This is a genomic window from Methylobacterium sp. Leaf91 (genome assembly GCF_001422815.1).
Classification (GTDB): domain Bacteria; phylum Pseudomonadota; class Alphaproteobacteria; order Rhizobiales; family Beijerinckiaceae; genus Methylobacterium.
On record NZ_LMMP01000009.1, the window covers coordinates 56,884 to 112,075 of the forward strand.

The window sequence follows — 55,192 nt, forward strand, 5'->3', positions numbered from 1 at the left end:
TCGCTGTCGCTGCTCGGCACCTTCATCGTCCGCTCGGGCGTCCTCACCTCGGTGCATTCCTTCGCCACCGACCCGACGCGCGGCGTCTTCATCCTCGCCATCCTGATCCTGTTCATCGGCGGCTCGCTCAGCCTCTTCGCCTGGCGGGCGCCGATGCTGCGGCAGGGCGGCCTGTTCGCGCCGATCTCACGCGAGGGCGCCCTGGTGATGAACAACCTGTTCCTCGCCGCCGCCTGCGCCACCGTCTTCGTCGGCACGCTCTACCCGTTGCTGCTCGAATCCCTGACCTCCGAGAAGATCTCGGTGGGGCCGCCCTTCTTCAACTACACCTTCATCCCCCTGGCGATTCCGCTCCTCCTCATCGTCCCCTTCGGCCAGACCCTGGCCTGGAAGCGCGGCGACGTGCACGCAGCCTCGCAGCGCCTGTTCGCCGCCATGGGTGTCGCCCTCGCCATCGGCCTCGCGGTGCTCGCCTGGACCTGGGGCGGCCCGATGATGGCGCCCATCGGCATCGGCCTCGGTGCCTACCTGGTCGTCGGTTCGGCCATGGAGATCGTGTCGCGGGCTCGCGGCTACGGCAACAGCCGGGCACGGACGGTCAGCGCCGTCATGCGACGGGCCATCGGCCTGCCGCGCTCGGCCTGGGGGACCGCGCTGGCCCATGCGGGCGTCGGAATCGTGGTTCTGGGCATCGCGGCGCAGGGTTGGGCCACGGAGGCCCTGAGCACGGTGAAGCCGGGCGAGTCCCTCACCTCCGGCCCCTACGTGGCCACCCTCGACCGGGTCGGCCCGCGCACGGGCGAGAATTACGAGGAGACGACGGCTTTCCTGACCATCCGCAACACGGCCGGTGACTTCATCGGCACCGTGGAGACGGGCAAGCGCTTCTATCCCAGCCGCAAGATGAACGTGACGGAATCCGGGTTGCTCACCGTCGGGGTCAGTCAGGTCTATGCCAGCCTCGGCGAGATGGTCCCCGGCGGGGCCATCGGCCTGCGGCTCTACTACAAGCCCCTGGTGCTGCTGATCTGGCTCGGTTCCGTGGTCATGGCGCTGGGCGGGGCGGTGTCCCTCACCGACCGCAGGATGCGGGTGGGAGCGCCCGCACGGGCCAAGGAGAAGGCCAAGACCATGCCCGGCACCATGGCCCCCGCCGAATGAGCGCGGCTCGTCTTCCCCGCCTGTTCGTCGCCCTGGCGCTTCTCGCCGGCTCGACGGGCACGACCCTGGCCGTCCAGCCGGACGAAGTCCTGCCGGACGCGAAGCTCGAAGCGCGGGCGCGCGATATCTCGTCGGGCCTGCGCTGCCTCGTCTGCCAGAACCAGTCCATCGACGATTCCGATGCTCCCCTGGCGCGCGACCTGCGGTTGATCGTGCGCGAGCGGCTCAAGGCGGGCGACGATGACAGGCAGGTGCAGGATTACGTCGTCGGCCGCTATGGCGAGTATGTCCTGCTGCGCCCGGTCCTTGCCCTGCACACGTTGCTGCTTTGGCTGACGCCCCTGATGGCCCTCGGCCTCGGGGTTTTCGGCCTCTGGCGTCTGTCCCGTCGGCGTGCGGAACACGAGACCAAGCTGAGCCCTGCGGAAGAAGCCGAGATCGCCGCCCTTACCCGACGCGACTGACGGAACGCTTGTGCTGCATTGCAGCATAGGATGCTTCTACCTCAAGCGCGGAGGGGATCGCCTTCCGCCTGACGAATATTTCCCGGCTGAGGAGTAGCAGTTTCAATCGCTCACACTTCAGACCTATGTAATTTTGACATGCATCGAGATATTTTTTGCTGAGTCATGCAATTAAAGCATTGACGCATTGCAACATTCATCTCTTCGCAGCGCAGCATAAAATCGGCATATGTCGGTCTCCCGGTGCAACCGGCTCTCCGAACGGGCACTCCCGGCGGACAGTAACCGCACAGGTTCCCTCATCATGCGCATCTCGTCCAAAGCCCTCCTCGCCGCCGCGCTCGCCCTCGCCTCCGCTACCGCCTCCCAGGCGGCCGAGCTTTCGCCCGCGAGCGCCCAGAGCGTCGACCTCGGCACCTATCGTGGTTCGGCCTATTACACCGTCGAGAATGGCCGCTACCGCGTGGTCGCCACCCTCGCCAGCGTCAATTCCGGCCATGATCTGCCCCAGGTCATCCGCCTCGTGACGACCCTGAATCCCGAACAGACCGTCCACCTTTCGGTGCCGGGCACGCTTGGCTCCGACGGACGCGAGACCACCATCGCCTTCTCGCGTACCGGCGACAGGGTCGATGTCGCCTCGGCCGATTCGACAGCCTACTGAACGGCCCTTTCCTCGGTCATCCGTATCCATCGATGCCTGGGGACGCTCCCTCACGGACGGACCCGGGCGTTTAATCCAATACTTTCAATTTGTTAGCCGCCTCGATTTAAACTCCCGGCAAGGTTCGGGCGTCATCAGCTTCACGATAGCTTTAGATGACGGAACACATCGATGCGCCTTTCCCTCGGCAACAAACTCGCGGCGGTGATGGGGCTTCTGGCACTCGGTGCCTGCGCCCTGTCCCTGTTCAACGACCGCGTGGTGCTGCATCAGCAGGCGCGGGCGGCCGAAATGGATTCGGTCTGGGAACAGGCCCTGTCGGCGCAAAGCCTCGCCCTCGCCATCGAACGGACGGTGGTGGCGGCGGGCGCGGTCTATACAGCGGACGATACCGATGACGCCAGGGCCAAGTTCGGTGGCCTGAAAACCGCCCTCGCCGAAGTCGGCGAGCAGAAGGACGTGTTCCTGAGCCGGATCGTCGGGCAGGTTCCCGATGCGGATCGCCTCAAGCTCGATCTGATGCTGAAGGAGTTCCTCGCCTATCAGACCGATACGGCGGAACTCGGCCTCACCATCTCACCGAAGGCCGCGCTCATCCAGGGCACCGACGAGGCCACCGTGGCGAGCCGCGCCAGGATGGTGTCCGCGATCACGCGCATCGGCAAGGACACGCTCACGCGTCTCGGCAGCGAACGCGCGGAGACCGTGGCGGAGATCGAGCAGACCCGCATCATCAGCCTCGTGGCCTCCGGGGCGGTGATCCTCTTCACCTTCGGTTTCGCACTCTGGCTCGTCCTCAAGGAGATCCGCCAGCCGCTGGCCCGCCTCGGATCGGCGATCGATGCCCTTGCGGCCATGGATCTCACCCGGGCCATCCCGTTGCTGGAACGACGCGACGAGATCGGAACCATGGCCCGCTCCATTGCGGTGCTGCGGACCGTCATCGTCGACAAGGTCGAAGGCGATGCGCGTGCGCTCGCTCATTCCGCTCTCGAAGCCGAGCGCGCCGCGCGCCTGGAGGCAGCCGCCCAGGCCTTCGAGGAGGAAGCTCAGCGGGTGGCGCAGGATCTGTCGAGCGCCGCCACTGCCATGGCGGGCGCGGCGGAGGCGGTGTCGGACGCCGTGCGGCTCACGCGAGATCAGACCACCATCGTTTCGGAAGGTGCGGCCGGCGCGGGGCAACAGGTGCGCAGGGCCGCGGCAGCCAGTGCGGATGTCGCGGGTGGTGGCGAGGCGATCGACCGGCAATCGCGGATCCGCGACGGTTTGGGCGCCCTGGCACACCGCGAGGTCACCGCGACGCGACGCGCCGCCGCCCTCCTCACCGAAGCGGGGCGCGAGATCGGCACCGTGGTCGAGACCATCGCCACCGTCGCCGCGCAGACGAATCTCCTGGCCCTCAATGCCACGATCGAGGCCGCGCGCGCGGGTGAGGCCGGACGGGGCTTCGCGGTGGTCGCCGGCGAGGTGAAGGCGCTCGCCGCCCAGACGGCCGGTGCCACCGAGGCGATCAAAGGACAGATCGAGGCGATGCGTGGCGCGGCTCAGGATACGCTCCGGGCGGTGGAAGCGATCGGTGGAACGATGGATCAGATGGCGGGCGCAGATGCGGCCGTTGCCCTCGCTCTCGAGGCTCAGCGGATCGCCGGTGCGCGCGTCGCCGACAGTGTGGCCGATGCCGAAGCCAGCGCCGACGCCGTGTCCGGCGGCATCGCCACGGTCGAGGAAGCCGCCGCGTCCAGCGCACAGGCCGCCGAATCGGTGAGGAGTGTCGCCGGCCGCGTGGCAGCAGCGAGCCTCGCCCTCGACGAAAGCATTGCGGGGTTTCTCGCCAGCGTCCGGGCCGCCTGACGGACGGTCGCGCCTCGCTTTCGCCCCACTGAAATCGGAGGAGATCGAGGCGGCGGCCGGACTCCCGGCCCCCGTCGCAGCACCCGTTCAGACTTTCTTTACCCTGACTCGCGAGCGTCCAGCATGGCTTCGCCGACCGCTCTCCTCTCCGCTCGCTCCTTCGTCGCGTCCTCTTTGGCGGCGCTCGCCCTCAGCCTCGGGGCCGCCGCTCCGGCATCGGCCCATCCGCATGTCTGGGTAACGTCGAAGGCGGAGATCGATTACGGCGAGGGCGGCAAGGTGACGGGCATCCGTCACGCCTGGACCTTCGATGCGAGCTACTCGGCCTCGGCGATCCAGGGGCTCGATGCGAACGGCGACGGCACGGTCTCCCCCGACGAGCTCGCGGGCCTCGCCACGGACAATACCGCCAATCTCGCGGAATTCGCCTATTTCACGAAGCTTAAGATCGGCGGCAAGGAGCAGACCTTCGCCGATCCGATCGAGCCGCGCATGAGAATGGACGGCGACAGGCTGACGCTCAGCTTCCTTCTGCCGCTGAAATCGCCGGTGGCGCAGGGGCGCGGAGTCGCGGCGTTGGAGGTCTTCGACCCGACCTATTTCGTTGCGTTCAGCCTCTCGGAGGATGCGGACACCGCGCGCCTCGTCGGCTCGCCGGCCGGTTGCGCCGCCACGATCACCCGGCCCAAATCCGAGCAGGCGAAGACCGCGGATGCCAAGACTGCCGATGCCAAGCCGGGTCTGTCGGAGGCGTTCTTCGAAGCGCTGACCAACGCATCGAGTTACGGCGTCCAGTTCGCGAACCGGATCATCGTCGCATGTCCGTAGGCGTGGCCGCCGCATGGGCCGATCATCCGCGCGGCCGGATCGCCTTACGGATCGCCCTGGCTCTCGCAGCGATCGCCTGTGTCGCCCTCGTCCTCACGGCGCTGTCGTGGCTCCTCGGCTCCAGCGTGGCGCCACCGCCGCCCCGCTCCCCATTCGGTGTCGGATTTCGCGAGGCGGCGCCCTCGGCCACCGGGATCGGCGGCTGGCTGCTCGCCATGCAGTCGAGCTTCTCGCGCAGCCTGCAAGCCACCGTCGCTGCCATCAAGCAGGGCGGAAGCTGGGGGCCCATGATCCTCATCGGCTTCAGCTACGGCGTGTTCCACGCCGCCGGACCGGGCCATGGCAAGGCGGTGATCGCCGGCTACATCATGGCCGGGGAGCGGGCGCTGGCACGCGGCTTCTCGCTCAGTGCCGCCGCGGCTTTGCTGCAAGCCCTCGTCGCCATCGCCATCGTCGCCATCGGCAACCTCCTCCTCAACGCCACCGCCGCCGGGATGACGCGGGCCGGTACGGTAATCGAGACGGTGAGCTTCGCCCTCGTTGCCCTCCTCGGCCTCACGGTGACGTGGCGGAAGGCCGGACGACTGGCGGGGCTCGTTCACGGCGGTAACGCGGCCGCCTGCGCGCCCGGCTGCGGGCATGTCCACCTCAGCGACGCCACCGCCATCGGCCGCCTCGATTCCTGGCGCGAGCGGGCGGGCGTGGTACTGGCGGCCGGCTCACGCCCCTGCGCCGGCGCGATCCTCATCCTGGTCTTCTCCGCGTCGCAGGGCATTTTGGCGGCGGGCATCGCGGCAACGTTCGCCATGGCCCTGGGCACGGCCCTGACCACCGGGGTGCTGGCGAGCCTGGCGGTCTTCGCCAAGGCCCTGGCCCTGCGTCTCGCGGGAGGGCGCGGGTCCACGGGGGCCATCGCCGTAGGTGGGCTCGAACTGCTGGCCGGCGCTTTCGTCTTCGTGCTCGGCATCGCCATGCTGGCCGGGCTCGCCGTGGGCGTGGGCGGATAAGATTTTCCTCGTCACGGATTGCCGTCCTGTGGCAGGTTTCGGATGACCCGCCGGTTCGCGGCTGGGTTTTCCCGTGAAACCGACGGAGCCGGCCCGCATGGCATCAGGTTTCGAGCACATCCTTCACTGGCGGTTGCTGTCCGGCTCGCACCCCTTCCCCGGCCCAGATGGCGGGACCTGCATCAACGAGGCAGCGGTCGTCGCGGCCGGCCTACCCTACCGGTCGATCCGCTCCTCTTCGGATTGTCCGACGTGTTTCTCGAAACCCCTCGCCGCTTACGCGCTCGGCCTCAACGACGCGATGCCGGACGACCAGCGCTCTCGCTTGATGGCCTTCGTCCTGCGCCTGTCCGGCTCCGCTGATACGGCGGAGATCGAGGAGCAACGCACCCGCTTCCTCGCCCTGGAAAGCATTCGTCGAATCCTGCCACCTCTCCTCGACCGGGCAGGTTTTGCTGATCTTGCCGCTCGCTGCGACGAAACCCAGGATCTCGATGCGGGTCTTTTGGCTGCGCAGGCCGCTGCGTGGCGCGGCGGCACCGTGGCTCAGGCCGCGTCGCAGCAACGGGACTGGCGACGGGGCGCCCTCGCCTCCGCCATCGCTCGCAGCGCGGTGGCGGCAGTGAAGTCGGCCACCGATGCCCGGTCAGCGGCCGAGATCGCGGAAGGTTCGGCTCCTTTTGCCGAGGGCGTCTGGGACAGCGCAGCGACCATCCTCGACGAGGCCCTGACCATCGGACGGCAGGCACCGGACATCGATCTCGTTCAGGCGCAGGAACGATTGGATGCGGCGCGGGCGAGCGCGTCCTGAGCCTCGGCCAATAGGTTCGACGAGGCGGGTGATCTCCGCTGCGTCGGCTCAGACGGCCACGGGCCCCGATGCGAGGTCGAGTTCGGTGGTGGCACAGTTGTCGAGCCAGATGCCGGTGAGGTGAAAGAAGAACGTGCCGTGGCCGACGACGGCGATGGTCCGCTCGCGCCGCTCGGTCAGCCAGTCGCGGAACGTCGCCACGCGACGATCGAAGAGGTGGCGCGGCTCCACATGGACACCCTCCGCGATCGGCTCGCCCTCGGCATGCCACCAGATTTCGGGCAGGTGATCGATATCGAGATGCGGGAATTCCGCCTTCAACACGGAGGCGGCGCGCCCGACATCGCAGCTGCTCTCCTGGCATTCGCGATGGAGCACTTCCACCAGGATCTCGGGCTTGGCCGGATGATCGCCGAAAATGCCGGCGGTGGTCTGGATGGCGCGGGTGAGCGGAGACGTCACCACCAGATCGAAGGGGATGTCCCGCAGCCGTTCCCGGGCCGCCGCGACCTGGGCGATGCCCCGCTCCGTCAGCCGGGCATCGATATGGCCGGGATCGCGACCGGTGAGGCGATGGGCTGCGTTGAAGGTGGATTCGCCGTGGCGGATGCAGACGATGCGTGTCTCGGGCATGCGGGCTCGGATCGGGAGGGACGACAGGGGTAGGATGCGATGATCAAGCGCTGAGCCGCTGCGCCGTTCCGTGAAACAGCCGACCACCGCCACGATCTCCTCGCCCCGTCGGCAACGCTCCGTCAACCTCGGTGGCGTTGAGTGGGCTTTTCGCTCTTGGATCACCGCGCGATGCTCCACGTTCCGCCTTCACCTGCCACTGCCAGCGCCATCGCCTTTCCCGGCGACGAGGCAGTCCGGTCCGTCGCCATGGCGTGGCAGGACAGTTTGCTGCGCGAGCGCCGGATGGCCGCGAACACGGTGGAAGCCTATGCGCGCGACCTACGGCAGTTCCTCGACCACCTGCAGAGGCGGCATGGCACGGTCGGAATCGCCGGGCTCGTCGCATTGAAGCCCCGCGACATCCGTGGATTCATGGCAGCGCGCCGGGCCGAGACGGTGAGCGGTCGATCGCTGATGCGCGCGCTCGCGGGCCTTCGCTCCTTCGCGCGGCACCTCGAACGGGACGGTCACGGCAGCGTGTCGGCCCTCGGGGCGATCCGCTCGCCCAAGGTCGAGCGGCGCTTGCCTCGCCCGATTCCCATCGCCGCCGCCCGCGCCTTGACCGATATCGACATCCGCGCCGGGGAATCCCGCGAGCCCTGGGTTCTGGCGCGTGACGCCGCCGTTCTCGCTCTTCTCTACGGTTCCGGCCTGCGCATTTCCGAAGCCCTCGGCCTCACCCGCCGCGATGCGCCCGTACCGGGAGTGGAGTCGGTGACGGTGATGGGCAAAGGCGGCAAGGAGCGGATGGTGCCGATCCTTCCCGTGGTGGCCGAGGCGGTGGCGGCCTATCTCGCCGCGTGCCCCCATGCGCTCGATCCGCAAGGGCCTCTCTTCGTTGGCGTGAAAGGCGGCAAGCTCTCCCCGCGGATCATCCAATATGCGGTGGCCTCCCTGCGCGGCGCCCTCGGCCTGCCGGACAGCGCCACGCCCCACGCCTTGCGGCACTCCTTCGCCACGCACCTCCTCGGCCGCCAGGGGGAGTTGCGCGCGATCCAGGAATTGCTCGGCCACGCCTCGCTCTCGACGACGCAGCTCTACACCAAGGTCGACGCCGCCCGCCTGATGGATGCGTTCGAGCAGGCCCATCCGCGTGCGGGTGCGCGCGCTACAGATCGAGTTCGGGATAGCGTCGGAAGATCCCCTGCTGGTTGAAGGGGATGCGGCGCGGGCTCGCCAGATAGGCGGCGATCCCGGGCCGTTGCCGCACCGCGTCGTGAAGGGCGGCGACGTGGCGGTTTTCGGCGAGGGTCCGCTCCGTCGCGTGGGGGAACGCGTAGAGCAACCCGTCCACGAGTTGGAACAGGGACAGATCGGCGTAGGTCGTGGACCCGCCGACGAGATGGCGGTCGTCGTTGCGGCCGAGCACATGGTCGAACCAGGCGAGATATTCCGGAATCCGGTTCGCCTGAAAGTCCTTCGCTCGCCGAAGCGCTTCCGGCTTCTGGTCCTCGTAGGTGAGGCTCACCGCGATGGGATGGTGAGTGTCGTGTGCCTCGGCCACCACATCCGCGATGGTCAGCTGGATCTGATGGGTCCAGATGCGGTCGGCTTCGTCCGACGGCGCGAGGCCGAGCCGGGGACCGAGATAGAGCAGGATCGCCGCCGTCTGTCCGACCACGACGTCGCCATCTCGGAGGAAGGGCGGCGCATAGGACGGCCGCGCCACCGAGGGATCGCCGAGAAAAGCGGTCATGGCGCCGAGGCCCTGGCCCTCCTCCTCTCGTTCGCGGGCGATATCGACATACTCCGCCCCGGCATCCTCCAGGGCGAGGCGGACGAACTCACCGCGCCCCTGGATCGTCGGCCAGTAATAGAGTTCGTAGGGCATCCGGCGCTCCGCTGCGGAAGGTGTGAGACACCTGTTCCAACACGGGCACCCCGTCCGGGGTGCCGAGCGATGCGACGTTCCCGGACGGCGGCCTACGTCGAACCCGCCCTCCGGCTCATTGCCAAGACGGGGGCGGTAGCCCGTCTCAGATGTGGATCGCCCGCTTGCCGACGGCGAGGGCTGCTTCCTTGACCGCCTCGGTCAGCGTCGGGTGAGCGTGGCAGGTCCGGGCCACGTCCTCGGCGCTGGCACCGAATTCCATGGCGACGGCCACTTCCGCGATCAGGTTGCCCGCATCCGCACCGACGATATGAACGCCGAGCACCCGGTCGGTCTTGGCATCGGCCAGGATCTTCACGAACCCGTCCGTGGTGTGGTTGACCTTGGCGCGACCGTTCGCCGTGAAGGGGAACTTGCCCGCATTGTAGGCGATACCGTCCTTCTTCAGCTCTTCCTCGGTCTTCCCCACCGAGGCGACTTCCGGATAGGTGTAGACCACGTTCGGGATCACCCCGTAATTCACGTGGCCCGATTGCCCGGCGAGGAGTTCCGCCACGGCGACACCCTCGTCCTCGGCCTTGTGAGCGAGCATCGGCCCCGCGATCACGTCGCCGATGGCGTAGATGCCGGTGACGTTGGTGGCGTAGTGGCTGTCGGTCTGGATGCGGCCCTTGTTGTCGAGCTGCACGCCCACGGTTTCGAGACCCAGCTTCTCGGTGTAGGGCACGCGGCCGATGGCCACGAGCACCACGTCGGCCTCGAGCTTCTCGGCTTCGCCGCCGGCGGCCGGCTCCACCGAGACGGTGGCGGCGCCGTCCTTCACCTCGACGCCGGTGACCTTCGACGACAGCTTGAAGACGATGCCCTGCTTGCCGAGGATGCGCTGGAACTGCTTGCCGACCTCACCATCCATGCCGGGTAGGACGCGGTCGAGATATTCCACCACGGTGACCTCCGAGCCGAGGCGACGCCAGACGGAGCCGAGTTCGAGGCCGATCACGCCCGCGCCGATGATGAGGAGCTTCTTCGGCACGGACTGAAGCTCGAGGGCGCCGGTGGAGGAGACGACGATCGTCTCGTCGATCGTCACGCCGGGCAGCTTCGTCACGTCGGAGCCGGTGGCGATGACGATGTTCTTCGTCTCCAGCATCTGGTTGCCGCCATCCTCGGACAGCACCTCGACGCGGCCGGCACCGGCGACCCGGCCAAGGCCGTGATAGGCGTCGATCCCGTTCTTCTTCAGCAGGAACTCGACGCCCTTGGTGTTGCCGTCGACGCCGTCCTGCTTGAACGACATCATCTTCTTGAGGTCGAGTTCGGGCGCGCTGACGATGACGCCCATGTCGGCGAAGTGTTTCGAGGCCTCCTCGAACGCCTCGGAGGCGTGAAGCAGGGCTTTCGACGGGATGCAGCCGACATTGAGGCAGGTGCCGCCATGGGTCGCCCGCTTCTCCACCACGGCGGTCTTGAGTCCGAGCTGGGCGGCGCGGATGGCGCAAACATAGCCGCCGGGGCCGGTACCGATGACGACGAGATCGTAGGACATAGGCTGGTGACTCGCTTGAAGGTTCGGCAGGTCAGGCCCCACCATCGAAGTTCACGCACGCGGAAGCGTCCGGCCGCCCTGCGGCGGCCGGCGGACGGCAGCTGCCGGGTTGTTTCAGAGGTCCAGCACGAGGCGTGCCGGATCCTCCAGCGCCTCCTTGACGCGCACGAGGAAGGTCACGGCCTCCTTCCCGTCGACGATGCGGTGATCGTAGGAGAGCGCGAGATACATCATCGGCCGCGCCTCGATCTTGCCGGCGCGGACCACCGGACGCTCCTCGATGCGGTGCATGCCGAGGATGCCCGATTGCGGCGCGTTGAGGATCGGGGTCGACATCAGCGAGCCATAGATGCCGCCATTGGTGATGGTGAAGGTGCCGCCCTGCATCTCCTCGATGGACAACTTGCCGTCCCGCGCCTTCTTGCCGAAACCGGAGATCGTCTTCTCGATGCCGGCGATGGAGAGGTCGTCGGCATTGCGCACCACCGGCACGACGAGGCCCTTATCGGTGCCGACGGCGATGCCGATATGGTAGTAGTTCTTGTAGACGAGGTCGGTCCCGTCGATCTCGGCATTGACCGCCGGCACGTCCTTGAGCGCTCCGATCACCGCCTTGGTGAAGAAGCCCATGAAGCCGAGCTTGGTGCCGTGCTTCTTCTCGAACATGTCCTTGTACTGGGCGCGCATGGCCATCACGGCCGACATGTCGACGTCGTTGAACGTCGTCAGCATCGCCGCCGTGTCCTGGGCGTCCTTGAGCCGGCGCGCGATGGTCTGGCGCAGCTTCGTCATCTTCACGCGCTCTTCGCGCGCGGCATCGTCGGGCTTCGAGGCGGGGCGCGGCGGCGAGGGAGCCTTGGCCTGGCGGGCCGGCTCCTGAGCCGGGGCCGGGGCGGAGGGCGCCTTGGAGGTCGCCTCGATCATGTCACCCTTGGTGACGCGACCGTCCTTGCCGGTGCCGTTCACCGTCGATGGGTCGATGCCGGATTCCCGCGCCATCTTGGCGACGGCGGGGCCGTTATCGCCGGCCTGACGATCGGATTTCGGCGCAGCGGCCTCGCCGTGGTTGCCGTAGGCCGCCGAGGATTCCTCGGCGGGCGCCTTGTCCGCGCCCTCGGATTTCGGCGTCGCCTCTTCGGTGCGGGTGTCGGCCTTCGTCTCGGTCTTCTTGGCGGCGGGAGCCTTGGCGCCTCCGCCGGCGCCGGCCTCGACGATGGAGCCGAGCAGGGCGCCGGGCTCCACGGTCTCGCCGTCCTTCACCAGGATCTCACCGAGTTCACCGGCGGCGGGCGCGTTGACTTCGAGGGTGACCTTGTCGGTCTCGAGCTCAACAAGGGGCTCGTCCGCCGCCACCGCGTCGCCCGGCTTCTTGAACCAGCGGCCGATGGTGGCCTCGCTCACGGATTCGCCCAGCGTAGGAACGAGGATGTCGGTTGCCATGGTGCTCTGTCCGCCCGAATGGTTTGGTCGCGTCGGAGAAGGGGATACCGGGGTCGTCAGACCGCCAGCGCCTCGTTGAGGAAGGCCTGGAGCTGGGCCTGATGCTTGGAAAGAAGGCCGACCGCCGTGGACGCCGAGGCGGGGCGGCCGACATAGCGCGCCCGCTTCACCTGCGACTGAGCCTGGCCGAGGACCCATTCGAGATACGGATCGACAAAGGACCAGGCGCCCATGTTCTTGGGCTCCTCCTGGCACCACACCACCTCTGCATTGCGGAAGCGCGCCATCTCGTTGGCCAGCGCCTTGAGCGGGAACGGATAGAGCTGCTCCACGCGCATCAGGTAGACATCGTTGACGCCACGCTTCTCGCGTTCGTCGTAGAGGTCGTAATAAACCTTGCCCGAGCAGAGCACGACGCGACGGATCTTGTCGTCCTTCACGAGCTTGATCGTGTCGTCTTCGTGCTCGGCATCGTCCCAGAGCACGCGGTGGAAGGTCGATCCCTCCGCCAGCATGTCGAGGTTCGACACCGCCCGCTTGTGCCGCAGGAGCGATTTCGGGGTCATCAGCACCAGCGGCTTGCGGAACTCGCGGTTCAGCTGACGGCGCAGGATGTGGAAGTAGTTCGAGGGAGTCGTGCAGTTGGCGACCTGCATGTTGTCCTCGGCACACATCTGCAGGAAGCGCTCGAGGCGGGCCGAGGAATGCTCCGGCCCCTGCCCCTCGTAGCCATGCGGCAGCAGCAGCGTCAGGCCGGACATGCGCAGCCACTTGCGCTCGCCCGAAGAGATGAACTGATCGATGACGACCTGCGCGCCGTTGGCGAAATCGCCGAACTGCGCCTCCCACAGAACCAGGGAATTGGGGTCGGCCAGCGAGTAGCCGTATTCGAAGCCGAGCACGGCCTCCTCGGAGAGCATCGAGTTGATGACCTCGAGATTCGCCTGCCCCTCGCGGATGGAGTTGAGCGAGGTGTAGCGCTGCTCGTTCTCCTGATCGATCACGACGGCATGGCGCTGCGAGAAGGTCCCGCGCTCCACGTCCTGGCCCGACAGCCGGACCCGATGCCCCTCGATGAGGAGCGAACCGAAGGCCAGGGCCTCGGCCGTCGCCCAGTCGATCCCCTTGCCCGTCTCGACGGCCTTGGCGCGGTTGTCGAAGAAGCGCTGGATCGTGCGGTGGAGGTGGAAGCCGGGCGGCGGCGTGGTGATGCGCTGGGCGATCTCGCGCAGGATATCGGCCGGCACGCCGGTCTTGCCACGGCGCGGATCGTCCACGTCCTCACGCACGGCCTTGAAGCCGGACCAGCGCCCGTCGAGCCAATCGGCCTTGTTGGCCTTGTAGTTTCCGGCGACCTCCAGTTCCCCGTCGAGCATGGCCCGGAACTCGGCCTTGCGCGCGTCGAACTGCTCCTGCGTCAGCACACCCTCGGCGATGAGCTTCTTGGCGTAGGTCTCCAGCGCCGTCGGGTGCTTGCGGATGCGCTGGTACATCTTCGGCTGGGTGAAAGCCGGCTCGTCGCCCTCGTTATGGCCGAAGCGGCGGTAGCACAGCATGTCGATGACGACGGGCTTGCCGAACTTCTGGCGGTACTCGATGGCGATCTTGGCCGCGAAGGTGACGGCCTCCGGGTCGTCGCCGTTGCAGTGGAAGATTGGCGCTTCCACCATCTTGGCGACGTCGGACGGATAGGGTGACGAGCGCGAGAAGCGCGGATCGGTGGTGAAGCCGATCTGGTTGTTGATGATGAAGTGGATCGATCCGCCGGTGCGGTGCCCCTTGAGGCCCGACAGGCCGAGGCACTCGGCCACCACGCCCTGGCCGGCGAAGGCCGCATCGCCGTGGATGAGCAGCGGCACGACGCTGGTGCGCTGGACATTCGGCTTGGCCCGCTGGTCCTGCTTGGCGCGCACCTTACCCAGCACCACCGGATCGACGATCTCGAGATGGGACGGGTTGGCGGTCAGCGAGAGGTGGACGTTGTTGTCGTCGAAGGTACGGTCCGACGAAGCACCGAGATGGTACTTCACGTCGCCCGAGCCCTCGACTTCGGCGGGAGAGGCCGAGCCGCCCTTGAACTCGTTGAAGATCGCCCGGAACGGCTTCGACATGACGTTCGACAGCACGTTGAGGCGGCCGCGATGGGCCATGCCGAGCACGATCTCCTTCGCGCCCAACGCGCCGCCGCGCTTAATGATCTGCTCCAGCGCCGGAATCATCGATTCCGACCCGTCGAGGCCGAAGCGCTTGGTGCCGGTGTATTTGAGGTCGAGGAACTTCTCGAATCCCTCCGCCTCCACCAGCTTGTTCAGGATGGCGCGCCGGCCCTCGGGCGTGAAGGAGATCTCCTTGCCCTTGCCTTCGATACGCTCCTGAATCCACGCCTTCTCCTCCGGGTTGGAGATGTGCATGAACTCGACGCCCAGCGTCTGGCAGTAGGTGCGCTCCAGGATCTCGACGATCTCGCGGATGGTCGAATATTGGAGGCCGAGCACGTTATCGAGGAAGATCGGACGGTCCCAATCCTTCTCCTCGAAACCGTAATGCTGGGGGTGCAGCTCCTCGTGGTCGCCGCGCGGGGCGAGGCCGAGGGGATCGAGCTTGGCGTGGAGATGGCCGCGCATGCGATAGGCGCGGATCAACATGATCGCGCGGACGGAATCCTTGGTCGCCTGCTCGACCGAGACGCCGCTGGCGGCGACGACGGCCGCGCCATTGGCGGCCTTGGCGCCATCGATCTTCGCGGTGTCAGACTTCGCGCGGATCTTCTCGCCCACCGCCTTCTCGACGGTGGCCCAGTTGCCGTCCAGGGCCGAGACCATCTCGCCATTGGCATGGACCGGCCAATTCGGCTTCTGCCATGAGGCGCCGGCGGCATTCTTCTCGGCAAGGCCGCTCTCGTCACCGAGGGATTTGAAGAAATCCTGCCACTGCGGATCGACCGAATGCGGATCGCGGGCATAGGCCGCCTGCAATTCCTCGAGATAGGCGGCGTTGCCGCCGGTGAGGAACGAGGTTTCGAGAAGCGCGTCCTGGCGAGCCATCTTCGATCATCCTACCGCTTGGCGGAGTGGCCACCCCTGCGGCGGCCCCCTGCTCCCCATGGCGCCGACGGGCGCTTCGATGGGGATGTTCGTGGCGGCGCGGCGATCAAGCCGCGCCGTTTCCTAGATAGATGCTGCGGAGCCATTTTGCACCGCAACACAAGTGACAGATTCCCGAGAACCTCACCCCTTGAGGACGTCGACCAGCGTGCTGCCGAGGCGCGCCGGAGACGGCGATACCCGGATGCCGGCCGCTTCCATCGCGGCGATCTTGTCCTCGGCTCCGCCCTTGCCGCCCGAGATGATGGCACCGGCATGGCCCATGCGGCGGCCCGGAGGAGCCGTGCGCCCGGCGATGAAGCCCACCATCGGCTTGCGACGGCCGCGCTTGGCCTCGTCGGCAATGAACTGTGCCGCCTCTTCCTCGGCGGAACCGCCGATCTCGCCGATCATGACGATCGATTCGGTCTTGTCGTCGGCCAGGAACAGTTCGAGCATCGAGATGAACTCGGTGCCCTTCACCGGATCGCCGCCGATGCCGACTGCCGTGGTCTGCCCGAGACCGGCATTCGTGGTCTGGAACACGGCCTCGTAGGTCAGCGTGCCGGAGCGCGAGACGATACCCACCGAGCCCGGCTTGAAGATGTTGGCGGGCATGATGCCGATCTTGCATTCGCCGGCCGTGACCACGCCCGGGCAGTTCGGCCCGATGAGGCGCGACTTCGAGCCTTCGAGGGAGCGCTTCACCCGCACCATGTCGAGGACCGGAATCCCCTCGGTGATGCAGACGATGAGCGGAATCTCGGCGGCGATGGCCTCGCAGATGGCATCGGCTGCGCCCGGCGGCGGCACGTAGACGACCGATGCGGTCGCGCCGGTGGCCTCGCGGGCTTCGGCCACGGTGTCGAAGACCGGCAGGCCGAGATGGGTCGCGCCGCCTTTGCCGGGCGAGGTGCCGCCGACCATCTTGGTGCCGTAGGCGATCGCCTGTTCGGAATGGAAGGTCCCGTTCTTGCCGGTGAAGCCCTGGCAGATGACCTTGGTGTTCGCGTCGATCAGGATGGACATGGGTACTCTCAGCCCTTCTTCACGGCGGCGACGATCTTCTGCGCGGCATCGTCGAGGTCATCGGCGGGAATCACGTTGAGGCCGGAATTCCGGATGATCTCCTTGCCTTTCTCGACATTGGTGCCTTCCAGACGCACCACCAGGGGCACTTCGAGGCCCACAGCCTTCACCGCCGCGATCACGCCGTTCGCGATCACGTCGCATTTCATGATCCCGCCGAAGATGTTGACGAGGATGCCCTTCACCTGCGGATCGGCGGTGATGATCTTGAAGGCCGCCGTCACCTTTTCCTCGCTCGCGCCGCCGCCGACATCGAGGAAGTTCGCCGGCTCCTCACCGTAGAGCTTGATGATGTCGAGGGTGGCCATGGCGAGGCCCGCGCCGTTGACCATGCAGCCGATGGTGCCATCCAGCGCGATATAGGCGAGGTCGTATTTCGAGGCCTCGATCTCCTTGGCGTCCTCCTCGGTCTCGTCGCGGAGCGCCAGGATGTCGGGATGGCGGTAGAGCGCGTTCGAATCGAACGAGATCTTGGCGTCGAGGCACTTGAGATGGCCGTCGCCGGTGAGGACCAGCGGGTTGATCTCCAGCATGCTCATGTCCTTGGCGGTGAACGCCTGGTAGAGCTTGGTGGTGAGGTCGCCGGCCTCCTTGGCCTGTGCGCCGGTGAGGCCGAGAGCCTTGGCGACGGCCCGGCCGTGATGGGGCATGATCCCGGTGGCCGGATCGACCGAGAAGGTGATGATCTTCTCGGGCGTGTCGTGGGCCACGGTCTCGATATCCATGCCGCCCTCCGTCGAGACGACGAAGGCGACCTGCCCGGTCTCGCGGTCCACCAGCATCGAGAGGTAGAACTCGGCGGCGATCTGCGCGCCTTCTTCGATGTAGAGGCGGTTGACCTGCTTGCCGGCTTCGCCGGTCTGGATCGTCACCAGCGTCTCGCCCAGCATCTCGCCGGCGAATTGCTTGACCTCGTCGATGGACTTGGTGACACGCACGCCGCCCTTGGCACCAGCAGCCGCGCCCTTGAACGTGCCCTTGCCACGTCCGCCGGCATGGATTTGCGACTTCACCACCCAGACCGGACCGCCTAGCTCCTTGGCGGCAGCCTCGGCCTCTTCCGGCTTGAAGATCGGAACGCCGCGGGAGACGGGCAGGCCGAACTCCTTGAGCACCGCCTTCGCCTGATATTCATGGATGTTCATTAGGACATTTCCTCGCCTCGTCCCGCGGCAGCGCGCGGGATTGGAAGACACGACACACCGGCCTCGTTCACGCCGACGGGACACCCGCCGGCGCGCGACGCTTCTTGTGAGATTTCAGGCCAGCGCCGGGTTCACGGTCTTGCAGGCTTCGATCAGCGTCTTCACGGCGCCCACCGACTTGTCGAACATGGCCTTCTCGTCGGCATTGAATTCCACCTCGAGGACACGCTCGACACCGCCGGCGCCGATCACGATCGGGACGCCGACATACATGCCGTCGATGCCGTACTCGCCGCTGAGATAGGCGGCGCAGGGCAGCACCCGGCGCTTGTCGCGCAGGTAGCTCTCGGCCATGGCGATGGCGGAGGCGGCCGGGGCGTAGAAGGCCGAGCCGGTCTTGAGCAGGTTCACGATCTCGCCGCCACCCTTGCGGGTGCGCTCGACCATGGCGTCGAGCTTCTCCTGGGTGGTCCAGCCGAGCTTGACGAGGTCCGGCAGCGGCACGCCGGCGACGGTGGAGTAGCGCACCAGCGGGACCATGTCGTCGCCGTGGCCGCCGAGCACGAAGGCGGTGACATCCTCCACCGAGACCTTGAACTCGTCGGCCAGGAAGTGGCGGAACCGCGCCGAATCCAGAACGCCGGCCATGCCGACGACCTTGTTGGTGGGCAGGCCCGAGAACTTCTGCAGGGCCCAGACCATGGCGTCGAGCGGGTTGGTGATGCAGATCACGAACGCGTCCGGAGCGTGCTCTTTGATACCGGTGCCGACGGCTTCCATCACCTTGAGGTTGATGCCGATCAGGTCGTCGCGGCTCATGCCGGGCTTACGCGGCACGCCGGCGGTGACGATCACCACGTCGGCTCCGGCGATGGCCGAATAATCGCTGGCGCCCGTATAGGTCGCATCGAACCCGTCGACCGGAGCGGATTCCGCGATGTCGAGGGATTTGCCCTGGGGAACGCCGTCGACGATGTCGAACAGGACGACGTCGCCGAGTTCCTTCAGGCCCGCCAGATGCGCGAGGGTTCCGCCGATCTGCCCGGCGCCGATGAGCGCGATCTTGCTGCGTGCCATGGAAAACGAACCTCCAGTATCAGTGCCGATCCGCGATGCTCCGTCCCGACGGACGGGCTGCTTGCCGAGGTCGCGATCGCACGTTGATTTCGCCGCGACGGTGTGGCGGAAAAGTCCCCATGCTTCAACCCGACGTGGTCGGCGCTAAGCAGAGTTCGGGCCACAGACGTACCGCGACGCTGGAGGATGCCTTCCAAAAAAGTCTTTCGCCGGAGCATTTTAGACCAACGAACCCCTCTCCGGTTCGACGGCAAAGCTTCGGTGACAGGTCCAAAATATTGTTACTTCGCTTAAAGTGCGCCGATCCGCAGCACTTTCTGGATCGCCTGGATGACGGCTCCGAAGCGCGCCTGGATCAGGTCGACGGGCAGATCGGAATCGTGTTGCATCGCCAGCGGATGGGTGAAGCGGTAGCTCGCATCGAAGATGTAGGCGATGGCCCGCTCGCGATCCCGAGCCACGAAGGCTCCCGCAGCGATCCCCTCCTCCACCACACGCTCTACGAGACTGCGCAGGCGAACCCGGTGACGCCGGGCGATGGGCCGTGCCGCCACCGTCGCATCGAGATGGACCGCGAACAGATGGGGCTCCCGTGCCAGGACTTCGCGCTGCGCGCTCGCCAGGGCCATCAGGAGGCGCTCGATCTTATCGTCTGCAGGGTCGGGCGCATCAGCGATGCGGGCGAGTTCCGCCTCTACATCTCTGAGCCAGCGGCCCGCGACGGCATCCAGAAGGGCGTCCTTGGATGGAAAATACCGATAGACATTGGCGTGGGTCATGCCGGCCTCGGCGGCCACCGCGACGACCGTCACCCGTTTGTGCCCGAGCCTGGCCAGATGCTCCGTCGCGATCGCCAGGAGGCGCGCATCCACCGAGAGCGGCGTGGGGCTGGCCCGGCTAATTCGGGCCTTGGGCCTGTCGGGCGGGCGGAGACCCGTCATGGGTGTAGCATCATCGCTGCCGGCCGAATCATAGCCGACCACAAAGGACGTACCTGCCGTCTCCATCGATACTCCAGCCGGCGCTGATAAGGAGGGCGGGCCGTATCCGGAGTCGGCGTCGCCCCCGCATGTCTCGCTGAGATCGAGACAGCCAGAGGCCCATAGCCGGTCAGAAGCTGTTCTTCCAGGCCCTTAATGCAGTGAACACTAGTTCCGCCGGTGAATTAGCAAAAAGATTCACTGCTTTAGCGAGGGAAGGCTCCGTGGAACGAAGGAAAGGATTGGTCGCGCGCTCATGCCTCATCGTCGTCGGAACCAGGAATCTGCCAGCGGCCTTTGCGTCCTGCGCCTCGGCCATACGAGACTTCAATGCCACGTTGTCGGGATCGGCGGCGAGAGCGAAACGGGCATTGGAGAGGACGTAATTGTGTCCGCTGAAGATCTCCGTGTCGTCCGGCAGGGGGAGAAACCGCTCCAGCGACCGCCAGAGCGATTCCGGCCGGCCTTCCACAACCCGCCCGCATCCGAGGGTGAACAGGGTATCGCCGGCGAACACGATCTGCGCTGCGGAGAACCAGTAGCTGACATGGTCATTGCAATGGCCCGGCGTTTCCCAGACCTGCGCTTCGAGTTCGCCGACCCGGACGAGATCCCCCTCGGCGACGGCGACATCCACCTCCGGCACATCGGCCCCGGCCTTGCGCGGCGCGGTCACCCGCGCGCCGGTGCGGCGCTTCACCTCCGGGATTCCCTCGATATGATCGAGATGCCGGTGCGTCACCAGGATATCTGTGAGCGTCCAACCGGTTTCGTCGAGCACCTTCAGGACGGGAGCCGCCTCCGGCACGTCGATGGCGGCACAGGCGCCCGTCGCGGGATCTCGGATCAGCACGCCGATATTGTCGCTCCGGCAGAGGAAGGTGCGGATCTCGGGGCGGGAAACGGTCAAGAGGCGTTCCTCTCTGGTGGCGCGGTGAACCTAAGCAAGAACCGGACGCGGCGGCGAGGAGTTCCGGCATCCGGACGTTGCGGCGGACGTTGCGGGTTGTGGGCGAGCGGCCTCGTCCCCATTGATCCGATTCCTAGCCTGCGTCAAAGAACCCTGTAACTTCAAAACGTCCGGCCGCGCCGGAGCAAGCCGCCCATGCGCCTCGACGTGACCGATCTGCGCGCCTTCTATGCCAGCCCCCTCGGCGGCGTGACCCATCGCATCGTCGGGCGGGCGATCCATGGGTTCCTCGGCTCGGTCTCGGGCCTGAGGGTTCTCGGCCTGGGCTACGCGACCCCCTATCTCGGGCCGATCCACGTCATCGCCGAGCGCACGCTTGCCTTCATGCCGGCCACGCAGGGAGTCGTGAACTGGCCCGGCGGCGGACGCTCCTGCTCGGCCCTCGCCGACCCCACGATGATGCCCCTGCCGGAAGCGGCGGTGGACAGGGTGATCCTGGTCCATGCCCTCGAATCGGTGGAAAGCCCGACCGAATTGCTCCAGGACGTGTGGCGCGTGCTGACGCCGGGGGGGCGGATGATCCTCGTCGTGCCCAATCGGCGCGGCGTCTGGGCACGTCGCGATGCAACGCCGTTCGGCCATGGCCAGCCGTATAGCCGCTCGCAGCTCGGGCGGCTGATGCGGACCACCCAATTCTCGCCAGAGGGATGGGCCGAGGCGCTCTACATGCCCCCGGTGAACAGCCGGCTCTGGCTGCGGACGGCCAGCGCCTGGGAGAAGGTCGGGACCGGTCTCTCCCTCCCCTTCGCTGGCCTGCACGTCATCGACGCCACGAAGCAGCTCTATCGTCCGGTGGCGGTCCGCAAGGTGCAACGGGCAACCCGCCTCGCTCCGGCGAGAGTACTGGTTCCCACCCCCTCCCCGGGCTGAACCGAGGCCACTCGATTCAGGCATCCGACCAAGGCTCCAGACCAAAGGCAGCCGTTTCCATGTTCAGCCTCATCGCCCCGGAAGCGGCGCTCCACAGCTTCATCTTCGCGTTCTCGAGCCTCTTCTCGATCGTCAATCCGGTCGGCTCGGCCCTCATCTTTTCGCAGATCACCGCGCAGAACTCCCATCCGGAACGGGTGGAGATCGCCAAGCGCATCGGCTTCTACTCAGCGCTGATCATGCTCGCGGCCCTATGGGCGGGGGCGCCGATCCTCAACTTCTTCGGCGTGTCGCTGGGTGCCCTGCGGATCGCAGGCGGTCTCGTGGTCGCCGCCTCCGCCTGGACCCTGCTCAGCGCACCCGAGGCTCGTGAGGCACGGAAACATGCCGAGGCGACCCATGATGCTCCCGACAGCGTCGCCGACGTGGCGTTCTTCCCCCTGACCCTACCCTTCACGACGGGCCCCGGCACCATCGCCGTCGCGATCGCCCTCGGCTCGAACCGGCCCGTTCCGGGGCCCGACCGGATCGGGTTCTATCTCGGCATGTCGCTGGCGGCCCTCGCCATCGCGCTCCTGGTCAGGTTCACCTACGGCTCGGCCGACAGGGTGGTGACCGCCATCGGCCCGGTCGGCGCGCGGGTTCTCGGCCGGCTCTTCGCCTTCCTGCTCCTGTGTATCGGCACCCAGATCACCGTGAACGGCGTCACCGACGTCCTCGGACCGATCCTCGCCGCCGGCAAGCGCTGAGCGGACAGGCCCGCACACCGACAGCCTCGCTTTGGCCAACCTCGCCCTGGCCAACCTCGCCTTGGCATCGCCCGGTTGAGGCTGTACCGCAGGCGCGAATTCTCGTGGAAGGACGACAGAATGCGGCTCGCAGTGGTCGGTGCCGAGGGGCGCATGGGGCGGATGCTCATCCGGGCGGTGACGGAGACCGAGGGCTGCACCCTGAGCGGCGCCGTCGAGCGCGAGGGCTCGCCCGCCCTCGGCCAGGATGCAGGGACCCTCGCCGGCCTGCCGCCGCTCGGCGTCAACGTCACCGACGATCCGCTCACGGTCTTCGCGGCCACCGACGGCGTCCTCGATTTCACCGCCCCCTCGGCCACGACCTTCTTCGCCGAACTCGCCGCCCAGGCCCGCATCGTCCATGTCGTCGGCACGACTGGCCTCGCCGAGGCGGATATCCACAAGCTCATTGCGGCAGCGCACCATGCCCGGATCGTGCGCTCGGGCAACATGTCCCTCGGCGTGAACCTGCTCGCCGGTCTCGTGCGGAAGGTCGCTGCGGCTTTGGGCGAGGATTTCGACATCGAAATCGTCGAGATGCATCACCGCATGAAAGTGGATGCGCCCTCCGGCACGGCCCTCCTCCTCGGGGAGGCGGCCGCGGTGGGGCGCGGCGTCAACCTCGCCGAGACGCGCGTTTCCACCCGGGACGGCCATACCGGCGCGCGCCGGCCCGGCGATATCGGCTTCGCCACCCTGCGTGGCGGCACGGTGGTGGGCGACCACAGCGTGACCTTCGCCGGACCCGGCGAGCGCATCACCATCAGCCACCATGCCGAGGATCGGGCGATCTTCGCCCGTGGCGCCGTACGAGCGGCGTTGTGGGCCCATGCCAAACCTCCAGGCCTCTACGGCATGGCCGACGTCCTCGGTCTCTGATACGAGAGCCCGGTCATTGACTGTTCAGGTCGGCCAGTACACCAGCCCCGCAGGCGCAGATTCTGTTGCGTCGCACCATTCACCGAGAAATAGGATGGACGTCTGATGGAGCGCCTGCTCGTCCTCGCTCGCCACGGCCAGAGCGAATGGAACCTCAAGAAGCTTTTCACCGGCTGGCGCGATCCGCAACTCACCGAGCTCGGCATCACCGAGGCCAGGACCGCCGGCCGCTGGCTGAAGCAGCAGGGGTACGCTTTCGACGTCGCCTTCACCTCCAACCTTCAGCGGGCACAGCATACCTGCGCACTGATCCTGGAGGAGATGGGCCAGGGCGGCATCGAGACGGTCCGGTCCGAGGCGCTCAACGAGCGGGATTATGGGGACCTGTCGGGCCTCAACAAGGACGATGCCCGTGAGCGCTGGGGCGATGCCCAGGTCCATCAGTGGCGCCGGTCCTACGACATTCCGCCCCCCGGTGGGGAAAGCCTGAAGGACACCGCGGCGCGCGTGCTGCCCTATTACATTCAGACCATCCTGCCGCGCGTCATGGCCGGCGAGCGCGTCCTGGTGGCCGCCCACGGCAATTCGCTGCGTGCGCTGGTGATGGTGCTCGACGGGATGACCACGAAGACCATCGCGAGTCTCGAGATCGCCACCGGTATCCCCCTCGTCTATCAGCTCAAATCCGACACCACGGTGGAGAGCAAGGCCGTCCTTGAGCGGGACATCGACCACGACGCTTGACGGCAAAGCGCGGTGAAAGCCGCGCCGGGCATCGGTGCGCGGTTCCCGAACAGACATCCGGCACGCCTATGCTCCCTCGTTCCGCCGAACGTGGCTCGACCAGGGAGGCGGGCCGGCAGCGGCGTGGAGCCACGGCCCCGCCGCAGGCCGACCGGAACGCTTGACAGCGGGAAGGTGTGGGCCGACCCATCGTCGGCGAGCCTTCCTCACGAAGGCCGCGCGAGCCCTTCGCCTTGACCGGAGTCGTCTCGCGTCCGAACACCTGAACCGGAGCCGCAACAGGCGGCTCCGTCGCGGAGAACCGATCCGATGCGTCTGCGTAACCTCGTCCGTCCGGTCGCGGCACTGGCCCTGATCGCCGGGCTCTCGTCAGGCGCCATCTCCGTGGCCTGGGCTGCCGATGCGATCTTCCCGCCGAGTTCGCGCTTCGGCTTCACGCCAGCCTCGGACATGACGTTGTCCAAGCGGTTCTCCGGATTCGAGCGGATGGAGGGCGGCGCGACGCTCTCCATCGTCGAGCTGCCGTCGACGGCCTTCGTCGACCTGGAGAAGAGCTTCACCGACGAGAACCTCCGTACGCAGGGGTTCGTCGTCGCGACGCGGGAAGCCATCAAGGTCGCGGGAGACGTGGATGCCGTGCTCTTCACGGGGGAGCAGCCGGCCCCGGAAGGCGCCAACACCCCAGCCATCAGGAAATGGCTGCTGCTCGTCGGTGACACCACGGTCACGGGCATCATCATCGCCCAGACCGTGCCCGATGCCGAGACGCCGGAAACCATGCGGAACATGCTGACCAGCGTGAAGATCCGTCCGGAACTCACCCTGGACGAACAGGTCGCCGCGCTGCCGTTCCGAATCCGTGAATCGGCCGGCTTCCGTCCCGTCCGGGTACTCGCGGGTAATTCGGTCCTGATGACGCAAGGTCCGAAGGACCAGATGCTCAATCTCGAACAGCCCATCCTGGTGCTGGCCCAGGCCGTCCAGCAGCCGCCCCAGCCGGAGCAGCGCGATGCCTTCGCCCGCGCCGCGCTCTACTCGAACCAGACGATGAAGGATTTCGCGGTCGAGCGTTCGCAGACCTACCGCCAGAACGGCGTCGACTGGCACGAGATCGTTGCCCGCGCAGTGGATGGCCCTTCGAACACGCCGGTGGTGGTCTCGCAAACCATCCGGTTCGCGCCGGACGGTTACCTCCGCGCGCTCGGCGTGGTGCGGGCCGACCAGCGCAGCGCCATGCTGTCGAAGTTCCGCGAGGTCATCGACAGCGTCGAAGTGAAATAGCCGGGCGGCAGCCTCGCCCGGGAGGTATCGTCCGGGACGAGGCTGCGGTCATCATTTGATGTTCGGCCGATGCGTCAGGCCGCGTCCGCCGGACTGGCGGCGGCCTTGGGTCCACCCTTGGCGACACCCACCAGGGCCGGGCGCAGGACCCGGTCGCCGATGATGTAGCCGGACTGCATCACCTGCACCACCGTGCCGTTCGGGACCTCGGCATTGGGAACTTCGAACATCGCCTGGTGGCGGTTCGGATCGAAGCGCTGGCCCTGCGGCTCGATGAGCTTCACGCCGTGACGCTCCAGGGTCTTGGCCAGATCGCGCTCGGTCAGTTCGATCCCGTCGATCAGCGCCTTGAACGGCCCCTCGGCAGCCGAGGCTGCCTCAGCCGGCACGCTCTCCAACGCACGACGGATGTTGTCGGCCGCGTTCAGCATGTCGCGCGCGAAATTCGTCACGGCGTAGGTCCGCGCATCCGCCACCTCGCGCTCGGTGCGCCGGCGCAAGTTCTCCATCTCGGCCAGAGTACGCAGGACGCGATCCTTCAACTCGTCGCGCTCGGCGATCAGGCCCGCCAAAGCCTCGGCGTTGTCCTCCGCACGCGCATCGGTCTTCGCCTCGGCTTCCGCCGCCGCGTCGGCGCGCTGCCCATCATGCTCCATGTCGTTCGCCATCATCGCTCTTCGTCGATCGCAGGTTGCTCGTCCCGCACCGGTCGTCGGTCATAGTCGCCGGCGACCCACAGCACGCGGTCGATCGGAATGGGGTCGGGCCACGACGCCGAGACCCGCTCGACGGGGGTCGGCATCATGCTCCGGGATCGGAGGTGATATCAGACGCGCAGAGGATGAAATCAAGCCGAGCGCCGCCCTGGTGCCGTCTCCCGCCTCAGCCCCCTGCGTGATTCATGCCTGCAGGGGGCTCAGGCTTCCCGCGGAGGCGGCGACTCCACTAGCGCTTCCAACCCCTCCGCCCTCAGGGCAGCGACATCGCTGGCGAACACCTCCATGACCGCGTTGCGGATCGCCGCCTGCCGGTCGGGCTGGATCACCCGGGTGCCGGTAAGATCGGTGACGTAGAAAACATCGACCGCCCGCTCGCCGAAGGTCGCCACATGGGCGGAGGTGATGTTGAGGCTGAGGCGCCCGAGGGCGGTCGTCAACTCGTAGAGCAGGCCCGGCCGGTCGAGGCCGGTGACCTCGACGACGGTCTCCCGGCTCGACAGGGCGTTGTCGATCGCCATGTCGGGGGGGATCAGGAACGTGTTGGAGCGGTTGCTCGGCGGATGCCGGTCGGCCACGAGATCGGCGATGCGGATCTCGCCCCTCAGCGCCCGCTCGATCGCCGTGGTGATGCGCTTGGCGCGGCGCAACTCGTCGTCGTCCCGCTCGAAGGCGCGGGAGATGAAGATCGAATCGAGGGCGAAGCCGTCGGTCGTGGTGAAGATCTGCGCGTCGACGATGTTGCCGCCCAGCGCCGCGCAGGCCCCGGTGACGATGGCGAGGAGACGCGGATGGTCGGGTGAATAGACTGTGATCTCGGTCACGCCCCGCGTCGGGTCGGTCTCGTAGACGGTGGCGACGGTGCGACCGTCTTCCATGACACCGCGCACGAACCCCGCATTCTTGAACTGCCGGACGGCGTCGACCTTCAGCCAATAGGCCTGGTTGTGCCGAGCGGCATAGGTATCGAAGAAGGTCGGATCCCAATCCGCCAGCTGTTCGCGCAAGCCCATCTGGATGAGGCGGACCCGGTCGGTCCGGGCGATCTCGGAATGACCGCCCGACAGGAGCACCTCGGTCTCGTCGTAGAGGGTGCGCAGCAGCGTGCCCTTCCAGGCCGTCCACACGCCCGGCCCCACCGCCTTGATGTCGGCGACGGTGAGGATCATCAGGAGTTTCAGCCGCTCCATGGTCTGAACCACGGAGGCGAATTTCTGGATCGTCTTCGGGTCGGAGAGGTCGCGGCTCTGAGCCGTCATCGACATCAGCAGGTGATGCTCGACCAGCCAGGCCACGATCTCGGTCTCGGCCTGGGTGAGGCCGAAGCGCGGGCCGATCTTCTCGGCGATGGCCGCGCCGGCGATGGAATGGTCTTCCGGTCGCCCCTTGGCGATGTCGTGCAGCAGCACCGCGACGTAGAGGGCGCGGCGGTGGCTGATCGTGTCGATGAGCCGCGTGGCGATGGGGTGGTCTTCGGAGACCGTGCCGGAATCGATGGCCGCCAGCACGCCGATCGAGCGCAGCAGGTGCTCGTCCACCGTGTAGTGGTGGTACATGTTGAACTGCATCAGCGCGACGATGCGGCCGAAATCCGGGATGAACCGGCCGAGCACGCCGGCCTCGTTCATGAGCCGCAGGATCGTCTCCGGCGAGTTCTTCGACGTCAGCACGTCGAGGAACAGGGCGTTGGCCTCCGTGTCGGAGCGCAGCGAATGACCGATGAGCCGAAGCGAACGGGTGGCGACCCGGGTCGCATCCGGGTGGATCGGCAGGTTGTGGCGATCGGCGAGCCAGAACAGGCGGATCAGGTTCACCGGATCGCGCGAGAAGGCATCGGCGGTGCGCAGGTTGATCCGACCATGATCGTCGATGAAATCCTCCGCCTCGATGGCGGTGGCGCGGAAACGATCACGGAAACGGCCGATCCAGCGGTCGAGGACCGGCGTGCGCTTGGCATGCCGCGCCTCGAGGGCAGCGCAGACGATGGCTGTGAGATCACCCACTTCCTTGGCGATCAAAAAATAGGCCTTCATGAAGCGCTCGACGCCCGACAGGCCGCCGCGCGGCTCGTAGCCGAAGCGTTCGGCGATCCGCGGCTGCAGGCCGAACGAGAGCCGCTCCTCGGACCGTCCGGTGACGAAATGCATGTGGCAGCGGACGCGCCAGAGCAGTTCCTCGCAGCGCTCGAACACCCGGTACTCCTCCGGCGTGAACAGGCCGGCGGGGACGAGTTCGCTCTGATCGCGGACGCGGTAGGTGTATTTCGCGATCCAGAACAAGGTGTTGAGGTCGCGCAAGCCCCCCTTCCCGTCCTTGACGTTGGGCTCGACGAGGTAGCGCGAGGCCCCCGATTTCGAGACGCGGGTATCGCGCTCGCGCAGCTTGGCCTCGACGAATTCCGGTGCCGTCCACATGACCAGCTCGGTGTCGAACCGCGTGACCAGCTCCTCGTACAGCGCCCGCGCGCCGAAGAGGTAGCGCGCCTCGAGGAGGGAGGTGCGGATCGTCATGTCGGCCCGCCCCTCGCGCAGGCACTCTTCCACCGAGCGCGTGGCGTGGCCGACCTTCAGCTTGAGGTCCCACAACACGTAGAGCATCGCCTCGACGACGCTCTCGGACCAGGCGGTCTGCTTGTAGGGAAGCAGGAACAGGAGATCGATGTCCGATCCCGGCGCCATCGTGCCACGGCCGTAACCGCCGGTGGCCACCACCGCGAGCTGCTCGCCCGTGGAGGGATTATCGTTGGGGTAGAGCCGCCACACCACCGCATCGTGGATCGTGCGGATCACCGCATCGGTGAGGTTGCTGATGCGCTGGGCGCAGGCGGTGCCGTTGCGCTCCTCCATCAGCCGGGCTTCGGCATCGGCATGCCCGAGCTCGATGATGCGGCGGAGCTGCGGCACGAGAAGCGCGCGTAGCTGCGTCGCCTCGCGCACGTCGCGGTCGAGAGTGGTGAGGACCGTCTTGAGGGCGTCGGCGGCGTCGAACATGCGCAAACCCGTTATCATGTTCCCGGTCGGACACCAGAGACAACGCTAGGCAGAGGCGTAGATGTGATGGGCACTCGGCATGATGTCGTTCTACGTGCCGGAAAATTTGTTTGACGAAACGAACGGTCCTGGCTACCTCGGAAACCCCGCGCCGCTGCCGGGACCATGGAGACCATTGACCGATGACACTGTCTCGTCGCGCCATCCTGAGTGTCATCTGCGGCGCCGCGTCGCTTCTGCTGATGCCGCGTCACGGCGAGGCGGCGGAGGTCAAGGAGATCCGCCTCGATTGGGCAACCTACAACCCGGTGAGCCTGATCCTCAAGGACAAGGGTTTCCTGGAAGAGGCCCTGAAGGACAAGGGCATCAAGGTGCGATGGACCCAGTCGCTGGGCTCCAACAAGGCGCTGGAATTCCTTAATGGCGGCGCCATCGATTTCGGGTCCTCGGCGGGGGCCGCGGCTCTGCTCGCCCGGATCAACGGCAACCCGATCAAGGCGGTCTACGTATTCTCGCGTCCGGAATGGACGGCACTGGTGACCCGCAAGGACAGCGGCATCACCAAGCCCGCCGACCTCAAGGGCAAGCGCATCGCGGTGACCCGCGGCACCGACCCGCATATCTTCCTCATCCGCGCGCTTCAGGGCGCCGGGCTGACCGAGAAGGACGCCAAGCTCGTCCTGCTTCAGCATGCCGACGGGCGCACCGCCCTCGACCGGGGCGACGTCGATGCCTGGGCCGGCCTCGACCCGATGATGGCGGCCTCCGAGATCGAGAACGACGACGTGCTGTTCCACCGCGATGCCGCCGCCAATACCTGGGGCGTGCTCGACGTGCGCGAGGATTTCGCCGCCGCGAACCCGGACCTCGTCCGCACCGTCATCGCCGCCTACGAGACCGCGCGCGACTACGCGATCAAAAATCCGGACGCCCTGAAGAGCGCCCTCGTCACGGTGACGAAACTGCCGGAGACGGTGATCGCCCGCCAGATCGAGCGGACCGACCTCACCCGGCCCGCCATCGGCAAGGCTCAAGCGGAGTCGATCACCGCCGCCGGCATCGCCTTGCAGCAGGCCGGAGTGATCCCCGCCGGCACCGACGTGAAGGCGGCGGTGGACGGGCTGATCGATCCGCAATTCGCACCCGCCGCCCGCTGATCCGTGAACGAGTCCGCCGCGACCGAGCGCGCTGTGATCGAGCCCGCTGCGACTGCCCCCGTGGTGTCGGCCGCGCACGACGCGGCTGACGGGACGGCGTCGCCCAAGCCCCGGGGGGACACTTTCTGGCACCGGGGCGGCCGCCTCGCGCTCGGCCTGATCCTGCCCCTGGCCCTGGTTATCGGGTGGGAGTTCGCCGTCCGCACCGGCCTCGCCCAGGGGCGGCTGATGCCTCCGCCGAGCCGGATCGCGGCGACCCTCCACGACCTTGCCGCCTCGGGCGACCTGTGGATGCACGTCCAGGCGACGCTGGTGCGCGTCGCCCTCGGCTTCGCCTTCGGCGCCCTGGCCGGCATCGCGGCGGGCGCCTTGACCGGGGCGCTTCCCACAGCCCGCCATATCCTCGACCCGACGCTCCAGGCACTGCGTGCCGTGCCGTCCCTCGCCTGGGTGCCGCTCTTCATCCTCTGGCTCGGCATCCTCGAGACGCCGAAAGTGACGCTCATCGCCGTGGGGGTGTTCTTCCCGGTCTATATCGGGGTGGCGGGGGCCATCGCCTCCGTCGACCGCAAGCTCATCGAGGTCGGACGCATCTTCCGGCTGTCGAAGCTGCAGCTCGCCCGGCGTATCCTGCTTCCCGCCGTCCTGCCTGCGACCCTGACCGCCCTGCGCACCGGCCTCGGCCTCGGCTTCCTGTTCGTGGTCGCCGCCGAGCTGATGGGAGCCTCCGAAGGACTCGGCTACCTCCTCATCGACGGTCAGCAATTCAGCAAGGCCGACCAGATCCTGGCGGCGATCATCGCTTTTGCGATCCTCGGTAAGCTGGCCGATGCCGTCCTCGTCGCCGTGACCCGGCCTCTCACGCGCTGGCAGGACACGGCGCGGGAGACGTTGTAGGTCCCCTCACCGGATCGAAGAAGGCTGGTGCCCCGCGATGCTCACCCTCGATAGCCTGTCCAAGACCTATTCCGACGGCACGCGGGCGCTGGAGCGCATCGACCTCGCCGTGCCCCAGGGCGAGATCGTCGCGCTCATCGGCGGCTCGGGCTGCGGCAAGACCACCTTGCTGCGGCTCGTCGCGGGGCTCGACCGGGCGAGCGAGGGCCGCATCGTCCTCGACGGCGAGCGGATCGCGGAGCCGCATCCGGGCGTCGGGCTCGTTTTCCAGGAACCGCGCCTGCTGCCCTGGCTCGATGTCGCCGACAATGTCGGCTTCGGCCTCGGCCACCTGCCCCGGGCGGAGCGCAAGGCACGCATCACCCATGCCCTGGACATGGTAGGGCTTGCCGAACATGCGGGCCGCTGGCCGCGGGAACTCTCGGGCGGGCAACAGCAGCGCGTCTCCATCGCCCGCGCCTTCGTGGCGAACCCGCGCGTGCTCCTCCTCGACGAACCGTTCTCGGCGCTGGACGCCTTCACCCGCAAGGACCTGCACGGCCATCTCCTCGCCCTTTGGCAGGAAACGAAGCCGACGATCCTCATCGTCACCCACGATGTCGGGGAGGCAGTGGCGCTGGCCGACCGGGCGGTGGTGATGCGCCCCAAGCCCGGCCGCCTCGACGATGCCATCCCCCTCGCACTGGCCCGGCCGCGCGATCCCGCCTCGCCGCATAGCGAGGCAGCCACCCGCCGCATCCTCGCCGCCCTGGACCGCTCGCTGAAGCCGGCTCAAGCGGCGGCGCCTACCGAGGCGGCGCAATGGTGGTGAGCCCTTCCCTGGCGTCCGGGCGCATCCCAGGTTAGACGCCGAGGCAAAGACCAAGACGACAATCGCACCAAGACGATCGAGGAAACACCCGATGGACGCCACCACCCTGCGCTCGCTCCAGGCCCCTCTCAAGGACCAGTACCGCAATACGCCGGAATCGGCCGTCATCACCCTGAAAGCCAAGGGCACCCTCGACGACACCTCCATCGCCTGTAAGGTCGAGACCGGGCGGGCGCTTGCGGTCGCCGGCCTTCACCCGGCCACCGGCGGGTCCGGCCTCGAACTCTGCTCGGGCGACATGCTGCTCGAGGCGCTGGTGGCCTGCGCCGGGGTCACGATCAAAGCGGTGGCGACCGCCCTCGAGATCGATCTGCGCGCCGGCACGGTGAGCGCTGAGGGCGACCTCGACTTCCGCGGCACGCTGGGTGTCGACAAGGAAGCGCCGGTGGGCTTTCGCGCGATCCGCCTGAACTTCGCCCTCGACACCGATGCGCCGCAGGAGAAGCTCGACCAGCTCCTCAAGCTGACGGAGCGCTACTGCGTCGTGTTCCAGACCCTGAACCACAAGCCCGAACTTGCGGTCCACGCCTCGAAAGGCTGATTGGCGAAGGCGAAGGCGTCCCGGTTGGCGCCTCCAGCCCTCTCGCCGGAAAAGGGGAGCATGCCCGGCGCTGAAAGATGCGCTCAGGCTGCCGCGATTCGCCCTTCGATCGCATCCCAGACCGAGACCGCCAGATCCGGTCCCCCGAGCCGCTTGATGGCGCGGATGCCCGTGGGAGAGGTGACGTTGATCTCGGTGAGGTTGCCGTCGATCACGTCGATGCCGACGAGGATGAGGCCGCGCCGGCGAAGCTCCGGTCCGATCGTGGCGCAGATTTCCCGCTCGCGCTCGGTGAGGTCGGAGGCCGCCGCCGCCCCGCCGCGCACCATGTTGGAGCGGATGTCGTTGAGCGCCGGGACACGGTTGATCGCGCCCATCGGCTCGCCGTCCACCAGGATGATGCGCTTGTCGCCCTCGGTGATCTTGGGAAGGAAACGCTGGACCACCCAGGGCTCGCGGAACGTCACCGAGAACAGGTCGAACATCGAACCGAAATTGGCGTCCTCCGGCAGCACCCGGAACACCGCCGCGCCGCCATGGCCGTGCAGGGGCTTCATGACGATGGCGCCGTGCTCGGCGCGGAACGCCTCGATCTCCGCCTTGTCGCGGGTGATCAGGGTCGGCGGCATGAGCTGCGGGAAATCGAGGACGAACAACTTCTCGGGCGCGTTGCGCACCTCGGCCGGGTTGTTCACCACCAGGGTCCGAGGATGGATCCGCTCCAGCATATGGGTCGCGGTGATGTAGGCCATGTCGAAAGGCGGATCCTGGCGCATCAGCACCACGTCGACCTCGGCCAAGTCGACACGCTCCATGGCACCGAGGGTCGCGTGAGCGCCCTCCACATCCTGGACCCGGAGGGGCTCGACCCGCGCGGTCACCACCTGCCCCTGCATGGAGAGGCGGTCCGGCGTGTAGAACAGAAGGTCGTGGCCTCGCGCCTGCGCTTCGAGGAGCAGGGCGAAGGTGGTGTCACCGGCGATCCTGATCGCCTGGATCGGGTCCATCTGAACCGCGACGGTCAGAGCCATGGCGCACGAGCCTCATTCACGTTCGAGCATCGGCGAAGGCTCGGGGACCCGCCCGTCCCCAGTCTTCGTCGGACGCAGCAGGCCTAGTCGACGGCCCGGCTCGCGTCGACAGACTTCTTACCGGGACGCGTCGCCGAGGGGTGACTTTCCCCTGTCGGCGAGACTTGTCTCCGTGGTCCCGCCTCAGCGGGACTTAATCCTCTCAGCGGGACTTAATCCTCTCAGCGGGACTTGCCGCCGGTGCGACGGTCGTAGTCGCCGATGGCGTTGCGGCATTCGGGAGAGAGACGAGGGCGATTGCGCTCCATGCACTTCTCGGCCTCGTTGCTGTTGGGATCGACCCCGGCACAGAGGCGGAAGTAGTCGTTGGCGCAGCCGAGCTGCAGGCCCTGATCTTCACGCTGGGCCTGGGCTGGGCCGGCCGCAAGGAGAAGGAGCGCGAAGGGAGCGGCTTTCAGAGCCACGGACAGGCCCTTCGAGAGGCTGGAGGATCGTGTGGTCGCCACGCGCATTCTGCGTTGTCCTTCGCTCGGATCGGATTGAGGCGGCATATCTGCCGCTGCCATGGGTTAGCAAGCGCGCGGGATGCCGTCCTTGTTCCGGCCAAGGCTCATCGGACACGGGGGCGGACGGTGAGCGTGTCGTGCCGGTCACACTTTTTGCTCGATGCACCGCGAGACGGGTCATGAAAATGGCCCCGCTCACAGGTGGAGCGGGGCCGAGTACAAGGGAGGAAACGCCCGCCATGGGCAGCGAAGAGCGAAGCAAGGAGCAAGCCAGGGTTCGTTTCCGCCTCCTATTCGGAGGGCCCCGTCGCTGCGGCGAAATTGCCACGCGACCGCGTTCCCCATGGCAGCCGTCCCGCGCCACCCCTCGAATTGAAGGAGCGCAGAAACCTTTCGTTAACTACCCCGTGATGATCTCCGCTCTGCATCACGATGGATTGAGAGTTCGACGGGGCCAGGCCCCGACGGGATTCGAGTGGACGCTTCCGACAGGTTCGGGTGGTGCGGATCGAGGATCGATGGGATCGCCAGCGATGACGCCTGACCGCAAGTCCCAGAAAGCCGACCTACATACCGGAGAGCCTTCGGGCGACCGGGGGGATCGTTCGATGACGCGCCCGACCGCGAGCGTCGTGCCGTTCCGCCAGAGCGCCGTCCGCCGCTTCCGCAGGGAAGACGACAGCGCAGACGGCATGGCGGGAGAGATCCTGCTGTTCACCGGCGTCCGCTACGAGCGCATGCCCGACCCGGCGTTGCCCGCCCCCCGCCAGCGCCGACGCTCCTGACGCCCCACGCCTCTTGAGACCCCGCCTCCGGTCATCGCGAGCCGAGCAGCACCGTCACTCCGAGGAAGCGCGATGCCGGCGTCCCATTCCGTCAGCTCCACCCGACGCCCGGTCCGGACCGCAACCGCAACCGCCGCCGCGCTTCTGCTGTTGGGAGGCTGCGCCCAAAAGGGTGATTTCGGCCGTCCGGCCCCGAGCGCGTGGAACAGCCTCGTGGCATCCACCGGCACCGTGGCCGCGCATTACCGCAACGAGCCGGCCTCGTATTTCCCGCTCACGGATGACGAGCGCACCCTGCGTGACCGGGCCTGGCGCTTCCTGATGCCGGCAGCCGAGAACGAGGCCTTCACCGACGCCCTGGCCAATCTCACCCGCACCCGCGTGCTGCCGCCGAGTTGGCGGAACGATGACGTCGCCAGCTATCACGCGGCCCTGGTCGCGGAGCCCTTCCGCTCGCCCGTTTCGCGCTATCGTCGCCTGTCGGACGACATCACGGCGGACGGGCGCCTGATCCCACTCTTCGTGGCTACGGCCGCGCGGGTGGCGAATGCCGATACCCTGCGCCTGCGCAGCCTGCCCTTCGTGAAGAGCCTGGACGACGAGAGCATTCGGCAGGCCGCCATGCGGGTCGCCGAGAACCGCTGCCTCGTGGCCTGGGTCCGGCTGGAGACGGGGGTTCGCGCGGAACGTTACCGCTACGCCCTGCAGCATCTCCTCGTGGAGGTCCCTTCGGTCGAAGCCGTCTCGGTCGAGCGCAGCCTCGCCGGCCTCGACGGACGCCGGGTGATGCTCGACCCGCTGCTTCCGGCGGAGGCCGAGGCGCGCTGCGGATTGGTGGCGGCCCCGGAGGCCGAGGCCGCCCGACCCATCGTCGCGAAGTACTGAATCAGGGCTGCCCGTCCGGAGAGGATGGGGGCCGGCCCTCAGCCCCCGGATTTCGCAGCGTCCTCGGTCGGGCTGTCGATGGTGCAGGAAACGGCCTGAACCGCCTCGTTCGCCGCCTGCCGCTGGCTCGGAAGGGCCGCGACCACGCGCACCACCACGAAGCCCTCCCGCTCGGTGGCGACGATCCGCACGTCGCGGCTCACATCGTTCTCGTCCTCGTTGGCCAAGGCTTCGTCGTATTGGGCGCGGGTGAGGATCACGAGGTCGAGGGCGCCGCGCACCGCCGCTTGGTCGGTGACGGCGTAGAAGGCCCCCCGCCGGCCATGAACGGCCAGGGACAGCATCAGCGCGCCGGTCCGTGCCGAGACCCGCATCGGACCCTCGGCGAGGTTGTAGGCGCAGATCCCCACGGCGACGGAGGGATCGGGAATGGGCAGCCACGCCTCGGCTGGAGCCGGGTTGATGCCGGTGGCCAGAGTGTAGACCGGCATCGCATGATCGAGCGTCTCGCTGGTGCGTGCCTTCGTCAGCGCGTCGGATTCCGACAGGCTCGGGATCGCCAGCACGACGACGATATGCACCAGCCCGGCCAGGACGAGGCCGGCGAGGGTCGCGAGAAGGAAACGGCCGGTCGGGTTCATTCCGCGCATTCCGTGCGGGAGATCGTGGGAACCGCGGATCGCTCCACCGTGCCGGCGCTGGCCGCCACCGGCGTATCGTAGAGGCGGAGCGCCAGCCGCACCGGGCCGGCAGCGCGCGGCATGGGCAGCCAGTTGCCGGGCTGGACGTCCGGGGCGAGGACGATGGAAAAGCGCCCGTCCACGTCGCGCAGCACCTCTGTGGAGGTGAAGCCTTCGCGCATCACAGGCCGGTCGGGGTCACGCTTGCCGCGCCCGGCGACGGTGATGGTCCAGGCCCGTGCAGGAGGCGTCGCGCCGGCGATCCGGTAGGTGCAGGCCGCATTGAGGGCGCGGCCCTCGTCGTCCTGGGAGGCGGTGAGAAGCAGGCCTTCCCCCACCGCCAGGGGAATCTCACCGCGCCGGGCATTCACCGCGCGGGCATACGGATCGGCGCCGAGCGAGCCCGTGCGCGGCCAGGCGATCCAGCTCCCCACCGAAACGCCGCCGAACGGATAGCCGCCCCGCGTGGCATAATCCGCCGTCGCCAACCCCAAGCCCGCGCCGAGGGCGAGCGTATAGAAGACGAGCCCGACGCGGGACGTCCGGCGCAGGACGGCCCGAAAGGCGCGGCTTCCCCGGCCGGCGACGCCCGCGATGCCCGGCATCGCGCCGGACCGGGCAGGGTGATCTGTGGTGCTCATGCGGCGGCTGACATCCTGGGGCCGTTGGACACCGTCGCTACGGGATGCCAATGCGGCCGCCGACCGGGCGGGCGCCATCGGCGACGGCGCCCGTGGTCTCCCCAGCGGCGGCGCGGGCGCCGGCGGGCGTCCCCGCCTCCACGGTGCGGAACAGTCCGTTCATGCTGCCGATGACCTCGAACGAGCGCCGCGAGAGCTTGCCGGCCGCACTGGCGGCCGCGTTGGGTGGTGAGGACGACCCGGCCTGCGCGATCGGACGGGTGTTCTCCTTGAGGCCCGGCATCGCCTTCAACTCGATGCCCTGGTGGGCCGTCTCCATCACGTCGTGCCAGGCCATGGCCGGAAGCGAGCCGCCGGTCATCTTGTTGGTGGAGGTGGAATCGTCGTTTCCGAACCAGACGGCGCCCACGTAATTGCCGGTATAGGCCACGAACCAGGCATCCTTGTAGGCGTTGGTCGTCCCGGATTTACCCGCGACCTTGATGCCGTCGAGCTGCGCGCGACGGCCGGTCCCCTCCTCCACCACCTTGTTCAACATGAAGTTCATGTCGGCCACCACCTGGGGGGAGAGGATCTGCTCGGGCTTCTCGTCGGCATGGCGGTAGATCACCTCGCCGGAGGAGTTCTTCACCTCCATGGCCGCGTAGGGCTTAGCCTTGCGGCCGCCATTGGCGAACACCGCATAGGCTGCCGCCTGATCGATGACGTTCACCTCCGCCGAGCCGATGGGAAGCGAGACGGAATCGGTGAGCGGGGTGGTGATGCCCATGCGATGGGCCATTTCGATGATCTTGGCGCGTCCGGCCTTGGCAGCGGGGAAGTCGCCCTTGATGCCGATGGCCTTGCCGAGTGCGACCGAGATCTGGATCGGGATCGTGTTGATGGATTTCGCCACCGCCACGGTAAGGTTGGTGGCGCCGGAGAACGAGCGGCCGTAATTCTGCGGGCACCAATTGCCGAGGCAGATCGGCCGGTCCACGACTCGGGTGTCCGGCCGGTAGAGGCCGGCGGCGAGACCCGCCGCATAGACGTAGGGTTTGAACGACGAGCCCGGCTGGCGCAGGGAATCGGTGGCCCGGTTGAACTGGCTCTCGCCGTAATCGGCCCCGCCGACCATGGCGCGCAGCGCCCCGTCCGGATCGAGGATGACCATGGCGGCCTCGTCCACGTCGTACTGGTCGCCGTACTGCCGCAGGATGTTCTCCACCGCTTGGTCGGCACGTTTCTGGATACCGATATCGAGGGGCGTCTTCACGATCAGCACGCGGTCGCCGCGCAGCTTGCCGGCATCCGCCATGCCCTTGATCTCGCCGAAGGCCCAGTCGAGGTAGTAATCGGCGGTGATGTCGCGGGTGCGGGTCACCGGCGTCGCCGGGTTGCGCAATGCCGTCTGAATCTGGCCTTCGGTGACGAAGCCGGCTTCCACCATGTTGTGGAGCACGTCCACCGCGCGGGCGCGGGCAGCCGGCAGATTGACGTGCGGCGCGTATTTCGTCGGCGCCTTGAACAGGCCGGCCAGCATCGCGGCCTCGGCGAGGCTCACGTCCTTCAGGGGCTTGCCGAAATAATAATCGGCCGCCGCAACCGCGCCGAAGGTGCCGCCGCCCATATAGGCGCGGTCGAGATAGAGCTTGAGAATGTCGTTCTTGCTGAGATGGCTCTCGAGCCACAGCGCCAGGAACGCCTCGTTCACCTTGCGCTCCAGGGAGCGCTCATTGGTGAGGAACAGGTTCTTGGCGAGTTGCTGGGTGATGGAGGAGCCGCCCTGCGTGTTGCCGCCGCCGCGCGAGTTCGACACGAGGGCGCGCGCCGTGCCGATCGGGTCGATCCCCCAATGCTCGTAGAAGCGCCGGTCCTCGGTGGAGACCAGCGCCTTGATCATGCTGTCGGGAAAGTCGTCGAGCTTCAGCGAGTCGTCGTGCTTGATCCCGCGCCGCCCCACCTCGACGCCGTAGCGGTCGAGGAAGGTGACGGCGAGATCCTGCTGCTTCAGCCAGTTCTCGCTGGTGAGGTTGAAGGCGGGTTGCGCGAGGGCCAGCATCAGAACGGCGCCGCCGGTCCCGAGCGTCACCGCTTCGCTGGTGAGATCCAGGGCGACACGCTTCCAGCCGCGCACCGAGAAGATCTGCATGCGTTCCTGGAAACGCTCGTAGGTCTCGGCGGTGGAGCGGCCGCTGTCGTACAGGCTCGCATTCACCCAGGCATCGAAGCCGAGGGCGGCGTGTTTCAGGCGCGTCAGAAGCGAGGTGGCTTTGGGCAGGCGCACGACGTGATCTCTGTCCCTCAACGCACGGCCGGCACCGCTCACCGATGCCGCAGGTCAAGCACTACCAAGCTCCGCGCGTCTTCGCGAGGCCCGGCAATCCACACCACCCGCCCTTCGGCAGGGGAAGAACGCGGACGGCCCGCACCATAATGCGTCGGAAAGCGAAAACGTCGCGACGTCGGCGAGAATAACCCTTCGTCAACCTTGATCCGGGAATGGGGCGCGGAGGTGGCGCGGCTTGCCGATCAGGCCCACATGCGTCAAGGAGCCTGCGCGCTCCGCCCTCCGTTTCGAACCCCGAAGGTGCTCCCGATGAGGGACCGCACATCCCCCCTCCTTGCCCCGGACCCAATGGCACCCGAGCCATCGAAGCCGTTCTGGCGGGAGAAGACCCTCGACGAAATGTCGTCGTCCGAGTGGGAAAGCCTGTGCGACGGCTGCGGCCGGTGCTGCCTGCTGAAGCTCGAGGATGACGATACCGGCGAGGTCTACCATACCGATGTCGGCTGCACCCTACTCGACGGGCTCGCCTGCAACTGTCGCGATTACGTCAACCGCCAGAGACGGGTGCCCGATTGCGTCCGCCTGACGCCGGAGGCGGTCCGCACCATCCCGTGGCTGCCACCGACCTGCGCCTATCGCCTCGTGCGCGACGGCCAGGATCTCTATCCGTGGCATCCCCTCGTCTCAGGCCGTCAGGCCAGCGTCCACGAAGCCGGCATCTCGGTGCGCGGCCGGATCTCGGGCAACGAAGAGGAGTTCACCACCGACGAACTCCTCGACCAGATCGTCACCTGGCCCGGCCGCACCCCGGAGACCGAGGACGAGGATTAGGCGCCGCGAAGGCGCCTCACGGATCGAGACGGAAGCGATCCACGTCGCGCAGGAGATCGAGGAAGGCTCGCGCACCGTGATCGAGGGCCGCGAGGCCGGCTTCGCGCGTGCCGAGAGTCGCGTTGCCGATGGCACCCGAAGGATGGAGGTCCTGCGACTTCCAGGCGAAGGCGGCTGGGCGGCCGGCGCGCAGGTGAGTGAAGTCGCGCTCCATCGCGACTGAGCGAGGCTCGAAATCGGCTATGGCCTGCCGACGCACCGCATCGGGTTTCAGCGCCAGCATCAGCGCCGTCTCGACGGCGCCGGCATGGATGCCATGCCTGATTTCGTCTTCGGGAAAGAGGCCCGGCGGGTAGCCGAACCGGCTCCAGGCCGTGGTGACGGCGAGCATGCCGAGACTGCGCAGGTCGCTCGCCACGAGGTCGATGAGGCCACTATTGCCACCATGGGAGGTGACGATGACGAGCTTGCCGCATCCGGCGCGATGAAGGCTGCGGCCGATCTCGCCCCAGGCCCGCAGGGCCGTCTCGGCCGTGAGGGTCAGCGTGCCGGGAAACGCGTCGTGCTCGTCCGATTTGCCGATGCTCTGGACCGGCAGGACCAGGATGTCGAGGTCGCTCGCATCGAGTTCGGCCAGCTTGGCGAGATAGCCTTCGGCGATGGTGACATCGGTGGACAGCGGCAGATGCGGGCCATGCTGCTCCACTGCCGCCACGGGGAGGATGGCGATGGAGTGGCCGATGGCGGATTCGATCTCGCCGGTCGTGAGATCGAACCAGTTCCGCACCGCCATGGTCGTCGTGTCCCTTGCGGCCCCGCGCCGCCAGGGCCGTCTTCTAGGCCGAATAGGCCCGCACAAGAAGGGTGTCCGTAGCTCGGACTCAGCGCGAGGGGCGCAGCAGCCATCCGAGCCCGAAGGCTGCCGCCGCTACGAGAGCGAGCGTGACGGCCTTGTTCTCGTCCGCCCGAGCCGCCACCGCCCGGCCGTGCCGCACGGCTTCACCCCGGTAGTGACGGCCGCGGCGCTGAGCTTCGTCGGCGAGTGCATACCCACGGTCGGCGATCGCTTGGCGACGCTGCTCTGCTTCGTCGGCCAGGGCATGGGCGCGGGAGCTCGCCTCGCCGATGAAGCGTTCGCCATCGCGGCGCAGGTCGTTCACGGTGTCGCGTGCTTCGCCATACGCGTATTGCGCTGCGCCGGCGGCCTGATCGTATGCGCCTTCGACCTGCTGGCGCGCGCGGCCCGTCACAGCGCCGATGGCCGTCTTGCCGCGACCCTGCAGATTGCGGACGCCACCGTCGAAATGATCTCTGTTCATGGACACATCTCCATTCGCGAGCCGATGGAAGGGCGTGGGCCCGATCCATCCTGCCGTCGCACCGATCCGGGCACTGGCCCTGAATCGGGGTCCCGGTCCCGGCCCTCGGAATCGTTGTTCGGTCTTTGATTCTGTCTCAGCCGGACGTCGCATGGACGTCGATCTACGGTGAGGGGAGGGATACTCCCCTCACCGGACTGGGCATCGGGCCGGATCGTCAGATCTTCTTGACGGCGTCGGCTGCGCTCTGAGCCGCGCCCTTGATCCCGTCCTTGGCGTCTCCCACGGTCTTCTGGGCCTCACCCTTCAGTTCCTGCGCCTTGCCTTCGGCCTGCAGCTTCTCGTTGCCCGTGGCCGAGCCGACACCCTGCTTGATGTTGCCGACGGCTTCGTTGGCGAGACCCTTGATCTTGTCGGTGGTGCTGCTCATCGAAATGATCCTCATGATCGCTCGGGGAGGCCGGGACGCGGCATGCGCCGGGCACCGCGAAGTCGAAAGCCGAACGATAACAATTGCTGAAATGTTCCGATTCGAGGCCGTGGAATTGTACGATTCCCGACTGATCCGGGTGAGGAACTCCGCAGCTGAGCACTGACGTGAAGTTAAAGGCCTCCGCAGCAAGAGTTTGAATTTTTTATACGCGTGATCCAAATTTTTTGTTTCGGCTTGCGACGCCATTGCCAGCAAAGTTTCTTGAATTCAAAATATTCCCGGCTAGAACTCGGCAAACAACAGACGAGACACCGAGGAAGACGGTCATGACCGTTCGCGCCGCCATCCCACGTTCGGGCGGGACCACCCATCCGACCCTGGGCACGGCGTCCGCACCGCCTTTCGGGCGCTGGGGTCAGCTGGTGATCGGCGTGATCTGCATGGTGATGATCGCCAACCTGCAATACGGCTGGACGTTCTTCGTCCCCGACATTCAGAAGAAGTTCGGCTTCGACCGGGCGGCGATCCAGTGGGCCTTCACCCTGTTCGTGCTGTTCGAGACCTGGCTGGTCCCGATCGAGGGTTGGTTCGTGGACAAGTACGGCCCGCGCGTGGTCGTGCTGTTCGGCGGCGCGCTCTGCGGCATCGGCTGGGTCATCAACTCCTACGCCGCCTCGCTCAACATGTTCTATCTCGGCCAGGTCGTGGCCGGCATCGGCGCCGGCGCCGTCTACGGCACCTGTGTCGGCTCGGCCCTGAAGTGGTTCCCCGACAAGCGCGGGCTTGCCGCTGGCATCATCGCCGCCGGCTTCGGCGCCGGCTCGGCGCTGACCGTCGCCCCGATCCAGTGGATGATCGCCGACCACGGCTTCCAGGCCGCCTTCTTCAACTTCGGCATCGGCCAGGGCCTCGTCGTCTGCGCGCTCGCCTTCTTCTTCACCTCGCCCAAGAAGGGCCAGGTGCCGGAGGTCGTGGCCAACGCCAACATCATCCAGACCCGGCGCAACTACACCCCCGGYGAAGTCGCCCGCCAGCCGATCTTCTGGCTCATGTACTTCATGTTCGTCATCGTCGGCGCCGGCGGCCTGATGATCACCGCCAACCTCAAGCCCATCGCCTCCGATATCGGCGTCGACAAGGTGCCGGTCACCATCATGGGCATCACCATGGTCGCCATCACCTTCGCGGCCACCATCGACCGCGTACTCAACGGCCTGACCCGCCCGTTCTTCGGATGGGTCTCCGACAAGATCGGCCGCGAGAACACCATGTTCATCGCCTTCGCCATGGAAGGCTTCGGCATCTACATGCTCTACCTCTGGGGCCACGACCCGCTGTGGTTCGTGCTGCTCTCNCGCGAGAACACCATGTTCATCGCCTTCGCCATGGAAGGCTTCGGCATCTACATGCTCTACCTCTGGGGCCACGACCCGCTGTGGTTCGTGCTGCTCTCAGGGTTCGTGTTCTTCGCCTGGGGCGAGATCTACTCTCTCTTCCCCTCCACCTGCACCGACACGTTCGGCACCAAGTTCGCCGCCACCAATGCCGGCCTGCTCTATACCGCCAAGGGCACCGCCGCCCTCCTGGTCCCGGTCGCCAACTACCTCCAGCAGGCCACCAACAGCTGGGACGGCGTCTTCCTCGTCGCCGCCGGCGCCAACATCCTCGCATCCCTCCTCGCCATCGCCGTGCTGAAGCCCTGGCGCAAGCGGGTGGTGGCCCAGGCGCTGGCCGTCTCCGACGAGACCAAGCCTGCCCCCCGCGTAGTGGCTGCCTGAACTGAGGCTGAGCCACCGACCACGAACAGAGTACGGGGGCCGGACGCCAAGTCCTGGCCCCCGCACCCGTTACATCGCCCCGTGATCGCCCTCGCAGGAGATGTCCGATGCCGCTGACCTGGCGCCCGATGCACACGGCCCCGCAGATCGTCGAGCGGATCTGGCTCAACCATCTGACACTCGGCCCGATCCTGGCCGAGGGCCGTCCCGGCCGCTGGTACGCCCCGAGTGCGGCACGCCAAGTCTGGCGTTGGTATCGCCCCGCTGGGCAGGATAATCTGGAACCCTTCGCCGGCTGGCTGCCCTACGAGGCACTCGCGACGGAGGGGAAAGACGCAGCCTCGCTGGATGTCTCGCCTCACGGCCTCCCGGTTACGCATCCCGTCGCAGGGCAACAGGACCGCACCAACTCCTTAGGAGGATAAACGCACGGCTACCGGGCCCGGTATGGCCGAGGCCGCGCTCGTTCACCCATTGCGCCGCCGCTTATCCGCGCCGGTCATGCTGGGGCCGACCCACCAATGAGATGGGGAAAGTCCTTGGCCATCGATCTGCCGGTTCGGATTCTGCGCTCGAGCGATCAGCTCGATTATGACGACTCGCGATCGGTCGTACTCCCCTCGGCGATGACTCCGATACAGGACTGGAATTTCATCACGGCAGAGCCACGACCGCTCATGTCGCTCGCCTTCCGCATGGGAGATTCGATCGCGGCACGTTTCGGCGTGAAGGCGATCGGCGGCCTTTCCGGTGAACGCCGGATCCAAGCGCGCGCGGGTGAAACGTTGGACTTCTTCCTGGTGGAACACAGCGCCCCGGATATGCTGGTTCTCACCGTGCGGGACCGCCGCCTCGACGTCATGATTTGTCTCGCGACCTCCGGTCGCCGTCTCGCGATCACCTCGTCGGTCGTCGTCCACAATGCCTTTGGTTGGGTCTACATGGTGCCGGTCGCGCTGATCCATCGCTTGATCCTCGCCGCCGACCTGCGGCGTTTGACAAACTCGTTGGGGCAGGAAGCCGTGCGTTCCGGTACGTAGGTCGATCACTCGAACAGGGCCGGCGCTCGAGCAACGATGCCGACGACGCGACCGTGCTGGTGGTGCGGCCTTGTCCAATTCCAAAAGAAAACGGCGCGCCTCGCGGCACGCCGTTTTCCTCAATCCACGGCCCCGTCCGAGGACGGGCCGCTTTGCATCTGTCTTAGACGGCGCGTGCCTGGTGCAAGCGCTCGATCTGCTGCTGGGTGTAACCGAGGTCGAGCAGCACTTCGTCAGTGTGCTCTCCGAGGAGCGGCGAAGATTTGATCTCGACCGGCATGTCCGAGAACTTGATCGGGCTTCCGACGGTGAGATACGAGCCGAGCTTGGGGTGCTGCACCTCGACGATGGTGCCGCTGGCGCGCAGCGACGGATCGACCGAGAGTTCCTTCATCGACAGAACCGGCGAACACGGGATGTCGAACTTGCGCAGGATATCGACCGCCTCGAACTTGGTCTTGTCAGCGAGCCATTCCTCGATCGTGCCGAAGATGTCCATGATCTTGTCCTGGCGGGCACGGGCGGTGTTGTAGGCCGGATCGTCGATCCACTCTTCGCGGCCGATCGCCTTGCAGATCGGCGCCCAGGCATGGCCCTGGATCGTGAAGTAGATGTAGGCGTTCGGGTCGGTTTCCCAGCCCTTGCACTTCAGCACCCAGCCCGGCTGCCCGCCGCCGCCCGCATTACCGCCGCGCGGCACCACGTCGGTGAACTCGCCATGCGGGTACTGGGGGTACTCTTCGAGGTAGCCGAGGGCGTCGAGGCGCTGCTGGTCGCGCAGCTTCACACGGCAGAGGTTCAGCACCGAATCCTGCATCGACACGGCGACCTTCTGGCCCTTGCCGGTCTTGTTCTTCTGGTGGAGCGCCGTGAGGATGCCGATGGCGAGGTGCATGCCGGTGTTCGAGTCACCGAGAGCGGCGGCGCTGACGGTGGGGGGGCCGTCCCAGAAGCCGGTGGTGGAGGCGGCGCCGCCGGCGCATTGGGCGACGTTCTCGTAGACCTTCAGGTCCTCGTAATGGTGGCCGTCCGAGAAGCCCTTCACCGAAGCCAGGATCATGCCCGGGTTGAGTTCCTGAATGCGGGCCCAGGAGAAGCCCATGCGGTCGAGGGCGCCGGGTCCGAAATTCTCGACCATCACGTCGGATTGCTTGATGAGGTTCTCGAGGACTTCCTTGCCCTCGGGGGTCTTGGTGTCGAGGGTCAGCGAACGCTTGTTCGAATTCAGCATGGTGAAGTAAAGGGCGTCGGCATCCTCCACGTGGCGCAGCTGCGTCCGTGTCACGTCTCCGGCACCGGGACGCTCGACCTTGATGACGTCGGCGCCGAACCAGGCGAGAAGCTGCGTGCAAGCAGGGCCAGCCTGGACGTGAGTGAAATCGATGATCTTGGTGCCTTCAAGCGGCTTGCTCATCTCGACGTTCTCCCTTTCGATCGTCATGCAACGATAATGGATCGGATAGTTCGAATGTCCGGTTCTGATCCGGAACTCGTGTTGGCCGGTATTCTGGCGAAACCTTTAGCTTTTCGCGCCTCCACTTAAACGGCAGCGCTTTCGAGCTCGCTCAGACGCTTGCGCATCTGACGCTCGTCGTTCCAGCGCCGGGTCTCATCGCGGATGATGGCGAGGATTCCGGTCACCGCGCCGTCAGAACCGTGAAGGAGTCCGACGGTGAAGGCGATCGAGAGTGATCGGCCGTCCTTATGAAGCGCCGGCACGCGCAGCACCTCGGTGCCGTAGCGGGTGATGCCGGTCCGCATTGTCTTGGCGTAACCATCCCAGTGACGCTGGCGCTGGCGTTCCGGGGTGATCAGATCGAGGGATTGGCCGAGCGCCTCGGATGACGAGAACCCGAAGATCCTCTCCGCCGCCGCGTTCCACACGACGATCGCACCGTCCGGATCGGAGACGACGATGGCATCTCCGGCGGCTTCGATCAGTTGAGAGACGTCGATACCGGCGAAATTGGCTTGATCCGACATGGCTTGTTTCGCGTCTTCGAGTGAAACGTCGTCCATCGACTTAGGCAGCAGGTACGGCCGTCAAACGCGATGAGGGATTTCACTTGAGACGCGCGATGCTTCGTTCGCAGTCGTGGTCGCGAATTCGGCTTCCGTCTGGAATATATTGCGGTTGCGAATGCTGCATTGCATCATCGTGATCGCTTCCTCCATTTCGCGGATAGGTCAAACCCCGTCCGTGAGATGTTCCGCGCACTTGCTTTTTCTGTGCGTCTACTGTTGGTATTTGGTATGCCAATGATGGCGGGCTGTCAACACGTGGGCAAGGAGGGGGATGAGATGGAACTCGCCTTCGCTTCTCGTTCGTTGCCTTGCCAGTCGTTGCTTTGCCGCTTCAGTGCGCATGCGGCGGCTAGGCGAGCCGAGAGGAGACGTCCCGGATGGGCAGTGACGGCAGCATCACGATCAGGCAGATCGAGGGCTATCGGTTCGAGATCGATTTTGGGGAAGCCTTCCCGAACCTCGCCGTTGACGAGGCGCCACCCTATGGCGGCGGGGAGGGGCCTTACCCCGAGCAGATCCTGGTCGCTGGCGTCACCAACTGTCTGTGCGCGAGCCTGGTCTTCGCCCTCGGCAAATTCAAACAGGACGCAACCGGGCTCGCAGCGCGATCGAGCTTTCGCGTGGAACGCAACGCGGATGGTCGCCTGAGGATCAGCGGGATCGCAGTCGGCATCGCGCTGGGCGCTCCGGCGGAAACGATGCCACGGCTCGACAAGGTTCTCGAGCAGTTCGAGCGCTTCTGTACCGTCTCCGAGAGCGTCAAAGCGGGGATTCCGGTCACCGTAGCGGTGCGCGACTCGGCTGGAACGCTGCTGAAGTAGCCGTGTAACAAGAGGAAAACGCCATGGACCACGTGCTAGCAGAAACCCCCGAAGACCTTGCCCGTCTCTTCAACGAAAGGGCCAATGCCGGCGATGTGGAGGGGTTGGTCGCCCTCTATGAACCGGATGCCGTGCTGGCCGCCGGAAAGGTGGTTGCGACGGGACATCAGGAGATCCGGGCATTCTACACCGACCTTCTAGCGCGGCGCTCCGAGTTCCCGGCCGCGGAGACGCTGCCGAGCATCCGCAACGGGGGCATCGCGATGACCTTCGCGCGCCTGCCGAACGGAACGATCTCGGTGGAGACGGCACGGAAGCAGGAGGCCGGCGGCTGGCTGTGGATCATCGATCAACTGAAGATCAAGCCTTTGAGCGAAGCCAAGCCGGATTGACGCGGCAGCTTAGGCAAGGGGCGCCGTCCGCAGAGAACGACCGATGCCCGCACCATGTCACCGAACGACGCGAGGCTCGCCGCATGATCGACCCTAAACTCGCAGGACGTCTCGCTTTTGCGCATCGTCTGCCGACGAGGGAGCCCATGCCTTCGGGCCGCCATCCGCTCGGTCTGCTCGATGAGCGCGACGCCATGCTGATCGTGCCGCCGGGGATCAATCCGCGACGGCCGACTCCCCTCGTCGTACTCTTTCATGGCGGCGGCGGGAGTGCGGAGAAGATCCTGCCCATGCTCGAAAAGCATGCGGAGACGCGCGGATTTCTGCTCCTCGCTCCACAATCTGTATTCCCGACCTGGGATCTCGTCATCGGCGGTCACGGGCCGGACCGCGAACGGCTCGACCTCGCTTTGACCGAGGTAGCGTCACGCTTCATGCTCGATCCCCTGCACATCGTCTTCGCCGGCCATTCCGATGGCGGGAGCTACGCTCTCTCCTCCGGCCTCGCCAATGGCCATGTGGTCACCCACCTCATCATCTCCTCGGCCGGGTTCCTGTCGGTACATCTGCAGGCCGGGTCACCACGCATCTTCATCTCACATGGGACACGGGACGAGCAGATACCCATCAATCGCAGCGCACGGGTGCACACTTCGAAACTGAGGGACGTTGGCTACGATGTGACCTCTGTGGAGTATGACGGGCCACACGCCTACCAGCCTGAGGTTGTAACGCAGGCGGTGGAGTTCGTATTCGGCTGACCGAGCCGGCAAGCGTGAATCCTGAAGATCGCCGGCGGATCGAAGCAGGCTCGGCTCGCGTTCAAAAATCATGGATTCGAGCGACCGTGTCATCGTGGAGCAGCAACCGGGAAGCCCTGGGTGGCGAGCGCAGGCACACCCTCCAGGAACCGAAAAAGGAGGGCGCGACGAGGCCAGGATCAGCCGGCTCGGCGAACGTATCGCGCGCCTTCGCAAGGGCCTGCCGCTACGACGCCGCCTCATCGATGGTTTGGTGCACGGCCTTTTATCCGCTGGCGCGGCGATCATCGCTTATCTGCCGACCCAGGCGCTGAACCAGCGTGAGGGGTTCTGGTCGGCGATCACTGCCATCGCCGTACTCCAAACCGAGTTCCGCGCGACGCGGAAAGTCGGGCGGGATCAATTGCTCGGTGCAGCCACGGGGGGGCTCATCGGCCTTGGTATCTGGCTCGGCCTCGGGCAGCATCTGGCTGCCTATGCCCTCGCAGTCATCCTGTCGCTCACGGCCTGCTGGGTGCTGAACGTGGCGAGCGCGGCCCGGCTCGCCGGGATCACCGCGACCATCATCCTGCTCGTCCCCCCATGACGGAACGGCGCAGCATATCTTCGGCTCGCGCGTCATGGAGGTGGGCTGGGGCGTCACCGTGGCGATCATCGTCGGCTGGCTCGCCACGCGGCTGGCTAGATCGACCCCTGACGTCACCGGAAAATGACGAAACCTGTCGTCGTCAGAGCAACGCTCGATCGAGGCGAATGATCCGGCATGGATCGCCGCGCTTCGCGGCCGGAGCGCCGGGTGGGCGAACCAGCAGCGCTTCGGATTGACCGAGGACCGAGAGCATCGAGGAATCCTGGCGCGTTTCGGCGTACGCCATCGGACGGCCGTCATCCGCGATTTCGATCCGCGCCCGCATGTAGTCCTGGCGGATATCGTTGGCCGGCATGTCCGCCCCGAGCAAGGCCGGCTCGCTGCGGTCGGCCCCGGCCTTGGGGTCGCCAAGAAGGGCTCGGATCGCCGGCACGACGAAGAGCAGGCCACAGACTACGGCGGAGACGGGATTGCCCGGTAAACCGATGACCATCATCGGACCGAGGCGTCCATGCATCAGTGGCTTTCCGGGGCGGAGAGCCACTCGCCAGAATCCAAGTTCCAGCCCCTCGCGATGCAGAGCCGCCTGGACGAGGTCATGATCACCTACGGAGGCGCCGCCCAGGGTCACCAGGAGGTCTGCTTTCGCGTCCCGCGCCCGGCCCAGTGCGGCTTCGAGGGAGGCGAGGCTGTCTCCGGCAATGCCGAGATCGATGGGTTCCGCGCCTGCCTCGCGGGCAAGGCTCGCCACCGCCAATCCATTCGAGGCGACGATCTGGTCCCAGCGGGCCGGTTCTCCCGGCGCCACGAGTTCGTCGCCCGTGGCGAGGATCGCGACCCGAGGCCGGCGGCGAACCTGGAGAGTGGCGTGACCACCCGCGGCCGCGAGGGCAAGCCGGCGCGCATCCAGGCACTCCCCCGCCCGCAGGAGCGGATCACCGGACCGGAAATCGAGACCGGGAACGCGGATATGGCGCTTGGCGGCGACCGTTTCCTTCGCCGTGACCACATTGTCCGAGACGTCGGCATTCTCCTGAATGAGGATCGTGTCGGCCCCCGTGGGCACTGGAGCCCCCGTGAGAATCCGTACCGTCTCGCCGGGGCCGATCGTGCCGGAGAAACCGTGGCCGGCAGCGCTCATGCCGATGAGCGCCAGTTTTGCCGGAACGGCGGCCACATCCTCGGAACGCACCGCATAGCCATCCATAGCGGAGGCGGGGAAGGGCGGCTGGGTCCGTAGGGCGGCCACATCCTCGGCCAGGGTCCGGCCGTAGGCGTTGGCCACCCCCACCATCTCGGCTGCCACCGGCTCGGCGGCACTCGCAAGGATGCGCGCGAGCGCCTCCTCCACCGGAATGAGTTTGCTCACGAAGCGCCCTCGGCCCGGTACGAGCCGGACTTTCCGCCATCCTTGGAGACTAGGTGGATGCCTTCGATCCGCATGGCGCGATCGGCCGCCTTCACCATGTCGTAGATCGTGAGGCAGGCGACCGAGACGGCGGTGAGGGCCTCCATCTCGACCCCGGTCGGACCGATCACCTTGACCTCTGCGGTCACGCGAAGGCCTGGCAGGGAATCGTCCGGCTCGCATTCCACCCGGACCTTAGAGATCAGCAGCGGATGGCACAGCGGGATGAGTTCATGCGTGCGTTTCGACGCCATGATGCCCGCGAGCCTCGCCGTGCCGATCACGTCGCCTTTCTTGGCATCGCCTTCGCGGATCAGCCGCAGCGTTTCGGGCAGCATCACCACCACGCCTTCGGCGCGGGCGGTACGGGTGGTGGCGGCTTTGTCGGAGACGTCGACCATATTAGCGGCGCCGGCCGCATCGAGATGCGTGAGGGTGCTCATTTGCCGGCCTTGCCGAAGAGCAGGCGTTTCGTCGCCTTGGTCACGTCCGCTTCGCGCATCAGGCTTTCCCCGACGAGGATCGTCCGAAGTCCACCCTTTTCGAGGCGCAGGACATCGTCGTGCCCGGTGATGCCGCTCTCCGCGACAGCGATACGGTCCTCTGGCACGCCCTTGGCAACGCGGATGGCCGTATCGAACGAGACCTCGAATGTCTTGAGATCGCGGTTGTTGATGCCGAGAAGCCGGGTGCCGAGCGGAATGGCGCGGGCGAGCTCCTCCTCGTCATGCACCTCGACCAGCACATCCATGCCGAGATCGTGCGCGGTCTCGACGAGGGCGAGAGCCTCGTCATCGTCGAGGCACGCCATGATGGCCAGAACGCAATCGGCGCCCCAGGCGCGCGCCTCGAACACTTGGTACGGCTCGAACAGGAAGTCCTTGCGCAGCACGGGCAGCGAACAGGCGTCCCGCGCCTCGGTGAGGTATTCCGGCTTGCCCTGGAAGGAGGGCGTGTCGGTGAGCACCGAGAGACAGGTGGCGCCACCCGCCTCGTACGCAGCGGCGAGGGTGGCGGGGTCGAAATCCTCGCGGATCAGGCCCTTGGACGGCGAGGCCTTCTTCACCTCGGCGATGAGCGCGGGGCGACCCTGCGCGATATGAGCAGCGATCGCATCGGCGAAGGGCCGGACCGGCGAGGCTTTCTCGATGCGCTTCTCGAGCTTCGCGAGCGGTACGCGCAGCTTGGCTTCTGCGATCTCACGGCGCTTATAGGCCTCGATCCGCGCAAGCACGTCACGCCGGTCGGTGGTGGCCGGTGGTGCAACGACGTCCGCAATGGGTTTCGCCTCGCTCATCGGGGCCTCTTTCATGTGTTCGAGACCGCCACGAGGCGTGCAAGGGTTGCTCGTGCCGCGCCGTCATCGATGGCGGAAGCGGCACGGGCCACACCTTCGCTCAAGGTCTGCGCGGAACCGGCGACGACGAGGCCGGCCCCCGCATTGAGAACGGCGATGTCGCGATAGGCGTTGCGCTCGCCCGACAGGACGGCGTTCAGCGCGTGCGCGTTATGGTCGGGATCGCCCCCGCGCAGATCCTCGAGAGTCCAGAGCGGCAGGCCGACGTCGCGCGGATCGATGGTGAAACGGCCGATCCGCCCGTTCTCTAGGGTGACCACCGGCGTCGGCCCGGTGACGGTGATCTCGTCGAGCCCGTCCGACCCGTGCACCGTCCAGACCCGCGTGCTGCCGAGTTCGCCCAATACACGCGTCAGGGGTTCGGCCCAGGCCTCGGTGGAGACGCCCAGAAGCTGGCGCTCGACACCGGCCGGATTCGAGAGCGGCCCCAACAGGTTGAAGATCGTCCGCGTCGGCAGTTCGGAGCGCACCGGCGCCACATGGCGCATCGCGCCGTGATGGGTCTGAGCGAACATGAAGCAGAGGCCGGCCTGTGCGAGGCAGCGGGCCAGCCCGTCTGGGTCGAGACCGATTTTCACGCCAAGGGAAACGAGGACATCGGCCGCACCCGAGCGCGAGGTGGCCGCACGGTTGCCGTGCTTGGCCACCGGCACGCCGCAGGCCGCCGTGAGGATCGCGGCGAGAGTCGAGACGTTGTAGCTGCCCGAATGGTCGCCGCCGGTGCCGACGATGTCGATGGCGCCGGGAACCGGGACCACGCGCACCATCCGCGCCCGCATGGCCTCCACCGCGCCGACGATCTCGTCCTCGGCTTCGCCACGCACCTTCAGGGCGATGAGGAAGGCGCTGGCCTGGACCGGCGTCACCTCGCCCGAGAGCAGGTCGTCGAAGGCGGCGCGCGCCTCCGCCCGGTCGAGACTCGACCCGGCCGCGACTTTCGCGAGGAGCGGCTTGAAGGTGTCCATGGGTCGGAAGCGTCAATCAAAATCGATCGATGCGTCAATGCACGCCGGACCCGCGCTTGTCACGTCCCGCGTTCCACGCCGCGGCGATGTCGAGGAAGTTGCGCAGGATCTGCGAGCCGTGATGCGAGAGGATGCTCTCCGGGTGGAACTGCACGCCGTGGACCGGGAGTGTGGCGTGTTCCAGCGCCATGATGAGCCCGTCCGCTTCCGCCGTGACGACGAGATCCTGCGGACACCCGCCGCGCTCCACCACGAGCGAGTGATAGCGCGTGGCATCGAAGGGGCCGTTCAGCCCGCGAAAGACCCCCGTTGCCCTGTGGGTGATGCTCGAGACCTTGCCATGCATGGGCTTTGGCGCGCGCACCACGTCGCCGCCGAAGGCCTGACCGATCGCCTGGAGGCCGAGACAGACTCCGAAGATCGGCACCTCGCCGGAGAGGTCGCGCACCACGTCGAGGCAGATGCCGGCCTCGTTGGGCGTGCACGGCCCCGGAGACAGCACCACCGCATCGGGCGCGCGCTCGCGGATCTCGTCGATGGTGATCTGGTCGTTGCGCACGACATCGATCGATCCGCAAAGCGGCCCGATGAGATGGACGAGATTCCAGGTGAAGGAATCGTAGTTGTCGATGACGAGGACGTTGGCCATGATCGCGCTTCTCTTGATCCCCCTCGTGTGACGAGGTGAGCCGAGGGGGTCAAGCGTTCTCGCGCCGCGTCCGCTCTCAGACCCCGATCGTCGGATGCTGGACGGCGGTGCCGTCCCCTAGATGCGTACGGATGAAGGCACCGGCGCTCGCCAGCGATCGCCGCCCCTCGGCAAGCTGCGGATAGAACATGTGCCAAGCATGGATCATGTGCGGCCAGACTTGAAGCGTCACGGCGACGTCCGCCGAGGCGGCCACCCCGGCGAGGCGAAGGGAATCGTCCAGCAGGGTCTCGGCGCTGCCGACCTGGATCAGCATCGGCGGCAGGCCGCCGAGGTCGGCATGAAGCGGCGAGATCAGCGGGGTCGCCGCGTCCTTTCCTGCGCAATAGGCCTCCGCGAGTTCCATCAGGTATTCCCGTTGGATCAGGGGATCGACCGCCGCCTTGGTGTCCATGCTGGCACCGGTCATCTCCAGATCGACCCAGGGCGACGTGAGCCAAAGACAGCGCGGAAGCGGCAGGCCGGCATCACGCAGCGAGAGGGCCGTCGCGACGGCAAGCCCGCCGCCGGCACTCTCCCCGGACAAGACGATGTTCCTGGGGCTGACACCCGATTCGAGCAGGAAGCGGTAACCCGCCAGGGCGTCATCAAGGGCCGCGGGAAACGGATGTTCCGGCGCGAGCCGGTAATCCAGCGCCAACGTCCGTGATCCGGCAGCGCGGCCCGTCTCGGCCATCATGTGCCGGTGACTGTTGAGCGAGCCGGACACGTATCCGCCGCCATGCAGGAACAGGACGACGCGGGTCGGGTCCGCCCCCGGGCTCCCGGTCCATTCGGCCGACACCCCGCCCGCATCGACGGGCACGACCGTCACATCGGGGGGAACTGGATAATGCGCGCCGAACCCGTCGAGCCGTTCACGGCGCTCGGCGAGATTCGAAGACCGTGGACTGGCCGCGAGAAGATCCCTGATGGCATCGATCTCGGTCTCAGCCATCACGTTCCTCCGCCATCGCAACCCGTCGATATACGACCGATTCGATGTCTGTCGGCAATCGCGGGCCAAGCGGAAGGACTGCCTTGGTGCGCGGAAGGACTATTGCCCCCGCCGCGCCCGGCTCGCGAACATCACCGCATCCTCCGCGGCGCGGAACAGGGCTTTGGCCTTGTTCACGCATTCCTGCTGTTCGGAGGCCGGATCAGAATCGTAGACGATGCCGGCGCCGGCCTGAACATGCATCCGACCGTCCTTCACGATGGCGGTGCGCAGCACGATGCAGGTATCCATCTCGCCGCGTGCGCCGAAATAACCGATGCAGCCGCCATAAGGGCCGCGCTTCTCGCGTTCGAGCTCGTCGATGATCTCCATCGCCCTGACCTTCGGCGCGCCGGAGACCGTGCCGGCCGGAAACCCGGCCGAGAGGGCATCGAGTGCGTCGTGGCTCGGATCGAGATCGCCCTCGACATTCGAGACGATGTGCATGACCTGGCTGTAATATTCGAGGAAGAACGACCCCGTTACGGTCACGCTGCCGATGCGCGAGACCCGGCCGACATCGTTGCGGCCGAGATCGAGCAGCATCAGGTGCTCAGAGCGTTCCTTCGGATCGGCCAGCAGTTCCTCGGCCAGGGCCTTGTCCTCGGACGGAGTGGCGCCGCGCCGGCGGGTAC

Annotated in this window: 57 protein-coding genes and 1 pseudogene (2 of these 58 running past the window's edge); 28 read left to right on the forward strand and 30 right to left on the reverse strand. The window is 66.8% G+C overall.

Annotated elements, in window-relative coordinates; all coding sequences use genetic code 11:
- The 7 genes from ASF32_RS09350 to ASF32_RS09380 all read left to right on the forward strand — a co-directional run.
- Positions 1-1,161: the 3' portion of a heme lyase CcmF/NrfE family subunit gene (locus ASF32_RS09350; protein ID WP_056426858.1), read on the forward strand. Its footprint begins 849 nt before the window's first position; 1,161 of the gene's 2,010 nt are visible here — the last part of the coding sequence; the start codon falls outside the window, past its left edge; the stop codon is at positions 1,159-1,161.
- Positions 1,158-1,625: a cytochrome c-type biogenesis protein gene (locus tag ASF32_RS09355; protein ID WP_056426861.1), complete on the forward strand. Its 468-nt coding sequence runs from the start codon at positions 1,158-1,160 to the stop codon at positions 1,623-1,625. Before ASF32_RS09350 ends, ASF32_RS09355 begins: the two co-directional genes overlap by 4 nt.
- A gap of 304 nt (positions 1,626-1,929) precedes the next feature.
- Complete coding sequence (locus tag ASF32_RS09360) at positions 1,930-2,289, forward strand: hypothetical protein (protein ID WP_056427078.1); 360 nt, start codon at positions 1,930-1,932, stop codon at positions 2,287-2,289.
- Between the two features lie 171 nt (positions 2,290-2,460).
- Positions 2,461-4,140 carry a methyl-accepting chemotaxis protein gene (locus ASF32_RS09365; RefSeq protein ID WP_056426864.1) on the forward strand — a complete coding sequence of 560 codons (1,680 nt, stop codon included), beginning with the start codon at positions 2,461-2,463 and terminating at the stop codon, positions 4,138-4,140.
- 123 nt (positions 4,141-4,263) lie between these two features.
- Entirely contained in the window at positions 4,264-4,968 is a 705-nt protein-coding gene (locus tag ASF32_RS09370; protein ID WP_056426867.1) for a DUF1007 family protein, read from the forward strand.
- Positions 4,959-5,975 carry a nickel transporter gene (locus tag ASF32_RS09375; protein ID WP_056426870.1) on the forward strand — a complete coding sequence of 339 codons (1,017 nt, stop codon included), beginning with the start codon at positions 4,959-4,961 and terminating at the stop codon, positions 5,973-5,975. The genes ASF32_RS09370 and ASF32_RS09375 overlap by 10 nt, the downstream gene beginning before the upstream one ends.
- Before the next feature lie 97 nt (positions 5,976-6,072).
- On the forward strand, positions 6,073-6,786 hold the full coding sequence (locus ASF32_RS09380; RefSeq protein WP_056426874.1) for a hypothetical protein: 714 nt from the start codon (positions 6,073-6,075) through the stop codon (positions 6,784-6,786).
- A 48-nt stretch (positions 6,787-6,834) separates the two neighbouring features.
- Here the strand turns inward: ASF32_RS09380 and ASF32_RS09385 are convergent, their stop codons facing one another.
- Positions 6,835-7,419: a histidine phosphatase family protein gene (locus ASF32_RS09385; RefSeq protein ID WP_056426878.1), complete on the reverse strand. Its 585-nt coding sequence runs from the start codon at positions 7,417-7,419 to the stop codon at positions 6,835-6,837.
- Positions 7,420-7,668: 249 nt separating this feature from the next.
- Here ASF32_RS09385 and ASF32_RS09390 point away from each other — a divergent pair, with 249 nt between their 5' ends.
- Positions 7,669-8,616, forward strand: coding sequence for a tyrosine recombinase XerC (locus ASF32_RS09390; protein WP_244478217.1), 948 nt, complete (start codon positions 7,669-7,671; stop codon positions 8,614-8,616).
- Here the strand turns inward: ASF32_RS09390 and ASF32_RS09395 are convergent.
- From ASF32_RS09395 to gloB, 9 genes are all read right to left on the reverse strand, one after another.
- Positions 8,570-9,292, reverse strand: coding sequence for a glutathione S-transferase (locus ASF32_RS09395; protein WP_056426883.1), 723 nt, complete (start codon positions 9,290-9,292; stop codon positions 8,570-8,572). The genes ASF32_RS09390 and ASF32_RS09395 overlap by 47 nt on opposite strands.
- Positions 9,293-9,437: 145 nt before the next feature.
- A complete protein-coding gene (lpdA, locus tag ASF32_RS09400; protein ID WP_056426886.1) occupies positions 9,438-10,838 on the reverse strand; it encodes a dihydrolipoyl dehydrogenase in 1,401 nt (466 codons plus the stop codon).
- 114 nt (positions 10,839-10,952) lie between these two features.
- Positions 10,953-12,278, reverse strand: a complete 1,326-nt coding sequence (gene odhB / locus ASF32_RS09405; protein WP_056426888.1) for a 2-oxoglutarate dehydrogenase complex dihydrolipoyllysine-residue succinyltransferase — start codon at positions 12,276-12,278, stop codon at positions 10,953-10,955.
- Positions 12,279-12,334: 56 nt separating this feature from the next.
- On the reverse strand, positions 12,335-15,322 hold the full coding sequence (locus tag ASF32_RS09410; protein ID WP_056426891.1) for a 2-oxoglutarate dehydrogenase E1 component: 2,988 nt from the start codon (positions 15,320-15,322) through the stop codon (positions 12,335-12,337).
- A gap of 183 nt (positions 15,323-15,505) precedes the next feature.
- Positions 15,506-16,390 (reverse strand): succinate--CoA ligase subunit alpha, encoded by an 885-nt coding sequence (gene sucD / locus ASF32_RS09415; protein WP_056426894.1) that lies wholly within the window; start codon positions 16,388-16,390, stop codon positions 15,506-15,508.
- An 8-nt stretch (positions 16,391-16,398) separates the two neighbouring features.
- A complete protein-coding gene (gene sucC, locus ASF32_RS09420) occupies positions 16,399-17,595 on the reverse strand; it encodes an ADP-forming succinate--CoA ligase subunit beta (RefSeq protein ID WP_056426896.1) in 1,197 nt (398 codons plus the stop codon).
- A 114-nt stretch (positions 17,596-17,709) separates the two neighbouring features.
- On the reverse strand, positions 17,710-18,672 hold the full coding sequence (gene mdh / locus ASF32_RS09425; RefSeq protein ID WP_018045796.1) for a malate dehydrogenase: 963 nt from the start codon (positions 18,670-18,672) through the stop codon (positions 17,710-17,712).
- A 290-nt stretch (positions 18,673-18,962) separates the two neighbouring features.
- Entirely contained in the window at positions 18,963-19,613 is a 651-nt protein-coding gene (locus ASF32_RS09430; protein ID WP_244478182.1) for a TetR family transcriptional regulator, read from the reverse strand.
- Positions 19,614-19,782: 169 nt separating this feature from the next.
- Positions 19,783-20,562: a hydroxyacylglutathione hydrolase gene (gene gloB / locus ASF32_RS09435; protein WP_056426897.1), complete on the reverse strand. Its 780-nt coding sequence runs from the start codon at positions 20,560-20,562 to the stop codon at positions 19,783-19,785.
- 195 nt (positions 20,563-20,757) lie between these two features.
- On the opposite strand from gloB, the gene ASF32_RS09440 reads away from it, so the two are divergent.
- From ASF32_RS09440 to ASF32_RS09460, 5 genes are all read left to right on the forward strand, one after another.
- Positions 20,758-21,492, forward strand: coding sequence for a class I SAM-dependent methyltransferase (locus tag ASF32_RS09440; RefSeq protein ID WP_056426899.1), 735 nt, complete (start codon positions 20,758-20,760; stop codon positions 21,490-21,492).
- Between the two features lie 59 nt (positions 21,493-21,551).
- Entirely contained in the window at positions 21,552-22,241 is a 690-nt protein-coding gene (locus ASF32_RS09445; RefSeq protein ID WP_056426902.1) for a MarC family protein, read from the forward strand.
- Positions 22,242-22,361: 120 nt separating this feature from the next.
- Positions 22,362-23,159 (forward strand): 4-hydroxy-tetrahydrodipicolinate reductase, encoded by a 798-nt coding sequence (gene dapB, locus ASF32_RS09450; RefSeq protein WP_056426905.1) that lies wholly within the window; start codon positions 22,362-22,364, stop codon positions 23,157-23,159.
- Between the two features lie 105 nt (positions 23,160-23,264).
- Positions 23,265-23,903 (forward strand): 2,3-bisphosphoglycerate-dependent phosphoglycerate mutase, encoded by a 639-nt coding sequence (locus ASF32_RS09455; RefSeq protein ID WP_056143159.1) that lies wholly within the window; start codon positions 23,265-23,267, stop codon positions 23,901-23,903.
- A gap of 309 nt (positions 23,904-24,212) precedes the next feature.
- Positions 24,213-25,184, forward strand: a complete 972-nt coding sequence (locus ASF32_RS09460) for a hypothetical protein (RefSeq protein ID WP_056426911.1) — start codon at positions 24,213-24,215, stop codon at positions 25,182-25,184.
- A 74-nt stretch (positions 25,185-25,258) separates the two neighbouring features.
- On the opposite strand, the gene grpE is transcribed toward ASF32_RS09460, so the two are convergent.
- From grpE to ASF32_RS09470, 3 genes are all read right to left on the reverse strand, one after another.
- Entirely contained in the window at positions 25,259-25,855 is a 597-nt protein-coding gene (gene grpE, locus ASF32_RS09465; protein ID WP_056426914.1) for a nucleotide exchange factor GrpE, read from the reverse strand.
- Positions 25,852-25,989 (reverse strand): hypothetical protein, encoded by a 138-nt coding sequence (locus ASF32_RS25235; protein ID WP_156467748.1) that lies wholly within the window; start codon positions 25,987-25,989, stop codon positions 25,852-25,854. The genes grpE and ASF32_RS25235 overlap by 4 nt, the downstream gene beginning before the upstream one ends.
- A 111-nt stretch (positions 25,990-26,100) precedes the next feature.
- Positions 26,101-28,890 carry a [protein-PII] uridylyltransferase gene (locus ASF32_RS09470; protein WP_056426917.1) on the reverse strand — a complete coding sequence of 930 codons (2,790 nt, stop codon included), beginning with the start codon at positions 28,888-28,890 and terminating at the stop codon, positions 26,101-26,103.
- Positions 28,891-29,132: 242 nt separating this feature from the next.
- Here ASF32_RS09470 and ASF32_RS09475 point away from each other — a divergent pair, with 242 nt between their 5' ends.
- From ASF32_RS09475 to ASF32_RS09490, 4 genes are all read left to right on the forward strand, one after another.
- Complete coding sequence (locus tag ASF32_RS09475) at positions 29,133-30,047, forward strand: aliphatic sulfonate ABC transporter substrate-binding protein (protein WP_244478218.1); 915 nt, start codon at positions 29,133-29,135, stop codon at positions 30,045-30,047.
- 156 nt (positions 30,048-30,203) lie between these two features.
- Positions 30,204-30,944 carry an ABC transporter permease gene (locus ASF32_RS09480; RefSeq protein ID WP_056427084.1) on the forward strand — a complete coding sequence of 247 codons (741 nt, stop codon included), beginning with the start codon at positions 30,204-30,206 and terminating at the stop codon, positions 30,942-30,944.
- Between the two features lie 37 nt (positions 30,945-30,981).
- A complete protein-coding gene (locus ASF32_RS09485) occupies positions 30,982-31,755 on the forward strand; it encodes an ABC transporter ATP-binding protein (RefSeq protein WP_056426923.1) in 774 nt (257 codons plus the stop codon).
- Between the two features lie 91 nt (positions 31,756-31,846).
- Positions 31,847-32,356, forward strand: coding sequence for an OsmC family protein (locus ASF32_RS09490; RefSeq protein ID WP_056426926.1), 510 nt, complete (start codon positions 31,847-31,849; stop codon positions 32,354-32,356).
- Positions 32,357-32,439: 83 nt separating this feature from the next.
- On the opposite strand, the gene gshB is transcribed toward ASF32_RS09490, so the two are convergent.
- Positions 32,440-33,387, reverse strand: a complete 948-nt coding sequence (gene gshB / locus ASF32_RS09495) for a glutathione synthase (protein ID WP_056426931.1) — start codon at positions 33,385-33,387, stop codon at positions 32,440-32,442.
- A 221-nt stretch (positions 33,388-33,608) separates the two neighbouring features.
- The gene (locus ASF32_RS09500; protein ID WP_056426933.1) at positions 33,609-33,899 is read right to left on the reverse strand and encodes a hypothetical protein; all 291 of its coding nucleotides are present in this window, start codon (positions 33,897-33,899) and stop codon (positions 33,609-33,611) included.
- 602 nt (positions 33,900-34,501) lie between these two features.
- Between ASF32_RS09500 and ASF32_RS25920 the strand changes: the two genes are divergently transcribed.
- Both ASF32_RS25920 and ASF32_RS09510 read left to right on the forward strand, forming a co-directional pair.
- Positions 34,502-34,678 carry a hypothetical protein gene (locus ASF32_RS25920; protein WP_200919078.1) on the forward strand — a complete coding sequence of 59 codons (177 nt, stop codon included), beginning with the start codon at positions 34,502-34,504 and terminating at the stop codon, positions 34,676-34,678.
- 72 nt (positions 34,679-34,750) lie between these two features.
- Entirely contained in the window at positions 34,751-35,563 is an 813-nt protein-coding gene (locus ASF32_RS09510) for a hypothetical protein (RefSeq protein WP_056426940.1), read from the forward strand.
- A 38-nt stretch (positions 35,564-35,601) separates the two neighbouring features.
- On the opposite strand, the gene ASF32_RS09515 is transcribed toward ASF32_RS09510, so the two are convergent.
- From ASF32_RS09515 to ASF32_RS09525, 3 genes are all read right to left on the reverse strand, one after another.
- Entirely contained in the window at positions 35,602-36,213 is a 612-nt protein-coding gene (locus ASF32_RS09515; RefSeq protein ID WP_200919079.1) for a hypothetical protein, read from the reverse strand.
- Positions 36,201-36,848: a DUF1214 domain-containing protein gene (locus ASF32_RS09520; RefSeq protein ID WP_082470592.1), complete on the reverse strand. Its 648-nt coding sequence runs from the start codon at positions 36,846-36,848 to the stop codon at positions 36,201-36,203. The genes ASF32_RS09515 and ASF32_RS09520 overlap by 13 nt, the downstream gene beginning before the upstream one ends.
- 73 nt (positions 36,849-36,921) lie before the next feature.
- Complete coding sequence (locus tag ASF32_RS09525) at positions 36,922-39,150, reverse strand: PBP1A family penicillin-binding protein (RefSeq protein WP_056426948.1); 2,229 nt, start codon at positions 39,148-39,150, stop codon at positions 36,922-36,924.
- 351 nt (positions 39,151-39,501) lie between these two features.
- On the opposite strand from ASF32_RS09525, the gene ASF32_RS09530 reads away from it, so the two are divergent.
- Positions 39,502-39,984: a YcgN family cysteine cluster protein gene (locus tag ASF32_RS09530; protein ID WP_018045819.1), complete on the forward strand. Its 483-nt coding sequence runs from the start codon at positions 39,502-39,504 to the stop codon at positions 39,982-39,984.
- Between the two features lie 16 nt (positions 39,985-40,000).
- Here the strand turns inward: ASF32_RS09530 and ASF32_RS09535 are convergent, their stop codons facing one another.
- The 3 genes from ASF32_RS09535 to ASF32_RS09545 form a co-directional block, all read right to left on the reverse strand.
- Positions 40,001-40,777 carry a creatininase family protein gene (locus ASF32_RS09535; RefSeq protein WP_056426951.1) on the reverse strand — a complete coding sequence of 259 codons (777 nt, stop codon included), beginning with the start codon at positions 40,775-40,777 and terminating at the stop codon, positions 40,001-40,003.
- An 88-nt stretch (positions 40,778-40,865) separates the two neighbouring features.
- The gene (locus ASF32_RS09540) at positions 40,866-41,303 is read right to left on the reverse strand and encodes a CsbD family protein (protein WP_056426954.1); all 438 of its coding nucleotides are present in this window, start codon (positions 41,301-41,303) and stop codon (positions 40,866-40,868) included.
- Between the two features lie 217 nt (positions 41,304-41,520).
- The gene (locus tag ASF32_RS09545; RefSeq protein WP_056251411.1) at positions 41,521-41,733 is read right to left on the reverse strand and encodes a CsbD family protein; all 213 of its coding nucleotides are present in this window, start codon (positions 41,731-41,733) and stop codon (positions 41,521-41,523) included.
- A gap of 329 nt (positions 41,734-42,062) precedes the next feature.
- Between ASF32_RS09545 and oxlT the strand changes: the two genes are divergently transcribed.
- From oxlT to ASF32_RS09565, 4 genes and pseudogenes are all read left to right on the forward strand, one after another.
- Positions 42,063-43,090, forward strand: a 1,028-nt coding sequence (gene oxlT / locus ASF32_RS09555) for an oxalate/formate MFS antiporter (protein ID WP_244483617.1), incomplete at its 3' end; no start/stop codon positions are given.
- A 1-nt stretch (position 43,091) separates the two neighbouring features.
- Positions 43,092-43,514 (forward strand): annotated as a pseudogene (locus tag ASF32_RS26415) (oxalate/formate MFS antiporter); the annotation flags it as partial.
- A gap of 107 nt (positions 43,515-43,621) precedes the next feature.
- Positions 43,622-43,939, forward strand: coding sequence for a hypothetical protein (locus tag ASF32_RS09560; protein WP_056426960.1), 318 nt, complete (start codon positions 43,622-43,624; stop codon positions 43,937-43,939).
- A 114-nt stretch (positions 43,940-44,053) separates the two neighbouring features.
- The gene (locus ASF32_RS09565) at positions 44,054-44,554 is read left to right on the forward strand and encodes a DUF2867 domain-containing protein (RefSeq protein ID WP_200919083.1); all 501 of its coding nucleotides are present in this window, start codon (positions 44,054-44,056) and stop codon (positions 44,552-44,554) included.
- Positions 44,555-44,717: 163 nt separating this feature from the next.
- On the opposite strand, the gene frc is transcribed toward ASF32_RS09565, so the two are convergent.
- Together frc and ASF32_RS09575 are read right to left on the reverse strand one after the other, a co-directional pair.
- Positions 44,718-45,968, reverse strand: a complete 1,251-nt coding sequence (gene frc / locus ASF32_RS09570) for a formyl-CoA transferase (RefSeq protein WP_056427099.1) — start codon at positions 45,966-45,968, stop codon at positions 44,718-44,720.
- A 125-nt stretch (positions 45,969-46,093) separates the two neighbouring features.
- Positions 46,094-46,537, reverse strand: a complete 444-nt coding sequence (locus ASF32_RS09575) for a PAS domain S-box protein (protein WP_056426967.1) — start codon at positions 46,535-46,537, stop codon at positions 46,094-46,096.
- Between the two features lie 419 nt (positions 46,538-46,956).
- Between ASF32_RS09575 and ASF32_RS09580 the strand changes: the two genes are divergently transcribed.
- From ASF32_RS09580 to ASF32_RS26420, 4 genes are all read left to right on the forward strand, one after another.
- Positions 46,957-47,400, forward strand: a complete 444-nt coding sequence (locus tag ASF32_RS09580) for an OsmC family protein (protein ID WP_056426970.1) — start codon at positions 46,957-46,959, stop codon at positions 47,398-47,400.
- A gap of 23 nt (positions 47,401-47,423) precedes the next feature.
- Entirely contained in the window at positions 47,424-47,792 is a 369-nt protein-coding gene (locus ASF32_RS09585) for a nuclear transport factor 2 family protein (protein ID WP_056426973.1), read from the forward strand.
- 83 nt (positions 47,793-47,875) lie between these two features.
- Positions 47,876-48,553 carry an esterase gene (locus ASF32_RS09590; protein ID WP_056426976.1) on the forward strand — a complete coding sequence of 226 codons (678 nt, stop codon included), beginning with the start codon at positions 47,876-47,878 and terminating at the stop codon, positions 48,551-48,553.
- Between the two features lie 253 nt (positions 48,554-48,806).
- Positions 48,807-49,139 (forward strand): FUSC family protein, encoded by a 333-nt coding sequence (locus ASF32_RS26420; RefSeq protein ID WP_244477891.1) that lies wholly within the window; start codon positions 48,807-48,809, stop codon positions 49,137-49,139.
- A gap of 142 nt (positions 49,140-49,281) precedes the next feature.
- Here the strand turns inward: ASF32_RS26420 and glp are convergent, their stop codons facing one another.
- The 7 genes from glp to trpE form a co-directional block, all read right to left on the reverse strand.
- Positions 49,282-50,511 (reverse strand): gephyrin-like molybdotransferase Glp, encoded by a 1,230-nt coding sequence (glp, locus tag ASF32_RS09600; RefSeq protein ID WP_056426979.1) that lies wholly within the window; start codon positions 50,509-50,511, stop codon positions 49,282-49,284.
- The gene (gene moaC / locus ASF32_RS09605; protein ID WP_056426982.1) at positions 50,508-50,993 is read right to left on the reverse strand and encodes a cyclic pyranopterin monophosphate synthase MoaC; all 486 of its coding nucleotides are present in this window, start codon (positions 50,991-50,993) and stop codon (positions 50,508-50,510) included. The genes glp and moaC overlap by 4 nt, the downstream gene beginning before the upstream one ends.
- Complete coding sequence (gene trpC, locus ASF32_RS09610) at positions 50,990-51,847, reverse strand: indole-3-glycerol phosphate synthase TrpC (protein ID WP_056427102.1); 858 nt, start codon at positions 51,845-51,847, stop codon at positions 50,990-50,992. Before trpC ends, moaC begins: the two co-directional genes overlap by 4 nt.
- Before the next feature lie 11 nt (positions 51,848-51,858).
- A complete protein-coding gene (gene trpD / locus ASF32_RS09615) occupies positions 51,859-52,872 on the reverse strand; it encodes an anthranilate phosphoribosyltransferase (RefSeq protein ID WP_056426987.1) in 1,014 nt (337 codons plus the stop codon).
- Positions 52,873-52,906: 34 nt separating this feature from the next.
- Positions 52,907-53,521: an aminodeoxychorismate/anthranilate synthase component II gene (locus tag ASF32_RS09620; RefSeq protein ID WP_056426990.1), complete on the reverse strand. Its 615-nt coding sequence runs from the start codon at positions 53,519-53,521 to the stop codon at positions 52,907-52,909.
- Between the two features lie 76 nt (positions 53,522-53,597).
- Complete coding sequence (locus ASF32_RS09625; protein ID WP_056426993.1) at positions 53,598-54,518, reverse strand: alpha/beta hydrolase; 921 nt, start codon at positions 54,516-54,518, stop codon at positions 53,598-53,600.
- Between the two features lie 99 nt (positions 54,519-54,617).
- Positions 54,618-55,192, reverse strand: partial view of an anthranilate synthase component I gene (gene trpE / locus ASF32_RS09630; RefSeq protein WP_056426996.1) — the 3' end only. 946 nt of this gene lie beyond the right edge of the window; 575 of the gene's 1,521 nt are visible here — the last part of the coding sequence; its start codon lies off the right edge, out of view; it ends in the stop codon at positions 54,618-54,620.

What these genes read in the sequence shown, in the direction of transcription:
- ASF32_RS09355 (WP_056426861.1), top strand. Translation starts at nt 1,158, where the DNA reads ATGAGCGCGGCTCGTCTTCCCCGCCTGTTCGTCGCCCTGGCGCTTCTC.
- ASF32_RS09360 (WP_056427078.1), top strand. Translation starts at nt 1,930, where the DNA reads ATGCGCATCTCGTCCAAAGCCCTCCTCGCCGCCGCGCTCGCCCTCGCC.
- ASF32_RS09365 (WP_056426864.1), top strand. Translation starts at nt 2,461, where the DNA reads ATGCGCCTTTCCCTCGGCAACAAACTCGCGGCGGTGATGGGGCTTCTG.
- ASF32_RS09370 (WP_056426867.1), top strand. Translation starts at nt 4,264, where the DNA reads ATGGCTTCGCCGACCGCTCTCCTCTCCGCTCGCTCCTTCGTCGCGTCC.
- ASF32_RS09375 (WP_056426870.1), top strand. Translation starts at nt 4,959, where the DNA reads ATGTCCGTAGGCGTGGCCGCCGCATGGGCCGATCATCCGCGCGGCCGG.
- ASF32_RS09380 (WP_056426874.1), top strand. Translation starts at nt 6,073, where the DNA reads ATGGCATCAGGTTTCGAGCACATCCTTCACTGGCGGTTGCTGTCCGGC.
- ASF32_RS09385 (WP_056426878.1), bottom strand. Translation starts at nt 7,419, where the DNA reads ATGCCCGAGACACGCATCGTCTGCATCCGCCACGGCGAATCCACCTTC.
- ASF32_RS09390 (WP_244478217.1), top strand. Translation starts at nt 7,669, where the DNA reads ATGGCGTGGCAGGACAGTTTGCTGCGCGAGCGCCGGATGGCCGCGAAC.
- ASF32_RS09395 (WP_056426883.1), bottom strand. Translation starts at nt 9,292, where the DNA reads ATGCCCTACGAACTCTATTACTGGCCGACGATCCAGGGGCGCGGTGAG.
- lpdA (WP_056426886.1), bottom strand. Translation starts at nt 10,838, where the DNA reads ATGTCCTACGATCTCGTCGTCATCGGTACCGGCCCCGGCGGCTATGTT.
- odhB (WP_056426888.1), bottom strand. Translation starts at nt 12,278, where the DNA reads ATGGCAACCGACATCCTCGTTCCTACGCTGGGCGAATCCGTGAGCGAG.
- ASF32_RS09410 (WP_056426891.1), bottom strand. Translation starts at nt 15,322, where the DNA reads ATGGCTCGCCAGGACGCGCTTCTCGAAACCTCGTTCCTCACCGGCGGC.
- sucD (WP_056426894.1), bottom strand. Translation starts at nt 16,390, where the DNA reads ATGTCCATCCTGATCGACGCGAACACCAAGGTCATCTGCCAGGGCTTC.
- sucC (WP_056426896.1), bottom strand. Translation starts at nt 17,595, where the DNA reads ATGAACATCCATGAATATCAGGCGAAGGCGGTGCTCAAGGAGTTCGGC.
- mdh (WP_018045796.1), bottom strand. Translation starts at nt 18,672, where the DNA reads ATGGCACGCAGCAAGATCGCGCTCATCGGCGCCGGGCAGATCGGCGGA.
- ASF32_RS09430 (WP_244478182.1), bottom strand. Translation starts at nt 19,613, where the DNA reads ATGACGGGTCTCCGCCCGCCCGACAGGCCCAAGGCCCGAATTAGCCGG.
- ASF32_RS09440 (WP_056426899.1), top strand. Translation starts at nt 20,758, where the DNA reads ATGCGCCTCGACGTGACCGATCTGCGCGCCTTCTATGCCAGCCCCCTC.
- ASF32_RS09445 (WP_056426902.1), top strand. Translation starts at nt 21,552, where the DNA reads ATGTTCAGCCTCATCGCCCCGGAAGCGGCGCTCCACAGCTTCATCTTC.
- dapB (WP_056426905.1), top strand. Translation starts at nt 22,362, where the DNA reads ATGCGGCTCGCAGTGGTCGGTGCCGAGGGGCGCATGGGGCGGATGCTC.
- ASF32_RS09455 (WP_056143159.1), top strand. Translation starts at nt 23,265, where the DNA reads ATGGAGCGCCTGCTCGTCCTCGCTCGCCACGGCCAGAGCGAATGGAAC.
- ASF32_RS09460 (WP_056426911.1), top strand. Translation starts at nt 24,213, where the DNA reads ATGCGTCTGCGTAACCTCGTCCGTCCGGTCGCGGCACTGGCCCTGATC.
- grpE (WP_056426914.1), bottom strand. Translation starts at nt 25,855, where the DNA reads ATGATGGCGAACGACATGGAGCATGATGGGCAGCGCGCCGACGCGGCG.
- ASF32_RS25235 (WP_156467748.1), bottom strand. Translation starts at nt 25,989, where the DNA reads ATGATGCCGACCCCCGTCGAGCGGGTCTCGGCGTCGTGGCCCGACCCC.
- ASF32_RS09470 (WP_056426917.1), bottom strand. Translation starts at nt 28,890, where the DNA reads ATGTTCGACGCCGCCGACGCCCTCAAGACGGTCCTCACCACTCTCGAC.
- ASF32_RS09475 (WP_244478218.1), top strand. Translation starts at nt 29,133, where the DNA reads ATGCCGCGTCACGGCGAGGCGGCGGAGGTCAAGGAGATCCGCCTCGAT.
- ASF32_RS09485 (WP_056426923.1), top strand. Translation starts at nt 30,982, where the DNA reads ATGCTCACCCTCGATAGCCTGTCCAAGACCTATTCCGACGGCACGCGG.
- ASF32_RS09490 (WP_056426926.1), top strand. Translation starts at nt 31,847, where the DNA reads ATGGACGCCACCACCCTGCGCTCGCTCCAGGCCCCTCTCAAGGACCAG.
- gshB (WP_056426931.1), bottom strand. Translation starts at nt 33,387, where the DNA reads ATGGCTCTGACCGTCGCGGTTCAGATGGACCCGATCCAGGCGATCAGG.
- ASF32_RS09500 (WP_056426933.1), bottom strand. Translation starts at nt 33,899, where the DNA reads ATGCGCGTGGCGACCACACGATCCTCCAGCCTCTCGAAGGGCCTGTCC.
- ASF32_RS25920 (WP_200919078.1), top strand. Translation starts at nt 34,502, where the DNA reads ATGACGCGCCCGACCGCGAGCGTCGTGCCGTTCCGCCAGAGCGCCGTC.
- ASF32_RS09510 (WP_056426940.1), top strand. Translation starts at nt 34,751, where the DNA reads ATGCCGGCGTCCCATTCCGTCAGCTCCACCCGACGCCCGGTCCGGACC.
- ASF32_RS09515 (WP_200919079.1), bottom strand. Translation starts at nt 36,213, where the DNA reads ATGCGCGGAATGAACCCGACCGGCCGTTTCCTTCTCGCGACCCTCGCC.
- ASF32_RS09520 (WP_082470592.1), bottom strand. Translation starts at nt 36,848, where the DNA reads ATGCCGGGCATCGCGGGCGTCGCCGGCCGGGGAAGCCGCGCCTTTCGG.
- ASF32_RS09530 (WP_018045819.1), top strand. Translation starts at nt 39,502, where the DNA reads ATGGCACCCGAGCCATCGAAGCCGTTCTGGCGGGAGAAGACCCTCGAC.
- ASF32_RS09535 (WP_056426951.1), bottom strand. Translation starts at nt 40,777, where the DNA reads ATGGCGGTGCGGAACTGGTTCGATCTCACGACCGGCGAGATCGAATCC.
- ASF32_RS09540 (WP_056426954.1), bottom strand. Translation starts at nt 41,303, where the DNA reads ATGAACAGAGATCATTTCGACGGTGGCGTCCGCAATCTGCAGGGTCGC.
- ASF32_RS09545 (WP_056251411.1), bottom strand. Translation starts at nt 41,733, where the DNA reads ATGAGCAGCACCACCGACAAGATCAAGGGTCTCGCCAACGAAGCCGTC.
- ASF32_RS09560 (WP_056426960.1), top strand. Translation starts at nt 43,622, where the DNA reads ATGCCGCTGACCTGGCGCCCGATGCACACGGCCCCGCAGATCGTCGAG.
- frc (WP_056427099.1), bottom strand. Translation starts at nt 45,968, where the DNA reads ATGAGCAAGCCGCTTGAAGGCACCAAGATCATCGATTTCACTCACGTC.
- ASF32_RS09575 (WP_056426967.1), bottom strand. Translation starts at nt 46,537, where the DNA reads ATGTCGGATCAAGCCAATTTCGCCGGTATCGACGTCTCTCAACTGATC.
- ASF32_RS09580 (WP_056426970.1), top strand. Translation starts at nt 46,957, where the DNA reads ATGGGCAGTGACGGCAGCATCACGATCAGGCAGATCGAGGGCTATCGG.
- ASF32_RS09585 (WP_056426973.1), top strand. Translation starts at nt 47,424, where the DNA reads ATGGACCACGTGCTAGCAGAAACCCCCGAAGACCTTGCCCGTCTCTTC.
- ASF32_RS09590 (WP_056426976.1), top strand. Translation starts at nt 47,876, where the DNA reads ATGATCGACCCTAAACTCGCAGGACGTCTCGCTTTTGCGCATCGTCTG.
- moaC (WP_056426982.1), bottom strand. Translation starts at nt 50,993, where the DNA reads ATGAGCACCCTCACGCATCTCGATGCGGCCGGCGCCGCTAATATGGTC.
- trpC (WP_056427102.1), bottom strand. Translation starts at nt 51,847, where the DNA reads ATGAGCGAGGCGAAACCCATTGCGGACGTCGTTGCACCACCGGCCACC.
- trpD (WP_056426987.1), bottom strand. Translation starts at nt 52,872, where the DNA reads ATGGACACCTTCAAGCCGCTCCTCGCGAAAGTCGCGGCCGGGTCGAGT.
- ASF32_RS09620 (WP_056426990.1), bottom strand. Translation starts at nt 53,521, where the DNA reads ATGGCCAACGTCCTCGTCATCGACAACTACGATTCCTTCACCTGGAAT.
- ASF32_RS09625 (WP_056426993.1), bottom strand. Translation starts at nt 54,518, where the DNA reads ATGGCTGAGACCGAGATCGATGCCATCAGGGATCTTCTCGCGGCCAGT.